Source organism: Chryseobacterium gilvum (genome assembly GCF_025628965.1).
GTDB lineage: Bacteria > Bacteroidota > Bacteroidia > Flavobacteriales > Weeksellaceae > Chryseobacterium > Chryseobacterium gilvum.
Map to the genome: position 1 here is coordinate 173,015 of NZ_JAOTEN010000002.1, position 57,671 is coordinate 230,685.

51 protein-coding genes (1 of these 51 cut by a window edge) are annotated in these 57,671 nt (G+C 36.7%); 33 read left to right on the forward strand and 18 right to left on the reverse strand.

All coding sequences use genetic code 11. The features are described 5' to 3' along the window. The 5 genes from N0B16_RS07420 to N0B16_RS14165 form a co-directional block, all read right to left on the reverse strand. Positions 1-704 carry the 5' portion of a GNAT family N-acetyltransferase gene (locus tag N0B16_RS07420; protein WP_262990155.1) on the reverse strand. It extends 232 nt beyond the left edge of the window, so the window shows 704 of its 936 coding nt (coding positions 1-704); its start codon is at positions 702-704; its stop codon lies off the left edge, out of view. After that, positions 688-1,509, reverse strand: coding sequence for a carbohydrate deacetylase (locus tag N0B16_RS07425; RefSeq protein WP_262990156.1), 822 nt, complete (start codon positions 1,507-1,509; stop codon positions 688-690). The genes N0B16_RS07420 and N0B16_RS07425 overlap by 17 nt, the downstream gene beginning before the upstream one ends. Positions 1,510-1,511: 2 nt before the next feature. Continuing rightward, on the reverse strand, positions 1,512-2,852 hold the full coding sequence (locus N0B16_RS07430) for a DUF6056 family protein (RefSeq protein ID WP_262990157.1): 1,341 nt from the start codon (positions 2,850-2,852) through the stop codon (positions 1,512-1,514). Further along, positions 2,842-3,798: a glycosyltransferase family 2 protein gene (locus tag N0B16_RS07435; protein WP_262990158.1), complete on the reverse strand. Its 957-nt coding sequence runs from the start codon at positions 3,796-3,798 to the stop codon at positions 2,842-2,844. Before N0B16_RS07435 ends, N0B16_RS07430 begins: the two co-directional genes overlap by 11 nt. A gap of 63 nt (positions 3,799-3,861) precedes the next feature. Next, a complete protein-coding gene (locus N0B16_RS14165; protein WP_262990159.1) occupies positions 3,862-4,632 on the reverse strand; it encodes a class I SAM-dependent methyltransferase in 771 nt (256 codons plus the stop codon). Positions 4,633-4,741: 109 nt separating this feature from the next. Between N0B16_RS14165 and N0B16_RS07445 the strand changes: the two genes are divergently transcribed. The 8 genes from N0B16_RS07445 (at position 4,742) to N0B16_RS07480 (ending at position 11,896) form a co-directional block, all read left to right on the forward strand. Then, on the forward strand, positions 4,742-5,581 hold the full coding sequence (locus tag N0B16_RS07445; RefSeq protein WP_262990160.1) for a glycosyltransferase family 2 protein: 840 nt from the start codon (positions 4,742-4,744) through the stop codon (positions 5,579-5,581). Then, on the forward strand, positions 5,578-6,735 hold the full coding sequence (locus tag N0B16_RS07450) for a glycosyltransferase (RefSeq protein ID WP_262990161.1): 1,158 nt from the start codon (positions 5,578-5,580) through the stop codon (positions 6,733-6,735). The genes N0B16_RS07445 and N0B16_RS07450 overlap by 4 nt, the downstream gene beginning before the upstream one ends. Positions 6,736-6,828: 93 nt before the next feature. Continuing rightward, a complete protein-coding gene (locus tag N0B16_RS07455) occupies positions 6,829-7,299 on the forward strand; it encodes an acyltransferase (RefSeq protein WP_262990162.1) in 471 nt (156 codons plus the stop codon). Beyond that, positions 7,300-8,451, forward strand: coding sequence for a glycosyltransferase (locus tag N0B16_RS07460; protein WP_262990163.1), 1,152 nt, complete (start codon positions 7,300-7,302; stop codon positions 8,449-8,451). It begins immediately after the preceding gene. Positions 8,452-8,491: 40 nt separating this feature from the next. Then, positions 8,492-9,055, forward strand: a complete 564-nt coding sequence (locus N0B16_RS07465) for a serine O-acetyltransferase (protein WP_262990164.1) — start codon at positions 8,492-8,494, stop codon at positions 9,053-9,055. A gap of 140 nt (positions 9,056-9,195) precedes the next feature. Continuing rightward, positions 9,196-9,864 carry a carbonic anhydrase gene (locus tag N0B16_RS07470; RefSeq protein WP_262990165.1) on the forward strand — a complete coding sequence of 223 codons (669 nt, stop codon included), beginning with the start codon at positions 9,196-9,198 and terminating at the stop codon, positions 9,862-9,864. A gap of 20 nt (positions 9,865-9,884) precedes the next feature. After that, positions 9,885-10,184: a hypothetical protein gene (locus N0B16_RS07475; protein ID WP_262990166.1), complete on the forward strand. Its 300-nt coding sequence runs from the start codon at positions 9,885-9,887 to the stop codon at positions 10,182-10,184. Positions 10,185-10,300: 116 nt separating this feature from the next. Continuing rightward, positions 10,301-11,896, forward strand: a complete 1,596-nt coding sequence (locus N0B16_RS07480; protein ID WP_262990167.1) for a SulP family inorganic anion transporter — start codon at positions 10,301-10,303, stop codon at positions 11,894-11,896. 64 nt (positions 11,897-11,960) lie between these two features. Here the strand turns inward: N0B16_RS07480 and pth are convergent, their stop codons facing one another. From pth to mfd, 4 genes are all read right to left on the reverse strand, one after another. Beyond that, the gene (gene pth, locus N0B16_RS07485) at positions 11,961-12,524 is read right to left on the reverse strand and encodes an aminoacyl-tRNA hydrolase (RefSeq protein WP_262990168.1); all 564 of its coding nucleotides are present in this window, start codon (positions 12,522-12,524) and stop codon (positions 11,961-11,963) included. Between the two features lie 84 nt (positions 12,525-12,608). Beyond that, positions 12,609-13,538 carry a hypothetical protein gene (locus tag N0B16_RS07490; protein WP_262990169.1) on the reverse strand — a complete coding sequence of 310 codons (930 nt, stop codon included), beginning with the start codon at positions 13,536-13,538 and terminating at the stop codon, positions 12,609-12,611. Between the two features lie 99 nt (positions 13,539-13,637). Further along, complete coding sequence (locus tag N0B16_RS07495; RefSeq protein WP_262990170.1) at positions 13,638-14,537, reverse strand: hypothetical protein; 900 nt, start codon at positions 14,535-14,537, stop codon at positions 13,638-13,640. A gap of 145 nt (positions 14,538-14,682) precedes the next feature. Beyond that, on the reverse strand, positions 14,683-18,045 hold the full coding sequence (gene mfd, locus N0B16_RS07500; RefSeq protein ID WP_262990171.1) for a transcription-repair coupling factor: 3,363 nt from the start codon (positions 18,043-18,045) through the stop codon (positions 14,683-14,685). 473 nt (positions 18,046-18,518) lie between these two features. Between mfd and N0B16_RS07505 the strand changes: the two genes are divergently transcribed. From N0B16_RS07505 to N0B16_RS07550, 10 genes are all read left to right on the forward strand, one after another. Further along, the gene (locus N0B16_RS07505) at positions 18,519-21,683 is read left to right on the forward strand and encodes a glycine-rich protein (RefSeq protein WP_262990173.1); all 3,165 of its coding nucleotides are present in this window, start codon (positions 18,519-18,521) and stop codon (positions 21,681-21,683) included. A 20-nt stretch (positions 21,684-21,703) separates the two neighbouring features. Next, the gene (locus N0B16_RS07510; protein ID WP_262990174.1) at positions 21,704-22,555 is read left to right on the forward strand and encodes a phage tail-like protein; all 852 of its coding nucleotides are present in this window, start codon (positions 21,704-21,706) and stop codon (positions 22,553-22,555) included. Positions 22,556-22,598: 43 nt separating this feature from the next. Then, positions 22,599-23,129: a phage tail-like protein gene (locus N0B16_RS07515; RefSeq protein WP_262990176.1), complete on the forward strand. Its 531-nt coding sequence runs from the start codon at positions 22,599-22,601 to the stop codon at positions 23,127-23,129. Positions 23,130-23,470: 341 nt separating this feature from the next. Beyond that, a complete protein-coding gene (locus tag N0B16_RS07520; protein ID WP_262990177.1) occupies positions 23,471-23,866 on the forward strand; it encodes a hypothetical protein in 396 nt (131 codons plus the stop codon). 174 nt (positions 23,867-24,040) lie between these two features. Continuing rightward, positions 24,041-24,292, forward strand: a complete 252-nt coding sequence (locus N0B16_RS07525) for a hypothetical protein (RefSeq protein WP_262990178.1) — start codon at positions 24,041-24,043, stop codon at positions 24,290-24,292. A 126-nt stretch (positions 24,293-24,418) separates the two neighbouring features. Continuing rightward, complete coding sequence (locus N0B16_RS07530) at positions 24,419-25,918, forward strand: GH3 auxin-responsive promoter family protein (protein WP_262990179.1); 1,500 nt, start codon at positions 24,419-24,421, stop codon at positions 25,916-25,918. Positions 25,919-25,986: 68 nt separating this feature from the next. After that, the gene (locus N0B16_RS07535; protein ID WP_262990180.1) at positions 25,987-26,349 is read left to right on the forward strand and encodes a hypothetical protein; all 363 of its coding nucleotides are present in this window, start codon (positions 25,987-25,989) and stop codon (positions 26,347-26,349) included. 81 nt (positions 26,350-26,430) lie between these two features. Continuing rightward, the gene (locus N0B16_RS07540) at positions 26,431-27,666 is read left to right on the forward strand and encodes an MFS transporter (protein WP_262990181.1); all 1,236 of its coding nucleotides are present in this window, start codon (positions 26,431-26,433) and stop codon (positions 27,664-27,666) included. Between the two features lie 89 nt (positions 27,667-27,755). Next, a complete protein-coding gene (locus tag N0B16_RS07545) occupies positions 27,756-29,819 on the forward strand; it encodes an FIDD domain-containing protein (protein WP_262990182.1) in 2,064 nt (687 codons plus the stop codon). An 86-nt stretch (positions 29,820-29,905) separates the two neighbouring features. Continuing rightward, positions 29,906-31,969: an FIDD domain-containing protein gene (locus N0B16_RS07550; RefSeq protein ID WP_262990183.1), complete on the forward strand. Its 2,064-nt coding sequence runs from the start codon at positions 29,906-29,908 to the stop codon at positions 31,967-31,969. A gap of 79 nt (positions 31,970-32,048) precedes the next feature. On the opposite strand, the gene N0B16_RS07555 is transcribed toward N0B16_RS07550, so the two are convergent. The 7 genes from N0B16_RS07555 to N0B16_RS07585 all read right to left on the reverse strand — a co-directional run bounded on the left by N0B16_RS07555 (position 32,049) and on the right by N0B16_RS07585 (position 37,651). Continuing rightward, positions 32,049-32,945: an SDH family Clp fold serine proteinase gene (locus N0B16_RS07555; RefSeq protein WP_262990184.1), complete on the reverse strand. Its 897-nt coding sequence runs from the start codon at positions 32,943-32,945 to the stop codon at positions 32,049-32,051. Next, complete coding sequence (locus N0B16_RS07560; protein WP_262990186.1) at positions 32,945-33,154, reverse strand: hypothetical protein; 210 nt, start codon at positions 33,152-33,154, stop codon at positions 32,945-32,947. Before N0B16_RS07560 ends, N0B16_RS07555 begins: the two co-directional genes overlap by 1 nt. A 163-nt stretch (positions 33,155-33,317) precedes the next feature. Next, positions 33,318-34,673 (reverse strand): KAP family P-loop NTPase fold protein, encoded by a 1,356-nt coding sequence (locus N0B16_RS07565; protein ID WP_262990187.1) that lies wholly within the window; start codon positions 34,671-34,673, stop codon positions 33,318-33,320. Between the two features lie 55 nt (positions 34,674-34,728). Beyond that, complete coding sequence (locus tag N0B16_RS07570) at positions 34,729-35,031, reverse strand: hypothetical protein (protein WP_262990188.1); 303 nt, start codon at positions 35,029-35,031, stop codon at positions 34,729-34,731. After that, the gene (locus N0B16_RS07575; RefSeq protein WP_262990189.1) at positions 35,012-35,233 is read right to left on the reverse strand and encodes a hypothetical protein; all 222 of its coding nucleotides are present in this window, start codon (positions 35,231-35,233) and stop codon (positions 35,012-35,014) included. Before N0B16_RS07575 ends, N0B16_RS07570 begins: the two co-directional genes overlap by 20 nt. 275 nt (positions 35,234-35,508) lie before the next feature. Continuing rightward, the gene (locus N0B16_RS07580; protein WP_262990190.1) at positions 35,509-36,654 is read right to left on the reverse strand and encodes a virulence RhuM family protein; all 1,146 of its coding nucleotides are present in this window, start codon (positions 36,652-36,654) and stop codon (positions 35,509-35,511) included. After that, positions 36,647-37,651 carry an IS1595 family transposase gene (locus tag N0B16_RS07585; RefSeq protein WP_262990191.1) on the reverse strand — a complete coding sequence of 335 codons (1,005 nt, stop codon included), beginning with the start codon at positions 37,649-37,651 and terminating at the stop codon, positions 36,647-36,649. Before N0B16_RS07585 ends, N0B16_RS07580 begins: the two co-directional genes overlap by 8 nt. Before the next feature lie 238 nt (positions 37,652-37,889). On the opposite strand from N0B16_RS07585, the gene dnaB reads away from it, so the two are divergent. The 11 genes from dnaB (at position 37,890) to N0B16_RS07640 (ending at position 53,605) form a co-directional block, all read left to right on the forward strand. Beyond that, positions 37,890-39,479, forward strand: coding sequence for a replicative DNA helicase (gene dnaB / locus N0B16_RS07590; protein WP_262990192.1), 1,590 nt, complete (start codon positions 37,890-37,892; stop codon positions 39,477-39,479). A 32-nt stretch (positions 39,480-39,511) separates the two neighbouring features. After that, positions 39,512-39,988 carry a ribonuclease HI gene (gene rnhA, locus N0B16_RS07595; RefSeq protein WP_262990194.1) on the forward strand — a complete coding sequence of 159 codons (477 nt, stop codon included), beginning with the start codon at positions 39,512-39,514 and terminating at the stop codon, positions 39,986-39,988. 179 nt (positions 39,989-40,167) lie between these two features. Next, the gene (locus N0B16_RS07600; RefSeq protein ID WP_262990195.1) at positions 40,168-42,426 is read left to right on the forward strand and encodes an FIDD domain-containing protein; all 2,259 of its coding nucleotides are present in this window, start codon (positions 40,168-40,170) and stop codon (positions 42,424-42,426) included. A gap of 144 nt (positions 42,427-42,570) precedes the next feature. After that, positions 42,571-44,838 (forward strand): FIDD domain-containing protein, encoded by a 2,268-nt coding sequence (locus N0B16_RS07605; RefSeq protein WP_262990197.1) that lies wholly within the window; start codon positions 42,571-42,573, stop codon positions 44,836-44,838. Positions 44,839-44,971: 133 nt separating this feature from the next. Continuing rightward, positions 44,972-45,601, forward strand: coding sequence for an NAD(P)H-dependent oxidoreductase (locus N0B16_RS07610; RefSeq protein WP_262990198.1), 630 nt, complete (start codon positions 44,972-44,974; stop codon positions 45,599-45,601). Between the two features lie 31 nt (positions 45,602-45,632). Next, positions 45,633-47,210: an L-aspartate oxidase gene (nadB, locus tag N0B16_RS07615; RefSeq protein ID WP_262990199.1), complete on the forward strand. Its 1,578-nt coding sequence runs from the start codon at positions 45,633-45,635 to the stop codon at positions 47,208-47,210. Positions 47,211-47,222: 12 nt separating this feature from the next. Continuing rightward, the gene (gene nadC, locus N0B16_RS07620; RefSeq protein ID WP_262990200.1) at positions 47,223-48,083 is read left to right on the forward strand and encodes a carboxylating nicotinate-nucleotide diphosphorylase; all 861 of its coding nucleotides are present in this window, start codon (positions 47,223-47,225) and stop codon (positions 48,081-48,083) included. 211 nt (positions 48,084-48,294) lie between these two features. Next, complete coding sequence (locus N0B16_RS07625) at positions 48,295-50,976, forward strand: TonB-dependent receptor (RefSeq protein ID WP_262990203.1); 2,682 nt, start codon at positions 48,295-48,297, stop codon at positions 50,974-50,976. Between the two features lie 83 nt (positions 50,977-51,059). Continuing rightward, on the forward strand, positions 51,060-51,497 hold the full coding sequence (locus tag N0B16_RS07630; RefSeq protein ID WP_262990204.1) for a hypothetical protein: 438 nt from the start codon (positions 51,060-51,062) through the stop codon (positions 51,495-51,497). 61 nt (positions 51,498-51,558) lie between these two features. Further along, positions 51,559-52,551: an aspartate-semialdehyde dehydrogenase gene (locus N0B16_RS07635; RefSeq protein WP_262990205.1), complete on the forward strand. Its 993-nt coding sequence runs from the start codon at positions 51,559-51,561 to the stop codon at positions 52,549-52,551. Between the two features lie 52 nt (positions 52,552-52,603). Further along, positions 52,604-53,605 (forward strand): cation diffusion facilitator family transporter, encoded by a 1,002-nt coding sequence (locus tag N0B16_RS07640; protein WP_262990206.1) that lies wholly within the window; start codon positions 52,604-52,606, stop codon positions 53,603-53,605. A 9-nt stretch (positions 53,606-53,614) separates the two neighbouring features. Here N0B16_RS07640 and N0B16_RS07645 read toward each other — a convergent pair whose 3' ends face one another. Then, on the reverse strand, positions 53,615-54,052 hold the full coding sequence (locus tag N0B16_RS07645) for an exosortase F system-associated membrane protein (protein WP_262990208.1): 438 nt from the start codon (positions 54,050-54,052) through the stop codon (positions 53,615-53,617). Further along, positions 54,039-54,569: an exosortase family protein XrtF gene (gene xrtF / locus N0B16_RS07650; RefSeq protein WP_262990209.1), complete on the reverse strand. Its 531-nt coding sequence runs from the start codon at positions 54,567-54,569 to the stop codon at positions 54,039-54,041. Before xrtF ends, N0B16_RS07645 begins: the two co-directional genes overlap by 14 nt. A gap of 50 nt (positions 54,570-54,619) precedes the next feature. Between xrtF and N0B16_RS07655 the strand changes: the two genes are divergently transcribed. From N0B16_RS07655 to N0B16_RS07670, 4 genes are all read left to right on the forward strand, one after another. Continuing rightward, positions 54,620-55,639, forward strand: a complete 1,020-nt coding sequence (locus N0B16_RS07655; protein ID WP_262990211.1) for an aminoglycoside phosphotransferase family protein — start codon at positions 54,620-54,622, stop codon at positions 55,637-55,639. A 25-nt stretch (positions 55,640-55,664) separates the two neighbouring features. Then, positions 55,665-56,075, forward strand: coding sequence for a RapZ C-terminal domain-containing protein (locus N0B16_RS07660; protein WP_262990212.1), 411 nt, complete (start codon positions 55,665-55,667; stop codon positions 56,073-56,075). A 93-nt stretch (positions 56,076-56,168) separates the two neighbouring features. Then, positions 56,169-56,882 (forward strand): nucleotidyltransferase family protein, encoded by a 714-nt coding sequence (locus N0B16_RS07665; RefSeq protein ID WP_262990213.1) that lies wholly within the window; start codon positions 56,169-56,171, stop codon positions 56,880-56,882. A gap of 6 nt (positions 56,883-56,888) precedes the next feature. Then, entirely contained in the window at positions 56,889-57,641 is a 753-nt protein-coding gene (locus tag N0B16_RS07670; RefSeq protein ID WP_262990214.1) for an LOG family protein, read from the forward strand. The last annotated feature ends 30 nt before the right edge of the window (positions 57,642-57,671 follow it).

Genomic DNA, 57,671 nt, shown 5'->3' on the forward strand with positions numbered 1-57,671 from the left:
TTTTTTTCTAATCCGAAGAGAATAATGTTCCAGTACAGTGCGTTATTAAGAGAATGCTTATTGTGTTTTTTTAATGTCGCAGCATACGGATGATGAATAGAATATGCATCATAAATAAGACATGCCACAGAAGCCGGCTCATTATCTAAATATAAAACAATAAATTCTGCACAATATCCTGATTCGCCAAAACCTTCAACAATATTTTTATAAAAAGCTTTGCTGTGTGTAGGCGTCCCGAGATCTCTCCAGGCTTCGGAAATTACTTTATAGAAATCATCCAGCAATTCTGTTTTTCCTGTTTTTATATGGTAATTCAGCTTTTCTGTTTTTCTTACCTGGTTTCTTGTTTTCGATTTTACCAGAGAATTCCAGACAAAATCTTTCCCGTTCCTCAGATCCAAAATATAGGTAAAATAGTTTTCATCCAAAAAATACTTTGTTTGATTCTCAACTTCAATTTTTTGCCTTGATTTGAGTAAAACGGGCTTTTTTAATTCTTCAAAATCAGAATCTTTTACAGGTTTTTCAAATTCGAAAAACCCACCATCTGTAATATACGGAGAATTTGAAAATAACGATCCGTTTCCGTACATATTGATGCTTTGTCTTTGTATTGCTAATGTTTTGACACCTAAATGATATGTTTTTGTAACAATATTTTTCCAATCATTGGTCTCTGAAAAACTAAACGGCTTTTTCATAATTTTCAAATTTTTTAGAAAAACAAAGTTCATATTCCTGTCTTCTGTAATCAGATTGTAAAAATTGCAGAAATCGTATATCAAGATTTTTGTAATTTTCATCCAATTTTGAAATGCTGGGATGCAGCATTATTTCTACCGTCTCATTCTGCGTATTTTCAAGATAGTTGAAAAGATTATCCTCATTGATTTCACAGGTGTTCAGGATACTATAAAATGTATTTTTTTTGGTATCTGAATTGAACAACGACAAAAATCTCAGTAAAAATAATTTAATAATATTGGCAAAACTTGCCGTTCTGAAATTAAACCTAAAGCTTTTCAAAACACCTTCATTGATTTCACGAATTCTTTTAATCCCATGTTTTTGTGCAATTTTTTTTACAATTTTATTGATTGATGGGATAATATGTATATGTTCATGGCCATCAATATGACTGATGTGTATATTATTGCTTTTTAATCTGTCCAGCTGGGCTTCTATTTCATTTTCAATAGACTGCAATACTTTTTTGTTTTTATGTAAGAACAGGAGTTTGATAAAGGTATTGCTAAGTATTCCGTGCTTATCTGCAATATGATTGTCTTTTGAAAGCGATTTGCAACATGTAAGATTAATATGAAGGCCTACGTTAAGATTTTTACATTTTGAAACGATGGTATCAACAGCATCCTCAAAAAAATCTGCATTGGCCATTAGACTTGCATGCGTGAGAAATCCCTGATTGTGAGCACGATATATTGCCTCATTCACACCGGGAGAAAGACCGAGATCATCTGCGTTGATAATAATTTTATTTTTCATTTTTATTTGTGTGAAATGCTTTTTATCCTGTAATAGTAAATAATATTTTGTTCCTGAGAAGTATTATGAGCGGGATTCTTATCAATGTACACATCTCCGTTTTCCAGTAATATTTTTCTGTTGAATTTTCCTAATTCAGGAATAAAATATTGAAAACCCTGTTTCAGAACAACATCTTTTGTACTATTTGACTTTTTTGTGATTTCTTGCAACACCCTCTCACTGTTTTTGTTTGCTGTAAATGTTGCAAAAATACTTACGCTGAAAAATATGAGCAGCCAAACAAATGCCATTCCTGAAAGGATTTTTTTTACATATAAATTATTGATTATTCTCCTAATAAGCTCATACATTACAATAATGATTAATATGGTAGAAAAAAACAATAATCGGGTTCCTATCAAAGGAGAAAGCCCCACAATTGCTAAAGAAAATACAATAAGGGCTAAATAAATCAATATTCTGCCTATTATTTTTTGGTGTGTTTTGATTTTTTTAAAGTATAAAACAGCCAATATCATTACGATTACCGATAAAACTATAAGTTCTGCATTATAATAGTAGTAAGACTTAAAAATGGTCATGATATTATAACCGTACTCTTTTAAACTGATCTCAAAAGGAGACTTGTTTACCATTTTTTCTTTTACTTTATTTGCAGGCGCAAAAAATAAAATCAGGTAACCTACGAATAATGATAAATTTAAAGTAATTACTTTATAGTTGGGAAGCTTTTTATTTTTAAGGGTATAAAAAGCTGCGGCGAAAAAAGAAAAAGCCAATAAAACAGGCGGAATGTGCTCATTCGACATTCCAATGTAAATGCCTAAAATGATAATGAATAAAGGTGGGAATTTTCCAATAAAATCCTCATTTTTATCCTGATAATAATCTGTTAAAATAAAAATATAAAACAGATAAAAAACATGTGACAGCGTATAATTGGTATTGAATGGCGTATAATAAAACATCTCGCCAAAATAATTGATTAAAAAGATGAAAAAAGCAGTGAAAATTAGAAATCTGCCTACGTCTGTGATTTCAGAAAACCGTGGCAATCTCCTATATATATTTAAAAAAAGTATAGAGAAAAAGCTATTGAAAATTATAATTCCAAAAACGACTTCAACCCATTTGGTTCTGGATATGATATTGGTGAAAAATTGATTGATTCTTGGGTTTGAATAAAGATAAGCATTGTAATATTCGGTAAAGGGATTAATTAAATTGTGTTTATCTAGATAAAAAAACTGATCCCTGGTCACCGGATAATAATAACAGCTTAACGCAACAGCTGTATTTATAAAAAACAATAAAAAATAAGCTATGATTTTAGTCTTCATTTTTTATGATTTCGTTAAAATACAGCGGCCTGTTTTTTACTTCAATATGTATTCTTCCAATATATTCTCCGATAATTCCTAAAAACAAAATTGTCAGTGAGCTGAAAAATGTGCTTACCGAAAGCAAAGTAAGAAATCCCGTTTTTGGCTCGTGCCGGATGTGGCTGATGTAAATTGATGTGCATAAGAATAAAAAAGACAGAAAACAGCCTAGAAAACCCATGAATGTTGCTATTCTCAGTGGTTTTATAGAAAACTGTATTACACTGTCTATGGCAAGTTTATAAAGATTCAGAAAATTGTATTTTGATCTTCCGGCATTTCTTTTGGGAGCTTCAAACTCTAATATATAAGCATCTCTGAGACCAATAAGCGAGAGCATTCCCCGAAACATCCTGTCGGTTTCGTTCAGCCCGTTCATCCAAAGCACATATTTTTTATCAAGCAACCTGAAATCTGGCATATTTCTAGGAATTCTCACATCTGAAAGAACATTGAGTATCCAGTAATAAAAATTTCCCATCAATCGATATTTCATTCCTGTATCCTGATTCTCTATTCTTTTTGTGAGTATCAGTTTTTTTCCATTCAGCCATTGCGTGATCATTTCAGCTGCTAATTTTGGAGGATGCTGCATGTCTGCATCCATAAAAATAATGCTGAAATCGCTCATTGTATTGGTATTTCCTACGTAATTTAAGCCTGCGGTCATGGCAAGCTCATGCCCAAAATTCTTAGACTGGTTGATGATTGTAATTTTATCATCGGTTTTCTGAAGTTCCAGCAAAAAATCCAGCGTTTTATCTTTAGAGCCGTCGTTTACAAAAACCAGCTCATAATCCGTAAATTTTATGGCAGACAATTCATTTTGAAGACTAGAATATAGCACATGAATATTTTCTTCTTCGTTGTATGCGGAAATAATAATGTAGACTTTTTTCATCATATGGCTAATTTACATATATTGTTATGCTCAACAATTATAACATTAATATTTCATTTTTTCAATCTATTTCACAAACACACCCACAAATTTTCCTTCAAATTTTACCACTGTCGACTGGATGTTGTTTTTCTCGCAAAAATCCTGATAAGCAGAATTGTCTCCAATATCATCACTGATAAATACGCCTCCGGATCTGAGATGGTGGTAAAGCTCATGATAAGCCCATACTCTTCCATTGTAGCTTTTATCAGAATCATAATGCACCACATCAAAAACAGAATTTTCACTGAAAATTTTAGGTAAAGATTCTTTATCTGCAAAGCGGAATAATTTCCAGATGTTTTTAAGCGTTTCCGGAACAATGTATCCTACGTATTGATCTCCGTTTTGCCCTAAATAAGGCATATCGGAGCTGTATAAGGTGCCATTTCTTTTTTTAAGGGAAAGCAGTGATGCCAGAGAAGACCATCCGTATGCAACGCCGGTCTCAACAGCGTTTGTTGCCTTCGTAAATTCACATGCATAATAGATCAGTTCCAAAGCTCCCGGACCACCCATTTTGATTGGGCATTCTTGTTCTTTCTGTGCAGCATCGTTTAAAATTGCTTTAAAATCATCTCTGAAAGAAGTGTTTTCGATCCCGAAAAGCAGAGAAATTGCCTCGTGTTGAGACACCGCTTTTGATGATGCCCATGAATAGGTTTTCTCTTTACCCTTAAAGGCATTCTTCCTATTAATGGTGTTTTTCAGGATTTTTCTTCCAAGTTCAGGATAAAGATCCGGCCTTTTAAGATAACCGAAAAGAGTTTTGAGAATTCTGGTAATTTCATTCACAGTGTTTATTTTAATATTGCAAAAATAAAGATTTTTATCTTATTTATAATTTTTAAGAATAATTATCTTTGTAAAAAATTTATCAACACAAATTCCCTAATTCATCCTGATGAAGTTTTCTATACTCATTGCCAATTACAATAATGGAAAGTTTTTTAAAAGCTGCTATGATTCTATTATCGCCCAAAGCCATGATCAATGGGAAGCCATTATTCTCGATGATGCATCTACGGATGACTCTTTAGATATCATTCATAAAATTATCGGGGATGATCCGCGTTTTAAAATTTTTGAAAACCCGAAGAACAGCGGGGTCGGAATTACAAAAAGTAAATTGATAGAACTCTCAACGGGTGATATCTGCGGTTTTGTGGATCCGGATGATGCAATAACACCCGATGCTTTACGTTCCGGAATCGAAATATTCAAAAAAAATAAAAATACGGTTCTCACTTTTTCAAAATACATCAGATGCGATGAAAATCTGCACCCCATAGACATTCCGAAAAACCCAATGCAGGTGCCGAATAATGACCTATGCTTTTTCAATTGCCCGGTTCATATTGTACATTTTGTCTGTTTTAGAAAAGACATTTACGAACAGACCGAAAAGATTAATACTGAGATGAAAATCGCTGAAGATCAGGATTTATATTTAAAAATGTACGAAAAAGGAAATGTTAAGTTTATTGATGATGCTCTTTATTTTTACAGGACCCACTCCGGAGGAATTTCCCAGAACGATAACAGGCCCAAATCGAGAGAATATTTTGCACAGGTGATTTTTAATGCCATGAAGCGCAGGAAATTAAAAACGATTAACGGAAAAAGTGTACCTTCAGTTTATGCGAATTCTAAAGAAATTTATGATTTGCTTGATTACCAGAACTCGATTCTATACAGAATAAAGAAAAAGCTGAGAATTTTGGGACAGCAATTATTTAAATGATGAAAAAAAATACCATAAAAGTTCTTTTCAGACACCGTTCCATGGAAATGGGCGGCGTAGAAAAAGTAATTCTGAGCATGCTGAATCATCTCAGCCGGGAAAAATTTGAGATTACATTATGCTTAAATATCAATCAGGGCGAGCTTCGTAATGAGATCCCAAAACATATTAGAAAAGTATATCTCGCAGAAGGCAAAGAAGACTTGTCAAAGAATTCTTTAATCCAAAAGCTGCAGCTTGCAAAAAGAAAAATCAGGCTTCAAAATGCGCATAAAAACCCGAAAATTGCAGATCAGCTGCTGAATGAGAAATATGATGTTGAAATTGCACCCACCTATGCAGCTTTTTCATCGGTTCTTAATTCCGCAAATACACATTCAAAAAAAATCGGGTGGTTTCACTCTGATATCACCCTTCCTAAGCTTCAGCCTTTGGTTCCTGAAATTTTAAAGCAAATTCCGCAATTTGATTATTTTATTTTCGGTTCACAGCAGACAAAAGATATTTTAATAGAGACCTATCCGGATCTAAATATTCCTGAAAACCAGGTGATTTTAAATGCCATTCCTATTGAAGAACTGAAATTAAAAGCAAACGCTTTCAAACCCGATTTTCCTCAAAAACCGGTTTTTGTTTCTGTCGCACGACTGCACAGCAGGAAAGGTTTTCATAAACTGATGGAGGCTCATGCACAACTTTTAAAAGAGGGTTTTGACCATCATATTACCGTAATTGGAGATGGGGATGAAAGAGAAAATCTGAAAAAACAGGCAGAGCATTTGGGCGTTACAAAAAGCTTCCGGTTTTTGGGCTCGTTACTGAATCCTTATCCATACGTGAAAAACGCCGACTTTTTTATTCTGCCTTCAGAATCTGAAAGCTGGCCTTTAATCATTGCAGATTCTTTGATTCTTCAGAAACCTGTCATCTCTACCAATGTCGGTGGTATCCCGGAAATGATTACCCATCTTAAAACCGGCTATCTCATAAATTATGAAACTCAGGAAATGTATAACGCTATGAGAAAATTTATTACAGAACCACAATTGGTATCAGAAATTGAAAGTAACCTGAAAAATATTGAGCAACAGTTTGACAATCAGAAAATTTTTGATGCCGTTGAAAATATCATTATTAACTTAGCAAAAAAATAAATGGGTGTCATCTATCGTCTTATTCTTAAAATTCATACTATCTGGAAGAATATGTATGATAAAGCCTATATCGAGATTTGCAAATCGCGAGGGATGAAAGTTGGCAAAGATGTTATCTTTATCGAAGCTCCCGCTTTCGGGTCAGAACCTTATCTTATCGAAATTGGTGACCGCACAAAAATTACGGCGGGATGTACGTTCATCAATCATGATGGTGCGATGTATGTTATCAGAAACATGGAAAAATATGAAGATGCAAGAAATTTCGGCCGTATAAAACTTGGCAGCAATTGTTTTGTAGGTAATAATTGTACTTTTCTGCCCGGCTCGTCGATGGGCAATAATTGTATTTTAGGAGCAGGCTCGGTTCTTAATTCTTCAATGCCCGATAATTCTGTATATGCGGGAGTACCGGCAAAATTTATATGTACCGTAGAAGAATATGGTGATAAAGCACTCGAAAACAATGTAATGTATCCGCGGGAATTGGAACCTTTCCGGTCAAAACTGGATAATCATATCAAAAAAAACCTTCCTCACGTCTATAAACCTGTAAAGAAATAAATGCCCGATAAAAAGAAAATACTGATCCGGATCGGCTCTCTGCGTCATGGCGGTGCAGAAAAGGTTCTGGTAACTTTTTTAAAAAATCTTCCTAAGGATAAATATGAGATTGATGTACTTTTAAACCTCTATTCCGGTAAATATTTGGCAGAAGTCCCGTCATGGATCAATATATTGTATCTGAACAAAGGTGAAATGATCACGACCAACCGTTTGCAGGATCTTTCGAAGAAAGCAGGAAGAGTACTTTTCCAAAAAATCTTAAAAAGATTTCCTGTTCTTTTGTACAAAGGTAAATTAAATAATAAAAAATATGATATTGAGTTTGCCGCCATTCATGGGATGAGAGACGAAATCCTGGGTTCACCGCTAAAGTCATCTAAGAAAATCGTCTGGATTCACAACGATCTTTCACAGGTTAAAAATTATACGGATGAAGAAATTCGTAAGTTTTTCGGGTTTGATGTCATTATGGTGATCTCCGAAAAAATAGAAAAGCTTTTTAAAGGTTTAGCTAAAAATGATGCAGAAAAACAGAAAATCGTAAGAATATACAATCCTGTAGATACGGATGAAATCCTCACCAAGGCTGAAAAACCTGTAATTAATTATCAATTCACAGAGAAAATTCCTACATTTATATCTGTAGGAACGGTTTTTCCTCAGAAAGGATTTGACAGGCTTTTAAAAGTTCATAAAAAACTGCTAGATGAAGGTTGTAAGCACAAAATTTTAATTGTGGGAGATGGCTATGATTTTGAAAATATTAAAACCTTAAAAAAAGAACTGGGCGTTGATGAAACTGCAACGATGCTAGGATTTACAGACAACCCTTATCCATACTTTAAAAATGCTGATTTTTACATTTTAAGCTCACGATACGAAGGTTTTCCAACCGTGTTATTTGAAGCCATTACTTTGAAGAAAAAAATTATTGCGACCGAAGTTTCCGGAGTTCAGGAAATGCTGAATTACGGAGAATTGGGGTTTATTACAGAAAACTCGGAAGAAGGCCTTTATTTAGGAATGAAAAAAGCAATGACAGATCCTGAATCATTTTCTGAATACACTGAAAATTTAAAAAATTATACGATGCCTTTTACTCTTAAAAATTCTGTTGAGAAAATTATTTCCATATTAGATACGTTTTAATTATTATCATTATATTAAACAGACTATTATAATTTCTCTTATGCCAGAAAAATATTCTACCATCCAAAAAGATTTTTACCGGGAAAGCGGAATATGGCTTTCACGGTTTCAGATCTGGAAAAAATGCATCAGTCCCAATCTTCATTTCATCTATATTTTAAGAAAAGCCCAGCAATTCAAAAAGAATTCATTAGGAGGAATATTCTGGAGAATAATTCTGCGTCATTTCCAGATCAAATACGGTTTTCAGATTTATCCTGAAACCACCATCGGAGAAGGTTTTTATCTCGGACATTGGGGGAGCTTGGTGATCAATCCCAATGTAGTAATCGGGAAAAACTGCAATATTGCACAGGGTGTCACCATCGGACAGCAAAACCGGGGGAAAAACAGTGGCTATCCCGTAATTGGAGATGAAGTATGGATCGGCACAAATGCCGTTGTCGTAGGCGGAATTACCATTGGAAATAATGTCTTGATTGCTCCCAATTCATATGTTACTTTCAGTGTACCGGCAAATTGTGTTGTAGCAGGAAATCCGGCAAAAATCATGGAAAACGAAAATGCCACCGAAGGATATATTGGTAATAAGGTGATTTTGTAAATCATACTATTAAACTTTGTTAAAAAATGTTTACTTTTTCACTATAAATTATATTTTTGTATAATTATTGATTCAGTCTATTGAATTTGGAAATAATTTAAACGAAATAAATAATATAAACTTTTTAAAATTTTTAATTTATGTCACAATCGTACGAAGTTATTTTCGAAAACAACAGAAAATGGGTAGAATCTAAAATTGGTGAAAATCCCAGCTTCTTTGAAGATCTTGCAAAAACTCAGACTCCTGATTATCTTTACATAGGATGCTCAGACAGCAGAGCGACGGCAGAAGAACTCATGGGAGCGAAACCGGGCGAAGTTTTTGTTCACAGAAACATTGCAAACTTAGTTAACTCTTTGGATATGAGCGCCACAGCTGTAATTGAATACGCAGTGCAGCATCTGAAAGTAAAACACATTATAGTTTGCGGACATTACAATTGTGGCGGTGTAAAAGCAGCCATGACGCCGCAGGATTTGGGAATCCTTAATCCTTGGTTAAGAAACATCCGTGATGTTTACAGAATTCACCAAAACGAATTAGAGGCTATTGAAGATGAAGGCAAACGTTATGACAGGCTTGTAGAGCTGAATGTTCTTGAGCAGTGCATCAACGTGATTAAAATGGCCTGTGTGCAGGAAAGATATATTCTTGAAGAATATCCTATTGTTCACGGCTGGGTTTTTGACCTGAGAACCGGTAAAATTATCGATCTGGAAATTGATTTTGAAAAAGTTTTGAAAGACATCCAGAAGATCTATAATTTAAGCGAAGACACTTGGGTTATGAGCAGAAAGACGGAATAATCTTTCTTTAAAACTTAAGAATGAAACTCTGGAGCATTATTACATTAACGATCTTTCTCAATTTTACAGCCTTGCCGAGCATCGCTGCGATTGCGGGTTGGGATCTGCTCAGTAATAATGTGATCGTCAACGAAGAAGAGCCTCATTCTCCCTATTCATCATTTTCTGTTTATGAAAAGACTCTTCCTAAACCTTTGGATGTCTATGACTATCTTAAGTTTTTTGAGCCGGTTTTAGAATCCGGATCTTTTCTTCTGATCGATGATTCTTTTCATCTGTCACCATTGCTTACTCTATTTTCTCCTCCTCCGGAAGCATAATGCTACTTCACGCTCATCTCTGTTCGGAGATGAATGCATCTCACATTATTTTTCAATTTATTTTAAACTGGTTTTATCAAAAATCAATCAGTTACACTTTAGTATTTTTCAATATTATGAAAAAATCACATTCGTTCATCGGAGGAGTAAAAGAAAATTTTCCTTCCGGTCTTGTTGTATTTTTAGTCGCGCTTCCGTTATGCTTAGGAATTGCTTTGGCATCGGGAGCACCGCCCCTATCCGGAATTATTGCCGGAATTATCGGAGGATTGGTTGTAGGAACGATCAGTAATTCAAATATATCTGTTTCCGGGCCAGCTGCGGGTTTAACGGCTATTGTTTTAACCGCCATTACAGATTTGGGCGCATTTGAGCTGTTTCTTTGCGCAGGAATGGTAGCCGGTTTGATACAGCTCATTTTAGGGTTTGTAAAAGCCGGAAGCATCTCCAACTACTTTCCGAATAATGTGATTGAGGGAATGCTCGCCGCTATCGGGATTATCATTATTTTAAAACAGATTCCGCATGCATTGGGATTCGATAAAGATTATGAAGGCCATGAATCTATCTTTGATAAAGGCTTAAATTTCAATTATTTTTCAGAATTATTTGGCGCTCTGCAGCCTGGAGCCATTATTGTGACGGCAGTTTCGGTGTCCATTCTTTTGGCTTGGGACCGTATTCCCTTTTTAAAAAGAATGAAAATGTTACCCGGTGCATTAGTTGCCGTAGTGACCGGTATTTTACTCAATGAACTTTTTAAGGCAACAGGAAGTTCTTTAGCAATCGGCCGCGAACATTTGGTAACCCTTCCTGTTCCTAAAAATCTTGATGATTTAAAAAATTTGATAACACTCCCCGATTTTGCGGGATTTGCCAATTATAAAGTCTGGCTTACGGGTGCAACAATTGCGGTTGTCGCCTCAGTAGAAACGCTTCTCTGTATTGAAGCTTCCGACAGGCTTGATCAGCAGAGAAGAATCACCGATACCAATCTTGAATTAAAAGCGCAGGGAATCGGGAATCTCATCAGCTCTTTTATCGGTGGACTTCCTATGACTTCTGTGGTTGTAAGAAGCTCGGCGAATGCCAATGCAGGGGCAACTTCAAAAGTTTCAACTATCATTCATGGTGCTTTGTTGCTGATTTGTGTCCTTTCTATTCCATTTGTGCTGAATCTTATCCCGTACGCAACATTGGCGGCTGTACTGATTTTAGTGGGGTATAAACTCGCAAAACCGGCAACCTTCAGGCATTTCTGGCAATTGGGAAAATTCCAGTTTATTCCTTTTGTGGCAACCGTTATAGCGGTTGTTGCGACCGATTTGCTGAAAGGAGTAGGTATTGGTTTGGCGATTTCCGTATTTTATATTCTTCAGGGAAATATGAAACGTGCTTATTATCTAAGCCGTGAAAAGCTGAACGACGCAGACGGTATCACGATAAAATTAGCCGAAGAAGTATCTTTTCTGAATAAAGCTGCGATTAAAAAGACACTGAAAAATATCAAATCGAATTCGATCGTTACCATAGACGCAAGAGGAACTTCCTACATTGCGACCGATGTTCTGGAAATGATTCAGGATTTTGCCAATATCCGGGCGAAAGAAGAAGATATTGAAGTAGAGCTTTTAGGCTTTAAAACGTCTTACAGAGATTATGAGTCAGATGAAGATTCGCATATTGTGATTACCCACAGAAGAGCGATGTAATCGGATCTGAATTTTAATTCATATTAAATAAAAACCATCATCACTGATGGTTTTTTTATTTATTTTACTTTCCGTTAAAAGCAGACATGGTATTGTTGATGCCTGCAAATACGAACGACAAACAAGCTTTTGTGAATTTTTCTATTCTTTCGGGGAGCTTTTCCGTTTCTTCTTCATTCCAGGTTCCGAGTACGTAATCGACTTGTCTTCCCTCAGAGAATTCTGCAGAAATCCCGAAACGCAGCCTTGCATAATTTTGTGTCTGCAGTACTTCCTGTATATTTTTCAATCCGTTATGACCTGCATCTGAACCTTTCATTTTCATTCTTAAAGTCCCGAAAGGCAGGGCAAGATCATCGGTAATAATCATTACGTTTTCTAAGGGGATATTTTCTTTCTGCATCCAATATTTTACGGCATTCCCGGAAAGATTCATATATGTATCGGGTTTCAGAACGAGCACTTTTCTGCCTTTGTATTTTCCTTCTGCCATCCATCCGAAATTAGTGGTTTTAAAAGGGCTTTCAAGAGTCTCGGCAATTTTTTCGGCAACTTTAAATCCTATATTATGCCTTGTATTTTCATATTCCGGACCTTTGTTGCCCAAACCCACAATTAAATATTTCATGAGAAAATTTTTGCAAAATTAGTGATAAAAATAAAAACTCAATCCTTTGAAGAATTGAGTTTAAATATGTTCAGATTATATTCTTTATAAAGGTTTATAAATATAATTAATTCCGAAACCTTTCAGCACATAGGTTTGTGCATCATAGTTATAATCGGTTGAGAAAATAACCGGTGAAGGAATCGGGGTGGTAAGATCTGTAATCGTGAGTCTTTTGGGACTGTTTGGCGATAAGATCATACTTCTGTTGTCTTTGGCTCTCGTTGATAAAAGCGCTGAAACTTTATAGGCAAAAGGCAATAAGGTATACGCATTGATCTGAGCGTCATAATTCAAAAATTCATAGCCATACTTTTCGGTAGCGGGAGCCATTACGTTTCCGTTTATTTTCCCGTAATGTCTTACTACTTTAGAAACATTATCACCTAAATAGGTGTACGCAGCTTTTGAATAATCTGAATACGCAAAAGGTGTCCCGGTAATATCCGGACCGCTTTTCATAATGATAGAATCCAGCTTGCTTGTCGCTGTGCTGTATTTTAGATTATAAAGATATTTTGTCTTGCTGAAAAGAACTTTTACTCCAATTGTTGCCGGTGCTACAGGAGGAAGTCTTCTGTAATCTGCGCGGTTTTCAGAAATAGTCGTTAATCTTCCCTGATTTCCGTACGTAAATAACTGAGTATAAGAGATGCTGTCTTTATCTAATTTCCCGTTTCCGTCAAGATCCAAGAAACCATTAAAGGTGACCTGGCTTATTTTATCTCCGCTCCACATTACATTGGTCACTGAAGCGCTGTCTGTAAGCACTTCTGATAAAAGCAACCCGTTATAATGATATTCTGCAATGGTATCTGAATCTGTAATCTCTCTGAATAATGCTCTGGGCCCGGTCAAACCGTTTCCCTGATTCATATCCAAAAGTGGATTACCATCTTCATCTAATAAATCTTTGCAAGAATGTATCGTAGAGAAACCTGCTAATAGTATAATAAAATAGAAAAGTTGTTTCATTTCTAAAGGGATTATTTATATTTCCACAAATATAATTTTTTTTTGAATAAAAAGTATGTTTTTATTTATATTCTCGTAAAAGTATCAATTAAAAACTCCTTATAAAGCCTTATAAATATATTTTTGAATTTGAGTCTGATCTGAAGTCGGGTAATTCATAGAATCATACAAATACGTGTACCCTCCAGGAATAACAGGAGCCGGAGAAGGATATACAATGTTGAATGTTACAAGATTATTAGCTGACAATGATGGAAAATTAATAGGATGTACTAAACTCCACATCACAAAAAACGTCTTAGGTAAAGTATTGTAAGGATTTATCTTGGTATCGTAAGCAGTATAATTATAAGTAGAAGTCATTACACCTGCAGACATATCCGGAACACCTGCTGCATTGGTGATCCCGGTTTCTGTAATCATTTTTGTGATATTATCTCCTGTGTTTGTAAAATTATAATTGGTAAAATGCGTATAGGTCGTCCCAGATTTTTTCTTTTCTACGATTTTAGTCATTTTCCCGGCACCATCGTAAGTATATGTATATTCACTATTAAACATTATAGTAGTGCCTAAACTTACCTGGCCCGTTGTATAATTAATTTTCCCACTAGAATCATAAGTAACATTAAAATCATACACTTGTCCATTACTCACCGGTGCTCCATTTAATTCTTGTCCAAATTTCACTTTTGAAATTTTTCCTGAAGTATATGTTGCTGTACCCACAAAAAATGAAGTAGGAGCGCTTGCTTCCTTAAAAATTGCCTTCTGTAAAACATTCCCACTGGTTACAAATTCCTGTTGTACTTCACTATTGACAACAATTTTATGCAGAATTCTTGGCCCGGTAATCGTAGGACCGCTGCTTCCGCTGCCCCCTGTATTGCTATTGTTACTATTATTCTGGTTAATAGGATCTGCTGTCGTGTTATCACAAGAAAATAGAAAACCCAAAAAGAGAAGAGCGACTGCTCTTAAAAAGTTGATTTTGATCATAAAGTTATTTTTCTCCGGCAAATATAATTATTTTTCATTGTGGCAGGACTTATTTTATTTTTTTATCAAAAAAAAATCTAAAAACATAATTTTTAGATTTTAATTTTACCATATCAATGCAGATACATTAACACTCATGGGAATTTTAAATTCCGAGAATTGACTTGAGCAGTATATTTACCTCATCTACGTTTTTCACTTTCTCCTTTCGCATCATCAGCTGATTTCCTTCTTTTCCTATTTTTTCTTTAAGCTGTGCCTGAGAAGAATTCTGGGTCAGATAATCAATCATATGCCTGAATTTATCGGTTTGGTAAAATTTATCCTGAGGATTATTTGGAAAATAGCCCAAAAACACACCATTTTTCATTACGATTCTTTCAAATCCTATATCAGCAGCCAGCCATTTCAGTGCAACACTTTTTAAAAGATTCACGGCTTCTTCAGGCAAATCTCCGAAGCGGTCTGTAAGCTCAGATTCAAATTTCTGCAGGTCTTTTTCATTATCTATTTCAGCTAATTTCTGGTACAGTAAAAGCCGCTCTTCCGTACTTGAGATGTAAGAATCCGGGAGCATCAATTCCAGATCCGTATCAATATTAACTTCTTTTACGGTTTTAAATAATTTCTGACGGTCTTCTTCATTTTCAAAAAGGTTTTCAAAATCTTTATCATCCTTTAATTCTTCCAATGCTTCCTGCATCATTTTCTGATAGGTTTCAAACCCCATTTCATTGATAAACCCGCTCTGTTCGCCACCTAATAAATCTCCTGCACCCCGGATTTCCAGGTCTTTCATCGCGATCTGAAAACCACTTCCCAGATCTGAAAACTGCTCAATCGCTTCCAGTCTTTTTCTGGCATCTGTGGTAATCATATCAAACGGAGGCGTAATAAGGTAACAAAAAGCTTTCCGGTTGCTTCGCCCCACCCTTCCTCTCATCTGGTGAAGATCTGCCATCCCGAATCTCTGCGCATCATTAATGAAAATCGTATTGGCATTAGAAACGTCTACTCCACTTTCTACAATGGTGGTAGAAACCAGAACGTCATATTTACCTTCCATAAAATCAAGGACATTTTTTTCAAGCTGTTTGCCTTCCATTTGCCCGTGACCGGTGATCACTCTTGCATCCGGAACCAGCCGCTGAATAAGCCCTGCAATATCTTTCAGGTTTTCTACCCTGTTGTTGATAAAATAAACCTGCCCGTCACGCTGCAATTCATAGGAAACCGCATCGCGGATAATTTCTTCGCTAAAACCGATCATCTGGGTTTCTACAGGCTGCCTGTTCGGCGGTGGTGTTTTAATTACCGATAAATCCCGAGCGGCCATTAATGAAAACTGTAAAGTTCTCGGAATCGGGGTGGCCGTTAAAGTAAGGGTATCGATATTGGTTTTCAGTGTTTTCAGTTTATCTTTTACCGAAACACCGAATTTATGCTCTTCATCAATAATTAATAAGCCTAAATCTTTAAATTTTACTTTTTCCGAGGCCAGCTGATGCGTTCCGATGACAATATCTACCTTCCCGTCTTTCAAACCCTGTAATGTTTCGGCTTTTTGTTTTGCAGAACGGAACCTGTTGAGATAAGAAACGTTGACCGGGAAATCTTTTAACCGTTCTTTAAAACTCCGGTAATGCTGAAATGCCAAAATGGTGGTCGGAACCAGAATCGCAACCTGCTTTCCGTCTGTTGCGGCTTTAAAGGCAGCCCGGATCGCCACTTCTGTTTTTCCGAAACCCACGTCACCGCACACTAACCTATCCATCACGGTTTCTGCTTCCATATCTTTTTTTACATCAATGGTTGCTTTTTCCTGATCGGGGGTATCCTCATAGATAAAGCTGGCTTCCAATTCGTTCTGAAGGTAAGAATCGGGAGTATATGCAAAACCTTTTGCCGTTTTTCTTTCGGCGTAGAGTTTAATCAAATCAAATGCGATCTGCTTTACCTTTGCTTTTGTTTTCTGCTTTAAGGACTTCCAGGCAGGAGAACCGAGCTTGCTGAGAACCACCTCTTTTCCGTCGGGACCGTTATATTTTGAAATTTTATGCAGCGAATGAATGCTTACATAGAGCAAATCTCCGTTTTTATAGGTGAGTTTAAAACATTCCTGAATTTTCCCGTCATTGTTTACTTTCACCAATCCCATGAATTTACCGATTCCATGATCAATATGTGCGATGTAATCCCCTACTTTTAAAGACATGAGATCTTTCAGGGTTAGCTGCTCAGACTTCGCAAATGTATTTTTGGCTTTATATCTTTGGTAGCGGTCAAATATCTGATGATCGGTATATACAAGAATTTTATGGTCGGTGTCTACAAAACCTTCATGCAGCTCAGATCTGAAACTTTTAAAAGGCAGCTGATTTTCCAGCTCTTCAAAAATAGATTCTAATCTTTCTTTCTGCTTATCAGTAGAAAAAGAGATCCAGGTTTCAAAACCTTCCTGCTGTTTATCTGCTAAATCTTCAGTTAACAATTCAAAATTCTTATGGAATGAAGGTTGTGGCGTCTGATTGATCTTGACCTCTGAATGATCAAATCCACCCAACATGACACTGCCGAAATCAATGGTTTTAAACTTTTTATAGTCAAACAAAAATTCCTGATCAGAAATAAACAGTTCCTGTGGAGTTCTGTGTGAGATATCTTTGCTTAACTTATCATATTTTTCAATGGATTTTTCGTAAAAATTTTTAATCTTCTGAAGCCCCACCATTGCATTTTTAGAGAACACAAAACTGTCTTTCGGTAAAAGTTCAAACAGAGAAACCCTGCTTCCTGAAACAGAAAAATTCATATTGGAAACCAACTGAAATTCTTTTACTTTATCCACCGAAAGCTGTGTCTCGATATCGAAAGTTTTGATATTTTCAACTTCATTTCCAAAAAAAGTGATCCGGTACGGTTTTTCATTGGAGAAAGAAAAAACATCTACAATACCTCCTCTTACAGAAAATTCGCCGGGTTCTGAAACAAAATCGGTCTGCTGAAACTGGTAGTGGGAAAGCAGCTCATCCACAAAATCGAAATCAAGCTGATCTCCCACCTTAATATGATGCGAAATGGCTTTAAAATCTTCTTTCTTCAAAACCTTCTCAGACAAAGCTCCGATATAGGCAACAATAACTTTAGGCGATTTTTCAGAATTGATCCTGTTCAGCACTTCAGTTCTTAAAACCAGATTGGCATTTTGAGTTTTCTCCACCTGATAAGGCTCCATGTAGGTAGCCGGAAAATACATTACCTTTTCTTTTCCTAAAAGATCTTCCATCTCCGTATTCACATACAGCGCTTCTTCCTTATCATCCAAAAGATAAATAACCGTTTTCTTCCGGGTCAGAAAAAGTTCCGCAGTAAAAATAGATACGGACGAACCTGCACTTCCTTTGACAGACAAATGCTGATGATTCTCAAGCTGGGTAAAAATATCTTTTCCAAATTCTTTTTTAAGCAAATCGGGAAGTAGATTTTCATTGATTTTTTTTAATTCCATTATGAAATATATGTAAACAGGAAAAACGATTCCGAGACTATCCTCGGAATCGTAATTCTTTGCGAAAATACAAAATTAAACTTTATAATGATAATATTTCAACCTTTACAGTACGATCAACTAAATGATGAAAAGCTGTAGCTATGGTAATTTGTAGACATATATCTACAAATGTAGTCTTTATAAATAGCCTATTGTGATATACCTTTGCAAGCGGTTTAATACACCTAGTTTTAAAGTTTTTATGATAAACTTTTAATAAAGTTAGGTTAAGACCATATATAAATTCCCTGTTTAAAATAGGAATATTTATTTTTTATTAAACAGAGATTCATAAGTTTATGATAATGAGGGTAAAATTTTGGCAATAAGCGTGCAAGAAATACTCCTCAAATAAAACTAAAATCTCAACATAAGAAGTATACCGTTCATTGATTATATTCAATAGAAGTAACTTATATAATTTTTAGCAAATGATGAAAACACAATTAGAAAAAAAATTACTTTTGCGGCCATATATTGGCGGCAAAGCCAGCAGCCTCCGCAAAAAAATTGGAGTTGTTGTAGTCCTGCTTATAGGTCTCCTATCGGGGCTTATCCCACAACAAGTAAAGGGTCAGTGTAAGAGAGTATTCGATTTTACAGGATCAGATCAGACTTTCACCGTTCCTGCAGGAGTCACTTCTATAACCATGAAGGTTTGGGGTGCCGGAGGTGGCGGGATCAACCACGGTTATTACGACTACACTGGCGGCGCCGGAGCTGGCGGTTATACTACAGCCAAAATGACCGTTACTCCTGGCCAGATTCTAACTATAAAAGTTGGACAAGGTGGGGTCATTAGCTCAACTGCTCCGACATATGGAGGAGGAGGAGGAGGAGGTGCAAAACTTGCCTCATTTGGTAACGGAGCTAATGGAAGTAGCGGCGGCGGATATTCCGGTATATTTATAGGCAGCACTCCGGTCATTATTGCAGGAGGTGGCGGTGGTGCTTCTCAAGGAGCAGATCAAGGCGGCGTTACACAGTACCCAGCTTCTGGTGGTGGCGGTGGACTTATAGGTGGTGGTGGAACACCATATGTAGGAGGAGGCGGAACACAATCTGCAGGTGGTGCAGGCGCAGGCCCGGGTGACGGACCAGGTATGGCAGGCTCTGCTTATACGGGTGGCAGAGGTGGAAACGCTGTACAACAGTTTTCTCCTTTTAATCCAGGATCCAACGAAGGCGGCGGTGGCGGCGGCGGCGGTTATTACGGCGGCGGTGGCGGTGCTTCTCAAGGTTCTAATTACAACGGCGGCGGTGGCGGTGGCTCTTCTTACATTGGTTATCCGGGATTAATCTCACCAGATACTATCGCAGGGGAAAACGGTTACGGAACAAGCGATTTAGCTTTGCCCGGGAATAGTGCAGATGCTGATCGTGCATCAGCAGGGAATGTTAATCAATCTGGTAGGGTTGTCATCAGCTATCAAAATGCAACCCTTAATGGTATTAATGAGCTATGTATTGGTTCTACTCATCAATTCTCTGTTGCGGGCACTACAGGAATTACTCCAAGCTGGACTTCTTCAAGCCCTGCAATTGCTTCGGTAAGTGGTACTGGTTTGGTAACAGGATTAACTTCAGGAACTGCAATAATTACTTACACAGATAGTGTTGTTTGTCCTATTTCTTATACAATTACAATAAAAGATTGTTCTCCAGCTAATACTACTGTAGATGGTGAATGTAAAGCAATATTTTCGACCTATGGAGCATCTACATTTACCGTTCCTGCAGGAGTCACTTCTATAACCATGAAGGTTTGGGGTGCCGGAGGCGGCGGGATCAACCATGGTTATTACGACTACACTGGCGGTGGCGGCGCTGGCGGTTACACAACAGCCAAAATGACCGTAACACCCGGTCAGGTTCTAAGTGTACGAGTAGGTCAGCAAGGTGCTGTCAGTTCAACTGCCCCTACATATGGCGGTGGCGGCGGTGGCGGTGCAAAACTTTCCTCCTTTGGTAACGGAGCCAATGGAAGTAGCGGTGGCGGATATTCCGGCATATTTATAGGCAGCACTCCGGTCATTATCGCAGGTGGAGGTGGCGGTGCTTCTCAAGGAGCAGATAGTTCTCCATATCCTGGTGCTGGAGGAGGTGGCGGTCTTGTAGGCGGAGGTGGAGCGGCATATGTAGGAGGCGGCGGAACACAATCTGCAGGTGGTGCAGGCGCAGGCCCGGGTGACGGACCAGGTATGGCAGGCTCTGCTTATACGGGTGGCAGAGGTGGAAACGCTGTACAACAGTTTTCTCCTTTTAATCCAGGATCCAACGAAGGCGGCGGTGGCGGCGGCGGCGGTTATTACGGCGGCGGTGGCGGTGCTTCTCAAGGTTCTAATTACAACGGCGGCGGTGGCGGTGGCTCTTCTTACATTGGTTATCCGGGATTAATCTCACCTAGTACTATTGCCGGGGAAAATGGTTACGGAGCAAGCGACGGTGCCCGACCTGGAAACTATTCAGATCTTGACCGTGGAACAACTGCAGGTAACGTTAATCAGCCTGGTAGAGTTGTCATATCATATTCTAATTTTAAATCTATAACAGGTTCGAGTGCAATTTGTAAAGGCGCCAATACACAGCTTACAGTTTCTGGCGTTCCTGCAAGTGGAATTACATGGACTTCTTCAAACCCTGCGGTGGCTACAGTAAGCTCTACTGGTCTAGTACAGGGCGTTAGCGTTGGAAATGCGGTAATTACTTATATGGATAATGTAGTTTGTAAAATAGACTTTCCAGTAACAATTACCGATTGTGCTGTTCCTAAAATCTGCTTGACATCAAAAACTTTGTTACAAGGTGCTTTGTTTAATCTAACCGAAGAAACTTACAATTCTGCACTTATAATGCGCGATGACTTGAGAGTGAATAATTTAATCCCAAGTACACAACCATATAATACAGCTCCTTTCAATTATGCAGGAACGGAGACCATTGCAACACCGGCAACTGTTTTAGCAGATTTGGGAAATAATTCTATTGTAGATTGGGTATTGGTTGAACTAAGAAGCGCTGTAGATCCTACAGTTATTATAGCAACGAGGGCTGGTTTACTACAAAGGGACGGTGATATTGTAGAAGTAGACGGTACATCTTGTCTAAAATTTAATATTGATGCAAACGCTCCTTACTATGTCGCAGTAAGACATAGAAACCATTTGGGAGCGATGACAGCCACGCCTGTCTTATTCAATACAGCTTCTACAACAGCCGATTTAACAACTTTGCCTCTTTATAAAATATTGGGGGCAAAAGAAAAACCTTCTTTTACTGTGGGAGGTGCCAATGTACTTTGGGCAGGTGACTTAAATCGAGATGGATTAATATTGCTTTCTGGTAACAGTAATGGTAGAGAAAATGATATTAAAGTACTTTATGATGCCGTTATCAATCACCCTGGAAACACTTTCGGTGCAGTAAGCTACTCATTTAAAGCTTATGATAATGCAGATTCCAATATGAATGGGTACGTGAAATATAGTGGTGCAAGTAATGATCAGATAATTCTTAGAAAGAACGTACTTGAGAATTCTGACGGTAATATTTTTCATGCATTAACTTACCCACAATTTTTAACCAATCTACCCTAATTTTAAAATTAATAAATTATATGAAAATATATACAAAACTTACCTTGTTTGCATTGCTATGCCTGGTAAGTTTAAATTTAAACGCACAAGCTTGGAAGGCCAAATATCAGCTGGCTTTCGGACCTTCCACAACAAGCCCTGTAACCTCCAGCTTTTATGCGCAGTGGCTGCCCACAAAAACAGGCAGCAGCGGGGTGTATCCCGGTACTACATTTTATGTATTGATTCCTGATGGAGTATCTTTCACAGCGACTAATGCAGGCACAGGTTCGTGGACGGTTACAACACTGGCAACGGGTATTTGCGGATACCAATTGGTTGAATGTGATCTGAGCTCAGCCGGCGTCCCTACATTGTCTGTAACTGCAGGAGTTCCAATTAATTTAATAAAATTCACCGTGAACGGTACTTGTCCCGTCGGAACGGGAGCTAGATTATATCAAGATGACGGTACAGATACTTGTGTAGCATTAAATGGACTAATTGCGAACGGCTTGACACTTTCTACCAGCCCAAGTAATGGATATGATGGCATAGTAAACGGACCCACAAACCCTTTGGTATGTGCTAGCTTTTGCTATAGAGATCCTGCAACCGGAATGGGCATAGACAGCAAGCAGGGAATTACTCTTCTGCAAAGAGCCGGTGCAAATAGTAACAATTGGCCAATGGTTAGAAAATCTGCTTTTACAGTTCTGGAATCTAATTCCAAAGGTTTTGTAATTACACGTATGACAACTTCTCAAATCTTTGCAATCGTATCTCCTCAAGAAGGCATGATGGTTTATGACACTGATCTGAAGTGTTTAAAGATAAATACAGATGGAACTGCAGGTGGCTGGAGTTGTTTTAATACAGCAGCTTGCCCTTAATCCTTTAAAACGTTCCATATTTATGATTAAAAAAAACACAAAAATGAAAAAATTAATATTAGCTGTATTGCTAACAAATATTTCACTAGCAAATGCGCAGGTCATCATTGGTGACGCTGTGGGAACGGCAAGTGATAAAACATCAGTATTATTAGAATTTGCCGCAGGTCAGAATAAGGGCTTAATTGTACCTTATGTGAGAACGATTCCTGCAAGCCCAACTCCAGGAACAATCATTTTAGATGCTACAACTGCAACTGCAGCCCGAATGAAATATTATGACGGCACGGTTTGGAAGGATTTAAGTGGACAAGATGGCGATGTGAGTACCGTTTTAACAGACCAGCCTACAGGAGTTACAGAAACCGGAAAAAGCATCATCGGCGCAGTGAGCAGCACTGCAGATGGTGTACTGGTTTTAGAATCTACCACTAAAGCGATGGTTTTACCTACAGTAACTAATGTAGATAATATACCAAGCCCATCTCCGGGAATGATGGTTTACGTAAAAGGTACAACAGATAAGCTGTTAGCAGTATATAATGGCAACAAGTGGAGTTTTTGGAAACCCTAATACAATTTAAGTCTAAATCACTTCTTCGGAAGTGATTTTTTATTGTAACCTTATTTAGCCTAAAATGATGTTTTCGTTTTAATGATTTGGATTACAATATGGATTATAACCACAAAAGCGATTTCGGGAGTGTTCCGAAATCGCTTTTACTTTTAAAAGTATACAAATATTATATTTATTTGGTTAAATCTGTTGGTTATTAAAACAAATCATAATCCATAAATTTTATACCAAATCACAATTTTCTGTAATTTATTTAAAAAATCGTTAAAATAAATACATTATGCTTTTACGGCATAGTGTTTGAAAAACTACCCCGTATAAACCAAAAAAATTTTATTATGAAAAATGCAATCAAAATTTTAGGCCTTTTTATGCTGGTCATCTTTTCAGCAGTCTCATTTACCTCTTGCAGCGATGACGACGATCCGGCAAACAATGATTTCTTTGCAGGAACCTATAAAGGAAACTTATCGTATAGTGATGGCGGTTCTACCAATGTTTCTACAGATAACGGAAGTGTATTTGTTACCAAAATCGCAAGCGGAACCAAATATAACTTTGCATTCTCAAACAGCATTCCTGATCTGAACGGAATAGAATTTGAGCAGCAAGGCGATAATGTATTGGTGATGGTAGGCTCTACAGCTACTTCATACATCAGAATCGATAACAATGAGCTGAAAATACTTTATTCGAAAGATGGAAAAATATGGACAGCCAACTGTACAAGATAATACTCTTCACTCAATATATCCAAGCCTGCTTCCTGACTGGAAGCAGGCTTTTTATTTATTTTACCCTCACTTTAATGTTTTTTTAATCTGTAATAAACTTTAGTTAAGGTTGTTAAAAACAAATTTCACATCAAGATTTTCTGTAAATTTACTTCAGAAAACAAACCTACACTTATGAAAAAAATGTTAACCGCAATGTCTCTTATTTTAGGATTGGGACTTGCAACAGCACAACAAACTGTTCCGGCTGTTCCGGCAACAAAAACAGTTCACCAAACCACAAAAACAGTAAAAGCGGTACAGGCAGAACCTGCTAAACCTGCAGCGAAAATGAAAAAAGACGGAACCGTAGATAGAAGGTATAAACAAAATAAAATGCTGAAGAAAGATGGCACTCCGGATAAGAGATATAAGGCAAATAAATAAATCAGCATATTCATTGTAATTTCATAATCAAATTTTTTCAGGAACCGGTGAAACCATTCACCGGTTTTTTTTGATATAACCCAATAATTTATTCCTGCAATTTCTAAGTTATTTATACATTTGAACATGTTAAACTTTCTAAAGAAAAAAACAGCACTGATCTGGGCAAAAAAACATGTCCGGAAAAGCGCAGATTTCAAAGAAAATGCAGAGAATTATCAGGAAAAACTTTTACTTTCTTTAATCTATACTGCCCAAAAAACACTTTTCGGAAGAGCGCATGACTTTGAAAATATCCATACAATAAAAGATTTTCAGGAAAAAGTACCGGTGGCAGATTACGAAGATCTTAAACCTTATATTGAAAAAGTAAAACGAGGGCAGCGAAACATTCTCTGGACAGAGACTCCCGAATATTTTGCCAAAACATCAGGAACGACTTCCGGCTCAAAATACATCCCCATCTCCAAAGAAGGTATGCCATTTCAGGTTGCAGGAGCGCAAAGTGCACTGTTTCATTATATTGCAAAAAAAGGAAATGCCGACTTTGTAAACGGAAAAATGATCTTTCTGCAGGGAAGCCCGGAACTTGAGGAAGTTTTCGGCATCAAAACCGGCAGGCTTTCCGGGATTGTAGCGCACCATATCCCCAAATATCTTCAGAAAAACCGGCTTCCAAGCTGGGAAACCAATATGATGGAAGACTGGGAAGCCAAAGTGGATAAGATCGTACAAGAAACTGAAAAGGAAAACATGACGCTGATCTCCGGAATCCCACCTTGGCTGATTATGTATTTTGAAAAGCTGATTGAGAAAAACGGCAAAAAAATTAAGCAGCTCTTTCCAAATCTTCAGCTTATTGTTACCGGCGGTGTCAATTATGAGCCTTACCGTGAAAAAATGGAAGAATTACTGGGCGGAAAAGTGGATATTGTTCAGACATTTCCGGCCTCGGAAGGTTTTTTCGCATTTCAGGATGATTATACGAAAGAAGGGCTTTTACTTTTAACGAATCACGGCATTTTCTACGAATTTATCCCGCTGGAACAGTTTGGAAAAGCTGATGCACAGCGATTAACACTGAAAGAAATCGAGCTTCACAAGGATTACGCGTTAATTCTCACAACAAATTCCGGACTTTGGGCGTATTCTATTGGTGATGTAGTAAGGTTTATCGATAAAAAGCCCCACAGAATTCTGGTAAGCGGAAGAACAAAACATTTTACCTCGGCATTTGGGGAACACGTCATTGCGTTTGAAGTGGAAGAAGCCATGAAAGCGGCTGTAGAAAAATTCCCTGCGCAGATTACAGAATTTCACCTCGCTCCTCAGGTAAATCCGCAGGAAGGATTACCTTACCATGAATGGTTTATTGAATTTGAAAAAGAACCCGACAATTTAGAAGGGTTTAAAAACGAATTGGATGATCAATTGAGAAAAAGAAATACGTATTATGATGATTTAATATCAGGAAATATTCTTCAGAAACTTAAAATCACCCGGCTTTCAAGAAATGCTTTTCAGGAATATGCAAAATCTCAGGGCAAACTGGGCGGGCAAAATAAAATTCCGAGATTGGCCAATGACAGAAAAACAGCCGATTTGTTAGAAATTTATAAAATTTAGCCGTTTTTTTATCATTACCAAAACATATATTCAAAAATTTTGATACATTTGAGAAATAAAAAATAATAATGAAAGCATCTGTACTTTTAAAATCATCTTTGTTAACCTCTTTATTCTTAGTTTCTTCTTGCGCAACGACCAAGTTTTCTGAAAATGTTTCACAAAACAATTATTCTACATTGGAAGCAGGAAAAATATATGTTTTTACCATGAAAGACGGGTCAAAAAAACAAAAAATGCTTTTTAGAAATGTTCAGGGCGATAATCTGGTCGGAACGGCCGGAAAAAAAGACAGTACAGAAGTGATTATACCAAAATCAAACGTGGTCTCTGCCAAAGATAAATCAAAATCAAATGTTACTACCGGAGCAGTGATCATCGGAGCTGCCGCAGCTGCCGCTATCGTTATCAGTGCTTCGAGAGCAGATTAATAGACGGTATCTTACCTCTTATATTTAACGAATCATATCTGAATAGTTTTTATTATAAATATTTAGCGCTATTTTTGTGATATGATTTCGTTTACACCGCTTAAAACATTAGAAAATGTTGAATTCAGAAATCTTCTTACGGGAAGATTTTTTATTGTTTTAGCATTCCGTATGCTCGCAACTTTATTGGGATGGTGGGTTTATCAGTTGACAAAGGATCCTTTTTCTATCGGCTTAATCGGGCTTTCAGAAGTTATTCCCGCGGTAAGCTGCGCTCTGTATGCAGGCCATGTAATTGATATGAATGAAAAGAAGAAGCTACTCCTGATCTGTAATTACACTTATGTTTTTCTGATCGGATTATTGCTGATACCTGCTTTCTTTCATACACAACTCCATTTTACAGGGCACGAGATTACGTATTACATCTACGGCGTCATTTTTTTTACCGGAATTGCAAGAGCCTTTATCGGTCCTATCGTTCCGTCTATGATTCCTAAAATCGTCCAGAAGGTGAATCTTCCGAACGCGATCACCTTAAATCAGGCTACTTTTCTTATTTCTTCAGTTTGCGGACACGCCGCCGGTGGATTTTTAATTGGTTTATTTGGGGTAAAATGGACTTTACTCGTTATTATTTCTTTAATTTTAATTGCATCCGCTTTTTTCTGGCAGATTAATAAGCAATATTCTGAATATAAGAAAGAAGACATTAAAATATTGGAAAGTATGCGTGAAGGGATTTCTTACATTTTTAAAACCAAAGAAATTCTCGGTGCCCTTTGTCTGGATATGTTTGCCGTACTTTTCGGCGGCGCGGTGGCGATGATTCCTGTATTTGCGACTGACATATTAAAGTCGGGGGCAGAAGGTTTCGGGTTGCTGAATGCAGCTTCGGATATCGGTTCTATGATTATCATTATGACACTCTCGATGATTCCCCTACAAAAGAATCAGGGCAAAATTCTTTTGGTGGCGGTTGCCGGATTCGGATTCTGCATCATCGGTTTCGGATTATCAAATTATTATTGGCTATCCTTCATATTCCTCGTTATGAGCGGAATGCTAGACGGAATTTCTGTAGTTATCAGAGGAACAATTGTTCAGCTGAAAACACCTGATCATATCAGAGGGCGTGTTTTAAGCGTAAATTCGATTTTTATCATGTCGAGCAACGAAATGGGACAGTTTGAGAGCGGACTCACCGCAAAAATGATGGGCGTGGTACGTTCTGTAATTTTTGGAGGAAGCATGACGGTGCTAATTGCATTATTGATTGGAAGCACCAATTCTAAATTGAGGAAAATGCAATATTAGAGATATATCTGCGTTTTACCTTAAATATATATTAAAATTCAGTTCATGGTTAATAATTTTTTTATATTTGTACTAAATATTTTTCGAAAATGAAAAAAACTCTACTCATTTTTTTAATGGTCTTATCACAGATGGCTTTTTCACAATCAGATTGTCCTACTGCAATCACCGTTTGTGGCAACTCTGGAATCTCATACACTCCTTCCGGACCGGGAACTATCCTGGAAGATCTTGGAGGATGTTTGACAGATGACGAAAACTTCTCTGTGTGGTATACTTTCACCATTGCAACTGCAGGGACCCTCACTTTCACCATCAATCCTAACGTCTTTGAAGATGATTACGATTTTGGAGTGTATGGCCCCAATAAAACATGCGGAACTTTAGGAGCACCTATCCGATGTAATTTCTCAGGACTGGACGGTCCCACCGGGCTTTCTTTAGCAGTAACGCATCCTGCAGTGAACGGACAGTACAGCGGGTATATGAATGTTCTTCCGGGGGAAACGTACTATCTTGTTATTGATAACTATTCAAACAGCCCGAACGGATTTTCACTCAACTGGGGCGGAACTGCTACTCTGGCTTCTCCATTTAATGATCCTTCATTAATTACGAACCCTTTCATTGCACCGGGACTTCCTAATGCAAATCCTAGCGCACCAAATGAAGTAGTTGTTTGTTCAAATCCTGCAACTTTTGATTTCACTACGTTAACCAACGGAATCATTAACGGAAATACAAATTTCACAGTAGCTTATCATCTTAATACAAATGACCTGTTAACAGGAAACAGCCCAATTGTAACACCTATTACTGTAAATACTACCAGTACATACTATTATAGTATTACCTATAATGACCCTACCAACCCGAATAATCCTATCAATAAATGTAAACAGACGGGAAGTTTTAAATTTAAGGATGGTACCATCACTGGAACCGATGCTACGTTAACAGAATGTAATGACAATAATACCGGAACTGCAGTATTTGATCTTACGACCGCAAACGTAATTGCAGACCCTACCGTTACTAAAAAATATTATCCGTCAATGTTTGACCTTACTGCGGGAACCAATCAAATTACAAACCCTTATCAATACACATCCGGAGGCGGATCTGTATATGTGCTTCTGACCTCACAGTACGGGTGTACGGATATCGCAGAAATCAAACTCAATTTCTTCCCCGTTGTAGTGGTTACCGAAGCAACATTAAGATCATGCTTTATTGAGGCCAATCCTTCAACAGCTTTATTTAATCTTACGGTTGCTACTGTAAATACACAGGCGGGAACTACAAAAACATATTATCCATCAGCAACGGATGCGGTGAATCAGACCAATCAGATTACGAATCCTACCACCTACATCGCGCCAAACGGCGTAGTGTATGTAAGAGTACAGAATACTAATGGATGTTATACCGTTGCCAAAATAACACTTGTGGTGATCTCACCGGTTTATTCTAGTGTTTTGGTTGATAAAACCATCTGTATTGAAGACAGAACGACTTTAGATGCAGGACCAGGTTTTGCCGGATATGAATGGAGCACAGGAGCTACGACTCAATCTATATCTAATGTGGGCGTCGGAACATATTGGGTAAAGCTTAAAACAGGAGATTGTATTGCAAAACAGGAAGTGAAAGTCTATCCTTCTGAGCAACCAGTTATTTCAAGTGTTTACATTGAAAATGATGGGATTGCAGTGATTGTAACAGGAGGTAATCCTTCTTATCAGTATTCTTTGGACAATGTGAACTGGCAGGATTCTAACCAATTTTCAAATGTTACAAGAGGGGATCACACTATTTATGTAAAAGATGCCTACGATTGTGAGCCTATACAAGTTGATTTTATAGTTCCTAACTTAATCAATGTAATTACACCAAACGGTGACGGAGTGAATGATGTCATAGATTATTCTGCGTTAGCCGGAAAACAAAATCTGGTCTTAACTATTTTTGACCGATATGGAGTGAAAGTAGGAGTTGCTGATAAATCAACAGGCTTCAAATGGGACGGAACTACGGCCGGTAAAAAAGTTCCTACAGGAACATATTGGTATTCTGTAACATGGGTTGAAAATGACAAGAAAAATACGCCATTTAAATTCTCTGGATGGGTGATGGTAAAAAATAGAGAATAAAAATTATTCAGACAGAAAATCGCTTCGTGAAGCGATTTTCTGTTTTGACATTTTACGTGCAATATTTTGTTTAAATTATTTGAAAAATGAAAAAATTACTACTCTTTTTTATTTTAATTACGTCTCAGCTCTACTTCTCGCAGTCAGATTGCGTATCAGCAATACCTGTATGCGGAAACTCTAATATTTCCTACACTCCTTCGGGGCCAGGAACCGTATTGGAAGATTTGGGAGGATGTCTAACTGATGACGAAAACTTTTCTGTATGGTATACTTTTACAGCAGCTACATCAGGAACATTGGCATTTACCATCGATGCAAATAACAACACTACGGATTACGATTTTGCAGTATATGCACCCAATGCGACATGTGCTGCCTTAGGGCCACCCATCAGATGTAATTTTGCAGGAGCTGCTCCTAATGGAAATACCGGCCTTGAATTGGTTCCTAGTGGTTCCGCTTATTTCGTTCCTTATTTGGATGTTGTTGCAGGGCAGACTTACTATTTAGTAATTGATAACTACAGTAACGCACAAAATTCCGGATTTTCTTTAAACTGGGAAGGAACAGCGTCTTTGACTTCTCCATTTACAGATCCTGCGTTAACGCCTCATCCATTTATTACGCCGGGAGTTCCGGCAGCAATTCCTACCAATCCTAATGAAATTCTGAAATGCGCCCTTCCGATGCAGTTTGATTTCACTACGCTTAGTGCAGGAATTCTAAACGGAAACGTCAATTTTACTGTTACTTATCATAATACGGCCAATGATGCCATTACAGGTAACTCACCACTTACTGTGGCAACTGTTGACGGTACTACAATTTATTATTACCGACTAAAATATCAGGATCCGGCGAACCCGAATAATCCGGTAAACGGATGCTTCCTGACAGGGAAATTTAAATTTAAACAGGGAAATATTGTTGCAAACGACAAAACCCTTATCGCCTGTAATAATAACGGAGCAGGAACAGGAACATTTGATCTTACTTCTGCTATCGTATTCGGAGATCCCACTGCGATCAAAAAATATTATCCTACTTTAAATGATCTCAATGCGGGAACGAACGAGATCACCAATCCAACCGCGTATGTATCGGCACCCAAAACAATTTATGTAAAAGTAACTTCAGTGGAAGGCTGTACAGATGATGCTACCATTACTTTAACATTTTATCCTACCGTTACGGTTACTCCGGCAACATTACAATCTTGTTTTATTGAAAGCAATGTGACGACTGCGGCATTCAATTTGACAACGGCTAATGTTACTCCTTTATCAGCCGGTATTGTTAAGAAATATTACACTACAATGGCCAATGCAGTTGCAGGGACCAATGAGATTGGAAATCCTTCTATTTTTATTACAACAAGCACAGATGTATATGTAAGAGTGACCGATGCAAACGGATGTTATGCCATTACTACAATTACTCTTAAAGTTTTGCCTCCTGTAAAATCTGCAATTCTTAAAGACAAAACCATCTGTATAGAAGACAGAACCACATTGGATGCAGGTCCTGGTTTTGACGGTTACGAATGGAGCACCGGTGCAACCACACAATCTATTCAGGGTGTAGGAGTAGGAGCGTATTGGGTAAAATTAAAAACAGGCCCATGTTTCACACTACAGCAGGTAAATGTATTTGCCACACAACAGCCGGTAATTACAAGCGTTGATATTACCAACAATACAATTACCGTGAATGCGAACGCAGGAACAGCACCATATCAATATTCTTTAAACGGTACTACTTGGCAGGATTCTAACGTATTTACCAATTTGCCGAGAGGTGAAAACACCATTTTTGTAAAAGATGCTTTTGACTGTAATCCTGAATCTGTACAGGTAACTGTGCCAAATCTTCTAAATGCAATTACTCCGAATGGAGATAATGTAAATGACGAGATTGATTATTCAGCTTTGGCATATAAGAAAAATCTTGTCTTTATTGTCTATGACCGTTATGGAAACAAATTATACGAAGCAGACAAAATAAGAGATTACAAATGGAACGGTACTTCCGGAGGTAAAAAAATATTAACCGGAACGTATTGGTACACTATTACTTGGACCGAAAATGATAAAACCCAAACCCAGACAAAATACAACGGATGGGTATTGGTAAAAAACAGAGAATAATAAAATTTGGTAAGTATATACCTGTTTACACAAAGGTAAAAAATAGAAAAGAGGATTAATTGATTTAATCCTCTTTTTGTTATTCAATTGATTGAATATATGCTTTACCTTCTTGATTTTCAATTATTTTATAAACTGCTGTTTGAGTTAATGTTATAATTGAGGCGTGGTGTACACTTAAAACTTTATCTTGTAAATCTTGATTAGATTCTAAATCAATAATCTTCAAACCCAATCCTTTAAGAATTTCAGGAGGAAGATGCCTATCATGTGATAATGTAAGAGCATGGCTTCCTAATTCCTTAATAACTGCATCTGCCTTGGTTTCTCCATCAGTTTCTCCATGAAACATATTATCTCTCAGCCAATTTTTAACCATATCTTCCGACCATTTGATTGCTTTTTCGCACTCTCCAATTAAAGTCGGGTTATATTTAGATAAAATTGTATGCCACACTGGTATTGTTGCTGGATTCGCATCAATTTCTTTCTTCGCTTTCTCAAACTCTTCAATTACGCCATGTGTAGGTAAGCCTCCTATTTGGGGATCTATTGGTCCTAAGTTTGAATGTTTCCCCATTAAAATTTCCTTGCAAGAACACGCAATCATAGTTCCTGCAGACATTGCTGTTTGTGGTATTATAGCTCTAATATCATTTCCGAAAATTGATTTTAGATAATTAACAATTGATTCTGTGGCTCCAATTGATCCTCCTGGAGTATGAAGAACTAAGTCTAAACCTTTTGATTTATCTAATCCATTAATCGTAGACATGAATCCCATTTTATCTGAATCTGTAATATCAAATCGAAATCCATGTGACGATAAGTGACCTTTTTGTAACCATCCGGAATAATATGTCAGTACATTTCTACCAGTTTTATCAGCTAATTGTTTTACATATTTCCTCCGAATTAAATCGAAAGGGTTTGGCTGATTATTTATCTCTTCAACTATCTCATTCCAAGTAGGCATTAATCAATTGTATTAGTTACATTAGAATTTGTAGATAGTCTTGTCCAATGAAATTTAGTTTTAGTAATTTCACTTTTCTTAAAATCATATTTATTAATTCCATATAAAAAATCATTTTTTGGCATTTTTTCAATACCTAATTTTTTATACAACTGCTCTGCTTCTTCTTGCTTATGTATCCTTATTCTTTCTGCTTCTAATTTTTCCATATTATTTTTTTTAAAAGTAATTCTTCTAAACGTCAAAAGTTGTCGTGTTATATAATATATTAAATCTACATCCAATTTTCGAGTCTGCAAAATTAATCTTTATATATATAATATATACTGTTTATCAAGGATAAATCTACAAAATTTATTTTACATTAATTTCCTAGTTAATATGTACTGCTGAACTTATTTCAATTCTTTCCAAAAAAATGTTTAAATTCATTCGCTTACTTAGTCCATTTCGAAATTGTTCGTTATAAAATACAAATAAATCATCTCTATTATTGATTGCTTGATTTCTGTTATATATCCAGGAATTAAATAATGACTCATCCAAATAGTTGCTGTAAGACAAATAAAAATAACCTTCAATATGTAAAATGTGAGAATTGAGACCTCTGAGTATTAATTTTTCAGCAATGTTTCTAAAAATATTTGTTAGCTCATTTATTGGTATATCTTTCCTTTGTATTTTTATATAAATTTCGCTCTCAGTAAATTTTAGATAAATTAAAAAAGCAATTAGAATAGTATAAACTTTTTTATCTTTAAATAATAATAATGATAAAGCTGTTGCAGCACAAATCTTTTCTAAATCACGTAAAGATTCTTTATCGAAAGCCTTGCTGAAAAAATCTTTAAAATTTTCAAATTCGTACTGATCATTTAATGGAATTTCTGAGAAATACAAATCTATTTGATAATGATTGAAAAGGTATTTTATGTAATCTGAATTTAATGGTGTAGGCAAAGTGTATTCAATGTCAAAGAATTTTTTCAGGTAATTACCAACATCAATATTATCTGAATTATAAACTCCGTTTATGGCATATCCTAATTGCTTTTTATCAATAGCTAATATGAAAATAATATTGTTGACATTGAAAAAATGTTTAATTTTTTCGAGAATAGAAACTGCATAATTCGGTCTACATCTATCTAATTCGTCTACAAAAAATATGACTGGCTTTTCAGGTGATAAACTAGAAATTGAAATTTCTAATTCATTTCTAAAATCTTTAAGTGACTGTTTCTTTTCTGTATAATTATCAACAAGCTTATTCATTAAGTTCATCGAGCCTTTTAATGTTCCTTCAATCATATCAACTCCTTCAACTGTAAGATATTTTGTTGCGATGCTTTTTCCAATAACAGGAATAACATCAGTAGCAAAATTTGAAGCAGCTTGAATTACACCTTTAAATGTTGTGGAAGATTTAGCTTGAAGAGTTGTTAACTCTCCTAACAGTGCCGTCAAAGGTTCATCTTCAAAGTCATTTTCCCAAGCATTAAAGTAGACAGTTTTATAACCGTATTCATTTAAATGTAAAAGTCTTCTCCACATTTCAATAAAAGTCGTTTTACCTGTTCCCCATCGATTATCTATGGCTATAACCATTCCTCTATTATAAGTCTTGATAATTTTTGTTAAGTTAATAGCATATACTTCTCTATTTAAAAGACAACCTTCAAATGGATTGGTATCAGAATATTTAATTTGTGGATTTTTTAATTGCATTAATGGTTTTTTCCAAATTTATCAAATTAAAACCATATCATTATCATTAAAGATATTAGTACTCAATTGTAGATGTAGTAATTTCAATTTGCTTTTCAATTTGTTCTAACGTCTTTGGATCATTTAATTTCAAACTATCAATAATCCTAATTGCTCTCAATCTATACGGATCTTTAATTTCATTCTCACTTTTGAACAAAGAATCTAATTCATATCCTTTTACCTTATTTTTAAGATCAATATTCTGTAACTTTAATTCAGTTAATTCTTTTTGCTGTTTTGCATAGTCGCAAGATGTTAATAAAGCAATCAATAGTAGCAATAGAAATGATTTCATTTTATTTCTTTTTGATTTCATTATGAATGTTTTTATAGTTTATAACAACCATTTCTTCACCCTGATATAAATAAACGTCTCCGTTTTTCGTATCGAATAATGATGATTCGACACCATTATATTTGAAAATATACCTTCCAGAATCAGAAGTATATCTGCCGAATAGAAATCCAGTCGTTAATGCAGCAAGAATTGTAATAGAAATTAATAAGTAGTTTTTCATTTGTTATAAGTTTGTTTTCTCACTCAGTCCCAAAATGAAAGGTTATAAAATGCGAAAGCGTGGAACTTAACCGTATTTTATTTCTCGTGAGGCTCTGGTAAGCCAATAGGTAAATAAATAGGAAGCCCACGCCCTATGGCATGAGCATTCGCTAATTTATATACACCTATTTTTGAATTTACCAGATTCCACGAGGTAGTATAAACAGCTAACGCTTTGTTCGTTAAAGTTTGAATTGCAAATCTAATTAAAGTTTCAGACTTGCAAAAGTTTTATTATTCTGCATTAGGATCAAATCCTAATCCTTTTTTTAATTTTTTATCAAAGTCAGATAATTCATTTTCTTGTTCAGCCTGCTTTAGAAACCCACTAATACTAAAATGAGATTTTGAAGGAACTTTTCCGGTTGTTTTAATCTCATCAACTACTTTGTCAAAATCGGATTTATATTCTATATCCTGAATTACTCTAAATTTTTCGTATTCACTTTCGGCCGTTTTTTTAGCAATAGAAGCCGATACTTTGCCTGAATCTTTAAGTATGTTATACTCGTTAAATTCTAAAAAAGAATCAAGCCTTTTTATCCAATCTACCATTCTTAAAGCTTTATTTCTTCTAGCCATACTGTCAGCAAAATCTAAGTACATAGTAATTAACATATTTAGCTCTCTTATTTCATCTTCTGTCAAATAATTCTTTGCAATATGGACATCTGTTTTTAGAATTTTACCTCCTTTTTTCTCATTTTTCCAAGAGGTTAAACCCATATTCTCTTTATTTGCATTTGCTCTAAGCTTTACTAATTCAGCTGCCGTATGATTATGAATAGCCCAATGTAGTTTATTTTGAACTGTTGCATAAAATTCTTGGGTTATTGGTGAATGAGCATCATAGTCTATAGCTGTAGCATATATGTCTGTGATTTTTTGATAAAATAGTCTTTCACTTGATCGGATTTCTCTAATCCTTTCAAGTAATTCTGAAAAATAATCTTTTCCAAACATTTTGTTTCCCTGCTTTAGTCTTTCATCATCCAAAGCAAAACCTTTAATCATATAATCTTTTAGTACAGAGGTTGCCCACTTTCTGAATTGTGTAGCTTTATATGAATTAACTCTGTATCCGACAGATATAATCACATCAAGGTTATAAAAATCTATTTTTCTTTTCACCTCTCGACCACCTTCATTTTGAACTTGTGCAATTTTTGCACTTGTTGATTCTAAATCAAGTTCACCTTCTGCGTAAATGTTTTGCAAATGTTTTGTTATTACTGATCTATCTACATTAAATATTTCGGACATAGATTTTTGAGTAACCCAAATCGTTTCAGTTTTATTATCTACAATAACTTGTATATTTGTATTTCCGTTATCAGATTGGTAGAATATGAAATTTGAATAATTTTCTTGACTATCCATTTATAAGTGTTTTATAAGTTAATTTAGTTTGTAGATTTAAAAGTAACAAATTAAATCTGTTTTCGGCTGTATGTTTTCTTGTATTGAATCTAAATACAAATTCATCTACATATTTTTGAAGATGCTTTCTGGAAACATGGTTATACATTCCGGAAATACTCTTCTTTAAAATATTCCAGCTCCCTTCTATGTTGTTTGTATGAACAGTACTGTCCTGCAGACTTACATATTCTTTTTTGGAATGGTCAATTATCTTATGATCGTAATATTTGTTTAATCCTGTGTAACCAAGCCATTCATCACTAATAAGTCTTGTAGTTTCTGGATTTACATATTTACAGATCAATGGTTGAATACTTTTTTGTTTAGTATCCGGAACTACAAAAGCGTTGATCCTACTTATAACGTGTACAACTTTTTCTCTTACCATTTTGTTTGGAATAACTCGGTGTGGTCGTTGTATGATTTCACTTTCTCCCCTTTGTAAGATTCCGGCAACTGGAGTTTTATCCTTAAAGCTTCGCCCCTGCGAATTTTTTACTTTTTTATCTGTATGTCTATTTTTATTCTTCCCTCCAATAAAAGTTTCATCACATTCTACCGTTCCCTCAAGTTCATTATTATTCTCAATGCCAAAACATTTTCTAATTCTCTGTAGCATGAACCAAGCTGACTTTTGAGTAATATCTAAATCACGGCTTAGCTGCAGAGAAGAAATTCCTTTCTTATGAGAGGTAACTATATAAATTGCCAAAAACCATTTCTGCAACCCTAATTTAGTGTTGTCAAAAATGGTATTGGTTTTAACGTTGAAGTATTTGCCGGTGTTCTTACAGCGATATTTATTATCTTTACACTTATAGACTTTTGAAGTCGGATCGAAAGGTGAAATTACATCACCATTCCATCTTAACTTTTCTAAATGATCAATACATGACTGCTCGTCTGGAAAGGCTTTTATAAGATCTAAAATAGATTTGAAACTTGTATTAATCATTACAACTACTTAATTGTAATGCAAATATAAGAAGTTAATTACACAAGAACAAATCTATTTAGTGTACATTTGTATATAGTTACCTAAAATTTTATATAATTGTGAAAATCACCTCAAAACTGAGGTGATTTTTTTATTAACAAATGAAACCCTTTACTGATGCCGTAAGCAAAGTTTTTGATTATAAAATGTTGATTAGTATTTTCACATTATTTTTTAAATAAGCTATCTTTGCAAAATGGCGCAGAAAGAAACATTATCATCTCTTACACAAGGAAATTTTGCCCGTGAGTTATCGATTGCAGACGGAAAAATGCCTCCCAATGCAGTAGATTTTGAACGGCTGGTTATCGGTACTTTTTTAATTGATAAAAAAGGGCTGGATGAATCGATTGACCTGATTACACCCGAAGTTTTTTATGATCCGCGACACTCAGTGTTATTTGCTGCCATTTTAAAATTGTATGAAGGAAACCACCCGGTTGATTTAATGACCGTAATCCAGGAATTAAAGAAAACCGAACAGCTGAATGCTGCCGGTGGTGACCATTACATCATAGAACTGACAATGGGGGTGAGTTCTTCTGCCCACATTGAATACCACGTGCGTGTGATCCTAGAAAAATATATTTTAAGAAGCCTTATTAATGTTTCAGCCAATGTTATTGATACTTCGTATAAAGAATCGACAGATGTTTTTGAACTTTTAGATAAAGCTGAACAGTCATTTTTTGAAATCACCAACGGAACCATCAAAAAAGGGTTTGACACTGCCAATTCATTGGTAAAACAAGCCATAGATACCATCAAATCTTTAAAAGACAAAGAAGGGATTTCAGGAGTTCCTTCCGGGTTTACCGCCATTGATAAAGAAACCGGGGGTTGGCAAAATTCAGATTTAATTATTATTGCAGCACGTCCCGCGATGGGTAAAACCGCGTTCCTGCTTTCCATGGCAAGAAATATTGCTGTGGGACACAAAATTCCGATGGCTTTGTTTTCTTTGGAAATGGCATCTGTACAGTTAATCACCAGAATGATCGCATCCGAAACCGGAATTTCATCTGAAAAATTAAGAAAAGGACAGATGAGTGATGAAGAATGGCAAAGACTGTTCTCCAACGTTTCAGAATTAGAAAATGCACCGCTTTTTATTGATGAAACCCCTTCCCTTTCTATATTTGATTTCCGTGCAAAATGCCGTAGACTTGTTATGCAGCATGGTGTGAAAATCATCATGGTAGATTACCTTCAGCTGATGACTGCAAGCAGCGGCGGAAAAGGTGTCGGAAACCGTGAGCAGGAAATTGCCATGATTTCCCGTTCGTTAAAAGCCATTGCCAAAGAACTGAATGTTCCTGTAATTGCCCTTTCACAGCTTTCCAGAAGTGTGGAAACCCGCCCCGGCAAAAGGCCTCAGCTTTCTGACCTTCGGGAATCCGGAGCGATTGAGCAGGATGCCGATATTGTATCTTTCATTTTCAGGCCAGAATATTATAAGATTGCAGTTTGGGATAATGATGAGGAAGGCCAGGAATCTTCAACAGAGAATCAGGCAGAATTAATCATTGCAAAGCACAGAAACGGAGCGACTGCTGATGTACGACTTTCTTTTTTGAAAAATATTGCAAAATTCAGCGATCTGGATCTTTTCGGAAACAGCGGATACGGATATCCTTCAGGAAACGGACACTCCAATGAGCCCAGTGGTTTTGAAAAAATAAAAACGACGATTCAGCCGGGAGCCGCTTTTGATCTGCCGGATAATTCCAAAGTTTCAGGATCTTCTATGAATGATCTGGATGATGAGGATGATTTTCCTTTTTAATTCAATACTATTATTAAATTATCCTAATTAAATTGAGAATTGAAATCTACACAGACGGCGCATGCAGCGGAAATCCCGGAAAAGGCGGTTATGGGATTCTCATGAAAGTTCCTGAAAAGAATTATCAGAAAACATTTTCCAAAGGTTTCCGGAAAACGACCAATAACCGAATGGAGCTTCTGGCAGTAATTACAGCACTCGAAAAACTAAAATCTACGGAAAACGATATTCATATTTTTACCGACAGCAAATATGTTTCTGATGCCATCAATCAAAACTGGATTGCGGGATGGATAAAGAGAGGCTGGAAAAATGTGAAAAACCCGGATCTCTGGAAAAAGTTTATTCCTCTTTATCAGCAACATCATCCTACACTGCACTGGATCAAAGGCCATGCAGGACATTTTGAAAACGAATTGTGCGACAAGCTTGCCGTAGCGGCTGCCAGTTCTGAAAATCTGGAAATAGATTCTTATTTTGAGCAGATAGAAAATAATTCTTTGTTTTAATTGAATTGGTTCTGTTGTTTTAGACTAATTCAAACTTACATAAAATTCTTTAATTATTTATTTAATATATCCGACTTCCTTTGCAAAATGCATATTAATAATTCAAAATTTAACAGTAAATACATATTTTAATCTAAAAATTTTATACATTTACGGGTCTAATTAATACCACGTAATACATGAATAGAAAATTACTGTTTTATTTTACCTTTATTGTATTCTGTTTATCCGGAAAGTTCCAATCTCAAACGTATCAGCTTATCGGCAATCCTGTTAACACCACAGGTTGGGACGTTGTTCCTTCTGCGGTGGTGAATGGTGATTTTGTGCAGCTTACCGCGGATCAGACTTCATTAGTTGGCGGTATTAAACTTAATGCTCCCATCAATCTTAAATTCTGTGATAAATGGAGGGTAGAATTTGATTTCAGAATAGACGGAAACGGGACCACCGGTTACGGAAGAGGTGACGGTTTTGCATTCTGGTATCTTGCAAATCCACCGGCTTCCTATACACAAGGTGGAGGTCTGGGAATTCCTGCCAATGCAACAGGGTTGATGGTAGGCTTTGATATCTTTAACAATACCACAGAAGGACAGATGAGCAAGGTTCATGTATTATATGGGACCAACAATACTGCTGGTTCTAATATAGAATACAATACTACAGCAGGAAGCACCTATCACACACCGGATCTTATTGCAACCCAGCCGTTTGTAGGAGCAACTTACAAGCATGTAGAAGTAAATGGTGAAGTAAATCCCGCTAATCTCAATAACTGGATTATTAAAATAAAAATTGATAATGTATTGGTTGTTGATCAGTCTTTTGCACCATCTGGAGCTGCAGTAGGAATGACACAGGGATATTTTGGTTTTTCAGCATCCACCGGTGCTGCGAGCGCAAGACATTCTATAAAAAATGTGAAAGTGTATACTGATAAAGTTTCGTTACTGCAAACTTCTATCAGCCAGTCTTTCTGTCCTAATCCGACGACAGGCTCCGGAACTGTAAATCTTACTTCATTCAATACACAATTTGTCAACAATCCTGCTAATTATACTTTTACGTATTATGTTTTGGGAAATTCTACTCCCATTGCAAACCCTACTAATTATCAGTTTAGTGCCAATACAACGATTACCGTGGTTGTGAAAGATAATGCCGCAATATTGTGTGACAATCCGGATGGCAAAATCATACTTTCTTTATCTGGTTTCAGTGCAAATAATGCGACAGTTTCTGCGTGCAACAATAACAATTCTCCGGCGGCAACTTTTGATCTAACTTCAGCCAACGTAACCCTTGTTCCGGGAGTTACCAAAAAATATTACAAGACCCTGGCTGATCTTAATGCCAATACCAACGAGATCACCAATCCTGCTGCTTACAATTCTGCACCCGGAACCGTTTTTGTAAAAGTTACCACGCCTCAAGGATGTACAGGAACTGCACAGATCACACTCAGTTTTCTGCCTTTGCCCGTCGTAACACCGGCAACGATGCAATCTTGTTTTATAGAAGCCAATCCTTCAACGGCAGCATTTAACCTAACAACAGCAAATGTTACTGCTCAGCCTGGAACATCCAAAAAATATTACCCTACAATGACGGACGCTATGAATGGCACTAATGAAATTGTGAATCCATCCATTTATATTTCCGGAAGCACAGATGTTTTTGTAAGGGTTACAGGAACCAATTCCTGTTTTGTGATTACAAAAATTACGCTTAAAGTTTTACCGCCTGTAAAATCTTCAATATTAAAAGATAAAATCATCTGTATAGACGACCGCACAACTTTAGACGCAGGACCCGGTTTTGACGGATATTTGTGGAGCACCGGAGCAACAACATCATCTATACAGGGCGTTCCTGTAGGATTATATTGGGTACAGCTAAAAACAGGAACCTGTATTACTACACAGGTTGTAAAAGTAAGTGCTTCTACAAGCCCGGTGATATCGAGTATTGACATTACGAATAACACGATTACCGTGAATGCTTCCGGAGGAACAGCGCCTTACCAATACTCTTTAAACGGTACAACATGGCAAACCTCGAATATTTTCACAGGTCTTCCGAGAGGTGAAAATAAAATTTTCCTTAAAGATTTTTATGACTGTGAACCGATTGAAATTCAGATCACCGTTCCGAATCTTTTAAATGTAATCACTCCGAACGGAGATAATATCAACGACGGTATAGATTATACGGCTTTAGCGTATAAAAAAGATTTGGTTTTTATTGTATATGACCGGTATGGCAATAAAAAATATGAAGCCGATAAGATCAGAAATTTCAAATGGGACGGAACTTCAGGCGGAAAAAAAATACCGACAGGAACCTATTGGTATACAATCTCCTGGACAGAAAATGACAAAAACAACACCCAAACAAACTACAACGGCTGGGTACTTGTAAAAAACAGAGAATAAAACTGAAATCACTCCTTTTACGGAGTGATTTTTATTGTAAAAAAAATTAATCAATACTATTTAATGAAATTTATCCTTTAATAATCTATTTATTGAAAATTATTTAAACGCCATTGAAAACTCAAATTAAACAACTTTATTAAAATGAAAAGAATACTACTGTTTTGCTTTTTAATTATTTTATCGTTTTTTTCTCAGAATACTTCTGCGCAAACGTATCAGCTTACAGGAAATCCTGTTGTCACTGCGGGATGGGATATCGTACCCTCCACCATTGTAAACGGTGATTTTGTACAGATCACTCCGGATCAGACTTCACAGTTTGGTGCCATTAAACTTTCAAACCCAATTAATCTTAAATTCTGCGATAAGTGGAAAGTGGAATTTGATTTCAGAATAGACGGAAACGGAACTCCTACCTATGGAAGAGGTGATGGCTTGACGTTTTGGTATCTCTCAAATCCACCCACCGCATTCACCACAGGAGGCGGATTGGGAATTCCGGCCAATGCCAACGGATTGATGGTTGCTTTTGATATTTTCAATAATACGACTGAAGGACAGATGAGCAAAGTACATGTTTTATACGGCACCAACAGCGTTCCTGCAACAAATCCCAATGTAGAGTACAATATGACGGCTGGAAGCACTTTTCATTCTGCAGACCTGAATTCTACACAACCATTTGTAGGCGGTACCTATAAGCATGTTGAAGTAAATGGTGAGACAGATCCTACCAATCCTACCAACTGGATCATTAAAATCAGAATTGACGGCGTACAGATTGTAGACCAATCTTTTGCGCCTTCCGGAGGTGCCATCGGGATGACGCAGGGCTATTTCGGTTTTTCGGCAGGAACAGGAGCCGCAAGTGCAAGACATTCTATCAAAAACGCTAAAATCTTTATCGATAAGGTTCCTATTCTACAAAATACAGTCACGCCATTTGTATGTGTCAATCCTTCTACCGGTAATGGTTTTGTAAATTTAACTTCGTATGCTTCGCAGTTTGTAAATATTCCAAGCAATTATATTATCACGTATTATGTATTGGGAAATTCAACGCCTATTGCCAATCCTAGCAACTTCCAGTATACCGGAAATACAACTATTACCGTGGTAATTAAAGATCCATCTTCAACTTTATGTGATAATGGTGACGCGAGAATTATCTTGAACCCTACTCCTTTTTCTGCGGATGACGCCAGTTTGACCGCTTGCAACAACAATAATGCAGGGGTGGGATATTTTAATTTAAATAATGCCGCTGTAACCTCTGTACCGGGAGTTACAAAAGAATATTATCCTTCTCTGGCGGATTTAAATGCGGGAACCAATCAGATTACCAATTTTACAAATTATCCTGCAGCAGCAGGAACAACCGTGTTTGTAAAAGTGACCACTCCGCAAGGCTGTGTAGATAATGCACAGATTACACTGAATATTTATCCTGTTGTGGTAGTGAATGATGCTATTCTGAGAACCTGTTTTATAGAGGCGAATCCTTCGACAGGATCATTTAATCTAACTGTTGCCACGGTTACATCACAATTAGGAACAACAAAAAAATACTATCCGTCACTGACAGATGCCGTAAACGCTACCAACGAGATTACCACACCTTCTGCCTATATTGCTCCCAATGGCGTTGTATATGTAAAAGTGACTGACGGGAACGGATGTTATGCAGTTGCAAAAGTAACATTAATCGTTTTTGCGCCTGTATATTCTACTGTTTTAAAAGACAAAACAATCTGTATGGAAGACAGAACGACTTTAGACGCAGGTACCGGATTTGCTTCTTATGAATGGAGCACCGGAGCAACGACATCATCTATTTCCAATGTGGGAGTAGGAACCTATTGGGTAAAACTGAAAACAGGTGACTGTATTACAAAACAATCTGTAAAAGTTTATCCTTCAGAACAACCGGTAATCACAAACATCTATATTGAAAATAACAGCATTGCCGTAACCGCAAACGGAGGAACTCCCGCTTATCAATATTCTATGGATAATGTTAACTGGCAGGAATCAAATGTATTTTCAAATATTGTACGGGGAACCCATCAAGTTTATATTAAAGATGCTTATAACTGTGAGCCTATTGAAGTAACTGTCACGGTACCTAACCTCATCAATGTAATTACGCCAAATGGTGACGGACTGAATGATGTGATCGACTATTCTGCCTTAATGGATAAAATTGATCTTTCGTTTACCATTTTCGACCGGTATGGTGCTAAAATTTATGAAGGAACGAAAGCAAACCACTACAAATGGGACGGAACGGCCAACGGAAGAAAAGTGCCTACCGGAAGCTACTGGTACGCCGTAACCTGGAGTGAAAACAACAAGAACAGGACCCCCGTAAAATTCTCCGGATGGATCATGGTGAAAAACAGAGAGTAATTCTATCAATATAACAATTGATTACGAAAACCGTTTCTTTTAAAGAAGCGGTTTTTTTACGTTTAAAAATTTAAAAATGCATATTTCAGCATAAAATCGGCATTATTCGCATTCAATTCTTAAATTTGTCTTTATGAATTATTTGGAAGCTTTAAGCAGAAGATATTCTGTAAAAAAATTCAACCCCGAAATGATCATTCCGCAGGATACCCTTCTCAACATCCTTGAGTCCGGAAAACTGGCGGCAAGTTCTCTGGGTTTACAGCCTTATAAAATTCTGGTGATACAAAGCAAAGAGATGAAAGAAAAACTGATCCCTGCTTTTTACAATCCGTCACAAATTTCTACATGCTCCCATCTTATCGCTATCATTTCTAAAAAAGATATAGAAGAAAATTATATTCTAGGATACTTCAGCCACATTTCAGAAGTCAGAGATATCCCGGTGGAAAACCTGGATCCTTTTAAAAAAAGCATCAGTCAGCACATTACACAAAAAACACAGGATGAAATTTTTAATTGGGCAGAAAAGCAGTCCTACATTGTTTTGGCCAATCTGATGTTTGCAGCAGCCATAGAAAATGTAGACACCTGTCCTATGGAAGGTTTCCGGCAAGATCTGATTGAAGAAATTTTAGAAATTGATCCTACCAAAGAAAAAGTAACGGTTACACTGGCTTTAGGTTACCGTTCTCAAGAAGATGCCTTTCAGCATATGAAAAAAGTAAGGAAACCAAATGAAAAATTGTTTAAATTTATGTAACCATGCAGACAGTCTGTCTTAAAGAAAAAATATGATAAAAGCGGATGTATTAGTGATCGGTTCCGGAATTTCCGGACTTTCTTATGCCATTAAAGTTTCCGAACAGTTCCCCGATGCCAAAATAATCATTGTCACAAAATCTGATGAAGATGAGAGCAATACCAAATATGCTCAAGGCGGTTTGGCAGTGGTCACAGATTCTAAAAATGATAATTTTGACAAGCATATAGAAGATACAATGCGCGCCGGAGACGGCGAAAATAAGCGCGATGTGGTAGAAATGGTCGTAAGGGAAGCACCGGTAAGGTTTAATGAAATTGTAGAATGGGGAGCCAATTTTGACAAGAAAAACGGCGAATTTGCTTTGGGTCGTGAAGGCGGCCATACCGAAAACAGAATTGTACACCACAAAGACATTACCGGTTTTGAGATTGAACGAGCTCTATTGGAGACCGCAAAAAACAGCCCGAATATAGAGATTCTTGATCATCATTATGTAATAGACATCATTACGCAGCACCACGTTCCAGGAAAAGAGCTGAATGAAGGTGAGATCAATTGCTATGGTGCCTATATTTTGGATGAAAAATCAAAAACCATAAAAAAAATTACTTCAAAAATTACTTTGGCTGCAACAGGAGGTGCAGGACACGTGTATAAAAACACCACCAATCCTACTATTGCTACAGGAGACGGAATTGCTTTCGTAGCCCGTGCAAAAGGCAAAGTAACCAATATGCAGTATTATCAGTTCCATCCGACTGCGTTATACAGCAAACTCGACGGAATGCTGTTTCTGATTTCCGAGGCGGTGCGTGGTGACGGCGCTAAATTGAGAACCAAAAAGGGGGAAAAATTCATGCAGAAATACGACGAGCGGGAAGAATTAGCCTCCAGAGATATTGTCGCAAGAGCTATTGATGCAGAAATGAAAATCACCGGTGATGAATTTGTCGGTTTAGATTGCCGCAAAATGGATCATGAGAAATTTCTCGAACATTTCCCTAATATTTATAAAAAATGTACGAATGAAGGAATTGACCCTTTTACACAGCTCATTCCCGTGGTTCCTGCATGTCATTATCTGATGGGCGGGATTGAAGTGGATAAAGACGGGCAATCGTCTATCAATAATTTGTTTGCCGTAGGAGAATGTACCAATTCCGGCTTACATGGAGCTAACCGGCTGGCTTCCAATTCTTTGCTGGAAGGCTTGGTTTTCGGGCACAATGCAGCCATAAAAACCGTGGAACTGTTAAAAGAAAATAATTTCGATTTTGACGATCTTAAAGCCGTTCCGGAATGGAATGAAGAAGGCATGAAGATCATTGATGAAATGGTGATCGTTTCTTATCTCAGAAAACAGCTGCAGGAGATGATGAGTGATCTCGTGGGGATTGTAAGAAGCAACAGACGTTTAAAAATGGCTTTACAGAAACATGCAGAAATCGCGGCAGCCGTAGATGAAATCTACCGCTACTCTATTTTGTCACCACAATTGTCAGAGCTTAGAAACCTGACTACCGTTGCCCACCTCATCATCATTCAATCGATGGAAATGACCGAAAATAAAGGGGCATTTTATAATAAAGATTTAGTTCACGCATAATTATCATTCAACATGAAAAGACCAGGTTACGCAACCGATAAAGTACTAAAGCAATTCATCAAAAATGCTTTGGAAGAAGACATTCAGGATGGAGATCATTCTACTCTTTCTACCATTCCGAAGGATCTTACTCAAAGTGCAAAGCTTCTCGTAAAGCAAAACTGTATTCTTGCCGGTGTAGAACTCGCTGAAATGATTTTTAAAACTTTTGATAAAAATCTGGAAATTGAACGATTCATCAAAGACGGCGAAACGGCAAAAGTGGGCGACGTTGCATTTATCGTAACAGGGAGCGCAAGATCAATTCTTTCAACAGAAAGACTGGTTCTCAATTGTATGCAGCGAATGAGCGGCATTGCAACCATGACGCACGAATGGGATTCAAGATTGATCGGATCAAAAACCAGGCTTTTAGACACCCGGAAAACGACGCCCAATTTCAGGGTTTGTGAAAAATGGGCTGTCGCCATCGGCGGCGGGACCAATCACCGATATGGTTTATACGATATGATCATGCTGAAAGACAACCATATTGATTACAATGGAAGCATTATAAATGCCGTGAAAATGGCAAAAGAGTACGTGAAGAAATCAAAAAAGAAACTGAAAATTGAAGTTGAGACCAGAAACCTTGAAGAAGTGCAGGAAGCTATCAAAGCCAAAGTAGACCGGATCATGCTGGATAATATGGATGTGGAAACCATGAAAAAAGCGGTTATTATGATTAACGGCACTTGTGAAAGCGAAGCTTCGGGAGGCATTACAAGAGATCAGCTTAAAGAAATCGCTGCTACTGGAGTAACTTATATTTCAGCAGGAGCCTTAACCCACTCAGCAGAAAATATTGATCTAAGTCTTAAGGCGGTAAAATAAAGATTATATATTTAATAAAAACAAGTGCCATTTGTTAAAAATTAAATAATATGATTTTTTTCAGCTAAAAATCCAAATATTGTACAATTGTCTGTATTACAGCGCATTAACTGTTATTAAGATTGATTAAAAATTAACGTTTAGTTAATAAGAGTTAAAATTTATTTGCCGAATTTTGCATAAAATTTAAATCTAACTATTACTTACGATTATGAAATTAATCAACAAATCAATGCTAACTGTGATTATCTCACTTTCTACAGCTAGTGTTTATTATGCACAACAAGTTAAAGATACTGTTGACACAAGGTCAAAAGACATCGAGCAGGTTGTACTTACAGGTGTTGCCGATATCGCCAAAGATAGAAAAACACCGGTTGCCGTTTCAACAATTAAAGAAGCTCAGATTGTTGAAAGATTAGGAAACCAGGAATTTCCTGAAATCCTAAATACAACGCCTTCAGTATACGCTACAAAAGCAGGTGGTGGTTTTGGAGATTCTAAAATTAACATCAGAGGTTTCGCACAGGAAAACATTGCCGTTATGGTAAACGGAGTTCCTGTAAATGATATGGAAAATGGCGCTGTTTATTGGTCAAACTGGGCCGGTCTTTCTGACGTAACTTCTGCAATGCAGGTACAACGAGGTCTGGGTTCATCAAAATTGGCTATTGCTTCTGTTGGAGGAACTATTAACGTTTTAACAAGAGCAGCAGATAAAAAACAAGGCGGAATCGTTTCTCTAGGCCTTGGTAATGACGATTATGTAAAAACTTTATTTGCATACAATACCGGGAAAAGCGCAAAAGGGTGGTCGAGCTCATTCTTAATGAGTAGAACGGCAGGTTCAATGTATGCTGACGGAACACAATTTGAAGGTTACAATTACTATTTTGCTTTAGGATATAACAAACCTGGAGGAAAACATGATTTCCAATTTACCATTACTGGTGCTCCACAATGGCATAATCAAAGATCAACCTATTCTTCTATTCAAAATTACATCAAATACAATGAGGACAATGATGGTACTCCTGACAGAAGATACAATGCAGATTGGGGTTATAGAAATGGAGAAGTAGTTTCTAATAGAATAAACTATTATCACAAACCTGTAATGTCTCTTAACTGGGACTGGAATATGAGTGAGAAATCTAAATTAAACTCTGTTTTCTATGGTTCTTTCGGAAGAGGTGGAGGAACAGGAGATTTGGGTAGAGTTGGAGGAAAATTTGTTTCAGGATTTGTAACACCGACAGGACAGATAGATTACGACGCAATATATGCTGCAAATGCTGGTGTAAATGTAAATACAGCCGCAGCAGGAAATACATTAGTAAGAAGATCATCTATTAATTCGCATAACTGGTTCGGAGCAATTATCAGTTTCAACCACAAAATAAATGACAATTTAAACTTTACTATTGGTACAGATGACAGATATTATTATGGATACCATTATCAGGTAATCTCTGATTTATATGGTGCATCTGGATATAAAGACAATACCAATCAGAATTTTTATACTGCTCCTGGAAACGTTTATACTGCTACTCCAAGAATCATTTCAAATTCATTTTCTACAAATCCAAGCTGGAATCCTTTCGGAGGAAAGCTGAACAATGAAGAAGACATGGTCGCTTATAATAATGATGGAGAAGTTTTATGGTATGGAGGTTTTGGACAGTTAGAATATTCTAACGATAAATTATCTGCATTTGTTTCTGGTGCTGTTTCTAATCAATCATTTCAGAGAATTGATCATTTTATTATTGATGGTGTAACATTATTAAATGGGACGAAGGCAGGTTTTGCAGCTTCTACTGCACCAAACGCTCCTATTATTCAGCCTACAGCAACAAACCCTGCTTTATATACAGAAACAGGATTTAAAAATATTTTAGGTTATAATGTGAAAGCAGGCGCAAACTATAATATTGATGATCATCATAATGTTTTTGCAAATGTTGGATATTATTCTAAGCAGCCATTCTTAAACGCAGTATATCCAAACAATAAAAACTATCTTAATCCTAATTTAACAAACGAAAAAATCTTCGGAGTTGAAGTAGGGTATGGTTTCCGTTCAGGAATCTTTAATGCAAATCTTAACCTTTACAGAACAGAATGGAAGGATAGATTTTTAAGAAGAGGAGGCCTTACAGTAGATCCGGATAACAATCCTGCTACAAATAATAGCATCTCAAATGCATATGCAAATATTCAGGGGATCACTGAAATTCACCAAGGTGCTGAATTAGAAGTAACTGCCAATGTACATAAAATGGTAAGTTTATTTGGAATGGTTTCTGTTGGCGATTGGTATTACAAAGGAAACGCGCAAGGAAATCTTTTCACCGAAACCAATGAACAAATTGGTGCAGATGCTCAAACATTATACTTAGATAAAGTAAAAGTTGGAGGTGCAGCTCAATCTAGTTTAGCAGCCGGTTTTAAAATCAAACCAACAGATTGGTTCTCATTTGATGGAACTTATAGAGGTGTTAAGAATCTCTATGCAAACTTAAACCTTCTTAACTTTTCAAATCAAGCTGCAGGCAACAAAGGGGCATTAGAACTTCCAACATATGGATTAGTTGACTTAGGAATTTCATTTAAAATTAAATTAAAAAACCCTAATCAATTCTTCACATTAAGAGGTAATGTATATAACTTATTAGATAAGGCTTATATAGCAGAATCTAATACCAATACTCATGCTAACCTTTCAGCACAAGAATATGCAGATATTAATGGTGGTACAATTGCTTCGACAGCAGCAAACTACGCATTATATCAATCAGCAGGAAACTGGAATGGAGTAAGCCAACAAAACCAAGTTTATTTCGGTTATGGTAGAACATGGTCTGCAACATTGTCATTTAACTTCTAAGAATTTAGATTTTATATACTACCAAATCCCGGCTTTATAGCCGGGATTTTTTTATATTTGCAGCTAACTAAAAAATACTATTTATGGATTTCAACATTATGCTTCAGGCGCACCGTGGTTTTGCTTACTTGATATTGCTTGCAATTGCTGTTTTCATCGTTGCACTCTTGATGACCATGTTTGGATATTCAGGCAAAATTTCAAAATTTTTAAGAAAATCTTCCCTTTTTACCATGATTTTCTTTCATACGCAAGCAGTGATTGGATTAATCATGTTATTCTTTTTTTCTCCGGGGTTTAAAGCCGCAAAAGAATCGGGAATGTTAATGAAAGATTCTATTTTGCGAAACACCTATGTTGAACATCCTACCGCAATGATTATTGCAGCAATATTATTAACCATTGTCAATAAAAAATTCAAAACCAACGAAAAATTAAATATGAGCTGGGTCATCATGGCATTGATCGCGGTTGCATTAGTACTCTGGGCATTCCAGTGGAAAAGATTGTTTGGAGGATAATTGAATATCATCAGCCATTTAAAACATAATCAACAGATTTTTAATCTATTTAAATAACCCCATGAAAGTAGCGGTAATAGGATCAACCGGAATGGTTGGGCAGGTTATGCTTAAAATTCTCGAAGAAAGAAATTTCCCGGTTACAGAATTAATTCCTGTAGCATCAGAAAGATCTGTCGGAAAGAAAATCAAATATAAAGATACAGAATATACAATAGTAAGTATGGCAGAAGCGATTGCAGCCAGACCAGATATTGCTATTTTTTCTGCAGGAGGAACCACTTCATTAGAATTTGCCCCAAAATTTGCAGCGGCCGGAACAACGGTAATTGATAATTCTTCCGCATGGAGAATGGACCCCGATAAGAAGCTGGTCGTTCCAGAAATCAATGCCGATGTTTTAACGAAAGACGATAAAATTATTGCCAACCCGAATTGCTCTACCATTCAGCTCGTGATGGTTTTGAGCCCGCTGAATAAAAAATACGACCTGAAAAGAGTGATTGTTTCTACCTACCAGTCTGTAACCGGTACCGGTAAAGCGGCTGTAGATCAGTTAAATGCTGAAATAAGTGGCAACAATTCTGTAGAAAAAGTATATCCTTATCAAATTTTTAAAAATGCATTGCCTCATTGCGATGTATTTTCTGATGATGATTATACGAAGGAAGAAATAAAACTGATGAAAGAACCTAAAAAGATTTTAGGCGACGACTCCTTCAATCTGACAGCGACTGCAGTAAGAGTTCCTGTACAGGGAGGGCATTCTGAAAGTGTAAATATCGAATTTGAAAATGAATTTGATCTTGATGAAGTAAGAAAAATCTTATCTGAAACACCGGGTGTAGTCGTTATGGATAATGTGAAAAATAATGAGTATCCGATGCCGCTGTTTGCGGAAGGCAAAGATGACGTTTTCGTCGGAAGAATCCGGCGAGACCTCTCACAGCCCAAAACACTCAATCTCTGGATTGTGGCAGATAATCTGCGGAAAGGCGCTGCAACCAACGCAGTACAGATTGCAGAATACTTGGTAGCCCACAACTTAGTATAAACTAACAAAAATAAAAAGAGTCTCCAACAGAGATTCTTTTTTTTATCAAACTATGAACAGTACAAACAACCTCCGCAAAGATAAAATAGGATTCCAGAAAATGATCGCTGTTTTTGGAGTGCTCCTTTTCATCGGGAAAATTATCGCGTGGAAGCTTACAAATTCCGATGCTGTATTTTCTGATGCCATGGAAAGTATCGTAAATGTCATCAGTGCTTTTATGGGCCTTTATTCCTTATACTTAGCCTCAAAACCAAAAGATGAAGACCATCCTTACGGACACGGAAAAGTAGAGTTTGTCACTTCGGGAATCGAGGGTGCGTTAATTGCCATTGCGGGGATTATGATCATCTACGAGGGAATCAACAGTTTACTTACCGGAAAAATTCTGAACCAGCTTGATTGGGGAATTGCCATTATTGCGGCAACGGCAATTGTCAATTATTTTCTAGGATATATTTCGATAAAAAAAGGAAAAAAAGAAAATTCTCTGGTTTTAATTTCTTCAGGAAAGCATCTTCAGTCGGATACCATCACGACATTAGGCGTAGTAATCAGTTTAATCATTGTATATTTTACTAAAATTTACTGGATAGATTCTGTGGTTGCACTTCTTTTCGGAGGATACATCATTGTGGTAGGCTATAAAATCGTCCGGAAATCGCTGAGCGGAATTATGGATGAGCAGGACCCGAAATTGCTGAACAGCATCATTGATCTCCTTGAAAAAAACAGAAAAACAGAATGGATTGATGTTCACAACATGAAAATCCAGCAGTTTGGCGCATCACTTCATATTGACGCCCATATTACTTTGCCTTGGTACTACAGCCTTCGGGAAGCTCACAATGAAATGGAAAATGTCATTCTTCTTTTAGCCAGCAATATGAAGAGAAGCATTGAATTTAATTTTCATATGGATGACTGCAAACCGATCTCCTGCCCGATCTGCCAAATTGCAGATTGCCCTGTACGCGAAAAAGACTTTGTAAAGAGAGTAACCTGGACTCCGGAAAATGTAACCCGCGTAGATAAGCACACTGCGGAGGAATAATTAAAAATCTTAATCCGGTTTCTGTACGATCTTCTGCCTGTAATAAAACAAAGGGATAATCAGAAGTAAAATCAAGGGTTGAATCACAAATCTTCTCATATAAAAAGAGAAAAGATATCCCGTTTCGAATCGGTCAGCAATGCAGTATAAATAGATAGGAAAAGTAATAAAAAACACTAAGGTGATTAAAACCGCTCCCTGCAATGTCCACGTTTTATTTTTAAACAAAAAATGAATAATTACGCAGGAAAAAATAAGATTTAGAATAAACCTGAAAAAATGTCCTGCAATGAGCCTTCCCCAATCAAAATCCGGAAAAGTGAGGTTTTTGTTAGCCTCATGAAAATAAGAAAGAAAAGGATCATAAAAAATCTGATCTTCAAGCATTCTTACACAGAATAGCGCTAAAATACCGGCAAGAATCAAAAACCAATTAAGAATTTTCATGTTTTAATGCGAAAAATTTGATCCAGACCAACCAGAGAACTACAACTGTTCCATAAATCACTGCCGGAAAAAGATAATCATGAGACATTTTATTATACTGAGGATAATCTCTTGTAACGATGTTTAATCCCATAATCCTTGCTACATTCATCAGATAAAGAATAAGAAGCCCTGCAAGTGCAAAAATAAAGGTTTTCGAGCCTTTATAAAATGCAAAAACAAAAGATAAAAACAAAATCATTACCGAAACGGCATTACAGCCTTCTACCATTCTCGTGACATATTTTTGCTTTACATAAAACCAGACCTGCTCTTTGGCAACATCGTCATACAGCTGAGTAGCAATACCCAGTTTACTCTGAATAAACCTGACCTGTTCTGCAATCATCCTTGAGTAATGGTCTAAACCTTGTGCTTTAAAACTGTTCAGATAAAACTGGTATGCAAAAAGCAACACCAGATAAATGATGATAAATCTGAGCAGAATTCCTAAAACAGGTTTAAAGTCCTTTAGCATATTGCAAAGATAAAAATTAGGACGTAAAGTAGTATATTTGTGAACAGATTATGACTTCCGAAAACGCAAAAAGATTTTTTGAAAGCCAGCTTGGTAAAAAATCCACAGAATGTATTCCTTTAGCTCAAAGCGGTTCCGCAAGAGTGAATTTTTTGGTGAAAACCGAAAATGAAAATTACATCATGACCTACAACGAAAATATTCGCGAAAATAAAAGTTTCCTCTATTTTTCTGAAGTTTTTTCAGGCTTATATCTTAACACCCCTCACATTTACAGTATTTCTGAAGACCGACAATGGTATATTCAGGAATTTTTGGGCAAACAGACCCTTTCAGAAACCATCTCAAAAGAAGGCGTATCTGGAAAGGTTAAATCTTTGGTAAAACAGACGTTAGAAAAACTATTTCAGCTGCAAACCAAAACAGACGGAAAAATAGATTATCAGAAGACTTTTGAATATGAAAGCTATAATGAGCTTCCGGTTATGCACGATCTGTATTATTTTAAAAATTTCCTGGCAGATGTCCTGGAAATGGAATATCATAAATCCAGCTTACTTAAAGAATTTAAAAATATAGTCTTTCTCATTGAAAGTCTGCAGCCTAAAGGCTTGATGATCCGCGATTTTCAATCGAGAAATATCATGGTAAATGAAAAAGATGAAGTTTCCTTTATAGATTATCAGTCGGCAATGCACGGCCCATTAATGTATGATGTAATTTCATTTTTATTTCAGGCTAAAGCCAACTTTCCTGAAGATTTTAAAAATGAGATGTTAGATTTCTATATTTCACAGTTTAAAAATGAAGAAACCAGAATTCAGCTAAAAAATTCGGTGATGCCTATTTTGATGATGAGATATCTGCAGGTTTTGGGTGCATATGGCTTTCGTGGGCTGATCCAGAAAAAGCAGCATTTCATTTCAAGTCTGGAAATGGGCATTGAAAACATTACTCATTTCTCGGAAAGCTGGGAAAATATGAATGATTATCCGGAATTAATACATGTGATTAGACAATTAAATACTGAGGAAACAAAAAATAAAATTAAAAAAATTTTGAACCATTAAGATTTAAAGTTTAAAAATAAATACAATGCTACACATCGACATACACAGCTTTTCGTATAAAAAAGGAGGAATCCCCAAAGATGAAACCGGGAACGGAGGCGGATTTACCTTCGACTGCCGCGGAATTTTAAATCCGGGAAGAGTGGAAGAATATAAAATCCAGACCGGAAACGACATCGGCGTTCAGGAATATCTTGAAACCAGAACTGATATGCCCAAGTTTTTAGAGCTGGTAAAAAGCATGATTTCCATCAATATCGACAATTATTTAGGGCGGGGTTTTGAAAATCTTCAGATCAACTTCGGCTGTACAGGAGGACAACACAGATCGGTTTATTCAGCCATAAAAATTGCGCATTTCATTGAAGAAAAATATGGCGATCAAGTAGAAGTAAGCCTTCATCATGATGAGCAGCATCAACTTAATTATAAGTAATCAGTAATGTGCAATAAATAATATTTTGCTCCATTATTATTTCTGCTTAAAAACTAAATTGCTCATTACCAATTAATTATAACTCATATTTTTATGAAGGCATTACTATTTGCGGCAGGAAAAGGAACCCGGCTCAAACCTTTTACCGATCATCATCCGAAAGCTCTGGCTAAAGTGAATGAAATTCCTTTACTGGAAAGAAATATCCTGTATCTTAAACGTTTTGGGATTACAGATTTCGTGATTAATGTGCATCATTTCGGGGATCAGATTATTGATTTTTTAAAGAAAAACGATAATTTTAACTGCAAGATTGAAATCTCAAATGAATCTGAAGAACTTCTGGAAACGGGAGGAGGTTTGATTTTTGCAAAAAAATTCCTGAATCACGGAGAAGATTTTCTCATTATGAATGCAGATATTCTTACGGATATCAATATCAACCATTTAGTTGATTATCATAAAGAAAGTAAAGATTTTGCTACATTAGCGGTTTCAGACAGAATCAGCTCCCGAAAACTGCTTTTCAATGACGATCTTGTCCTGAGAGGCTGGCTGAATGTGCAGACGGGGGAACAGAGACTTGCAGAGTTTAATAAAGGCTTTAAAGCATATGCATTCAGTGGGGTACACTGTATTAATCCTGTTATTTTTGATAAAATTAAAAGAACCGGCAAATTTTCTATTATGGAAGAATACCTCGATCTGATGCATACTGAAAAAATCCACGGTTTTTTACATCACAGCATCCTGATCGATGTTGGAAGACCCGAATCTGTAATAGAAGCCGAAAAATATTTTAAATAAACCACGATGGGAATAGAAGGAAGCAGGGATGAAAGTTTACAAAATCCCGAAATTGATCTTAATGAATCTATTTTACACAATAGTTTCAGACAAAAAACCTGGGACGAAATTGTAACCAAAGACAGCTGGATGGTTTTTAAAATCATGGCTGAATTTGTAGATGGCTATGAAAAAATGGCAAAAATAGGGCCTTGTGTATCTCTTTTTGGTTCGGCAAGGCTACAGCCGGACAGTAAATATTACAACATGGCGGTAGAAATTGCCGAGAAAATCACAAAAATAGGCTTTGGAATCATCACAGGCGGTGGTCCCGGAATTATGGAGGCGGGAAACAAAGGAGCGTTCAACGCGGCAGGAAAGTCGATCGGTTTAAATATTGATCTCCCTTTCGAACAGCACTTTAATCCCTATATCAGCAAAATGTATTCGCTGAGCTTTGATTATTTCTTTGTGAGAAAAGTAATGTTTGTAAAATATTCTCAGGGATTTATTGTCATGCCCGGTGGTTTTGGAACCTTAGATGAGCTCACAGAAGCTATTACGCTTATTCAAACCAACAAAATTGGAAGATTTCCTATTGTATTGGTAGGCTCCGAATTCTGGAGTGGATTATTAGACTGGTTTAAGGCCACTTTACTGAACGAAGGAATGATTTCTGAAAAAGATTTAGACCTTTACCGTGTGGTAGATACGGCCGACGAAGCGGTAGAGCACATCAGAGCGTTCTATGAAAAATACTCGGTGAACGTTAACTTTTAATTGGCACTATATTTGAGCCATACAACAACT

What these genes read in the sequence shown, in the direction of transcription:
- nadB (WP_262990199.1), top strand. Translation starts at nt 45,633, where the DNA reads ATGATAAAAGCGGATGTATTAGTGATCGGTTCCGGAATTTCCGGACTT.
- N0B16_RS07470 (WP_262990165.1), top strand. Translation starts at nt 9,196, where the DNA reads ATGTCACAATCGTACGAAGTTATTTTCGAAAACAACAGAAAATGGGTA.
- N0B16_RS07430 (WP_262990157.1), bottom strand. Translation starts at nt 2,852, where the DNA reads ATGAAGACTAAAATCATAGCTTATTTTTTATTGTTTTTTATAAATACA.
- N0B16_RS07655 (WP_262990211.1), top strand. Translation starts at nt 54,620, where the DNA reads ATGACTTCCGAAAACGCAAAAAGATTTTTTGAAAGCCAGCTTGGTAAA.
- N0B16_RS07435 (WP_262990158.1), bottom strand. Translation starts at nt 3,798, where the DNA reads ATGATGAAAAAAGTCTACATTATTATTTCCGCATACAACGAAGAAGAA.
- N0B16_RS07585 (WP_262990191.1), bottom strand. Translation starts at nt 37,651, where the DNA reads ATGATTAATACAAGTTTCAAATCTATTTTAGATCTTATAAAAGCCTTT.
- N0B16_RS07480 (WP_262990167.1), top strand. Translation starts at nt 10,301, where the DNA reads ATGAAAAAATCACATTCGTTCATCGGAGGAGTAAAAGAAAATTTTCCT.
- N0B16_RS07460 (WP_262990163.1), top strand. Translation starts at nt 7,300, where the DNA reads ATGCCCGATAAAAAGAAAATACTGATCCGGATCGGCTCTCTGCGTCAT.
- N0B16_RS07645 (WP_262990208.1), bottom strand. Translation starts at nt 54,052, where the DNA reads ATGAAAATTCTTAATTGGTTTTTGATTCTTGCCGGTATTTTAGCGCTA.
- N0B16_RS07465 (WP_262990164.1), top strand. Translation starts at nt 8,492, where the DNA reads ATGCCAGAAAAATATTCTACCATCCAAAAAGATTTTTACCGGGAAAGC.
- N0B16_RS07525 (WP_262990178.1), top strand. Translation starts at nt 24,041, where the DNA reads ATGAAAAAAATGTTAACCGCAATGTCTCTTATTTTAGGATTGGGACTT.
- N0B16_RS07490 (WP_262990169.1), bottom strand. Translation starts at nt 13,538, where the DNA reads ATGAAACAACTTTTCTATTTTATTATACTATTAGCAGGTTTCTCTACG.
- N0B16_RS07575 (WP_262990189.1), bottom strand. Translation starts at nt 35,233, where the DNA reads ATGAAAAACTACTTATTAATTTCTATTACAATTCTTGCTGCATTAACG.
- N0B16_RS07510 (WP_262990174.1), top strand. Translation starts at nt 21,704, where the DNA reads ATGAAAATATATACAAAACTTACCTTGTTTGCATTGCTATGCCTGGTA.
- N0B16_RS07670 (WP_262990214.1), top strand. Translation starts at nt 56,889, where the DNA reads ATGGGAATAGAAGGAAGCAGGGATGAAAGTTTACAAAATCCCGAAATT.
- mfd (WP_262990171.1), bottom strand. Translation starts at nt 18,045, where the DNA reads ATGGAATTAAAAAAAATCAATGAAAATCTACTTCCCGATTTGCTTAAA.
- N0B16_RS07425 (WP_262990156.1), bottom strand. Translation starts at nt 1,509, where the DNA reads ATGAAAAATAAAATTATTATCAACGCAGATGATCTCGGTCTTTCTCCC.
- N0B16_RS07535 (WP_262990180.1), top strand. Translation starts at nt 25,987, where the DNA reads ATGAAAGCATCTGTACTTTTAAAATCATCTTTGTTAACCTCTTTATTC.
- N0B16_RS07515 (WP_262990176.1), top strand. Translation starts at nt 22,599, where the DNA reads ATGAAAAAATTAATATTAGCTGTATTGCTAACAAATATTTCACTAGCA.
- N0B16_RS07475 (WP_262990166.1), top strand. Translation starts at nt 9,885, where the DNA reads ATGAAACTCTGGAGCATTATTACATTAACGATCTTTCTCAATTTTACA.
- nadC (WP_262990200.1), top strand. Translation starts at nt 47,223, where the DNA reads ATGAAAAGACCAGGTTACGCAACCGATAAAGTACTAAAGCAATTCATC.
- N0B16_RS07520 (WP_262990177.1), top strand. Translation starts at nt 23,471, where the DNA reads ATGAAAAATGCAATCAAAATTTTAGGCCTTTTTATGCTGGTCATCTTT.
- N0B16_RS07665 (WP_262990213.1), top strand. Translation starts at nt 56,169, where the DNA reads ATGAAGGCATTACTATTTGCGGCAGGAAAAGGAACCCGGCTCAAACCT.
- N0B16_RS07630 (WP_262990204.1), top strand. Translation starts at nt 51,060, where the DNA reads ATGGATTTCAACATTATGCTTCAGGCGCACCGTGGTTTTGCTTACTTG.
- N0B16_RS07505 (WP_262990173.1), top strand. Translation starts at nt 18,519, where the DNA reads ATGATGAAAACACAATTAGAAAAAAAATTACTTTTGCGGCCATATATT.
- N0B16_RS07580 (WP_262990190.1), bottom strand. Translation starts at nt 36,654, where the DNA reads ATGGATAGTCAAGAAAATTATTCAAATTTCATATTCTACCAATCTGAT.
- N0B16_RS07550 (WP_262990183.1), top strand. Translation starts at nt 29,906, where the DNA reads ATGAAAAAATTACTACTCTTTTTTATTTTAATTACGTCTCAGCTCTAC.
- N0B16_RS07455 (WP_262990162.1), top strand. Translation starts at nt 6,829, where the DNA reads ATGAAAGTTGGCAAAGATGTTATCTTTATCGAAGCTCCCGCTTTCGGG.
- N0B16_RS07635 (WP_262990205.1), top strand. Translation starts at nt 51,559, where the DNA reads ATGAAAGTAGCGGTAATAGGATCAACCGGAATGGTTGGGCAGGTTATG.
- N0B16_RS07600 (WP_262990195.1), top strand. Translation starts at nt 40,168, where the DNA reads ATGAATAGAAAATTACTGTTTTATTTTACCTTTATTGTATTCTGTTTA.
- N0B16_RS07555 (WP_262990184.1), bottom strand. Translation starts at nt 32,945, where the DNA reads ATGCCTACTTGGAATGAGATAGTTGAAGAGATAAATAATCAGCCAAAC.
- N0B16_RS07530 (WP_262990179.1), top strand. Translation starts at nt 24,419, where the DNA reads ATGTTAAACTTTCTAAAGAAAAAAACAGCACTGATCTGGGCAAAAAAA.
- N0B16_RS07570 (WP_262990188.1), bottom strand. Translation starts at nt 35,031, where the DNA reads ATGAAATCAAAAAGAAATAAAATGAAATCATTTCTATTGCTACTATTG.
- N0B16_RS07660 (WP_262990212.1), top strand. Translation starts at nt 55,665, where the DNA reads ATGCTACACATCGACATACACAGCTTTTCGTATAAAAAAGGAGGAATC.
- dnaB (WP_262990192.1), top strand. Translation starts at nt 37,890, where the DNA reads ATGGCGCAGAAAGAAACATTATCATCTCTTACACAAGGAAATTTTGCC.
- N0B16_RS07560 (WP_262990186.1), bottom strand. Translation starts at nt 33,154, where the DNA reads ATGGAAAAATTAGAAGCAGAAAGAATAAGGATACATAAGCAAGAAGAA.
- N0B16_RS07545 (WP_262990182.1), top strand. Translation starts at nt 27,756, where the DNA reads ATGAAAAAAACTCTACTCATTTTTTTAATGGTCTTATCACAGATGGCT.
- pth (WP_262990168.1), bottom strand. Translation starts at nt 12,524, where the DNA reads ATGAAATATTTAATTGTGGGTTTGGGCAACAAAGGTCCGGAATATGAA.
- N0B16_RS07625 (WP_262990203.1), top strand. Translation starts at nt 48,295, where the DNA reads ATGAAATTAATCAACAAATCAATGCTAACTGTGATTATCTCACTTTCT.
- N0B16_RS07565 (WP_262990187.1), bottom strand. Translation starts at nt 34,673, where the DNA reads ATGCAATTAAAAAATCCACAAATTAAATATTCTGATACCAATCCATTT.
- N0B16_RS07605 (WP_262990197.1), top strand. Translation starts at nt 42,571, where the DNA reads ATGAAAAGAATACTACTGTTTTGCTTTTTAATTATTTTATCGTTTTTT.
- N0B16_RS07540 (WP_262990181.1), top strand. Translation starts at nt 26,431, where the DNA reads ATGATTTCGTTTACACCGCTTAAAACATTAGAAAATGTTGAATTCAGA.
- N0B16_RS07640 (WP_262990206.1), top strand. Translation starts at nt 52,604, where the DNA reads ATGAACAGTACAAACAACCTCCGCAAAGATAAAATAGGATTCCAGAAA.
- N0B16_RS07610 (WP_262990198.1), top strand. Translation starts at nt 44,972, where the DNA reads ATGAATTATTTGGAAGCTTTAAGCAGAAGATATTCTGTAAAAAAATTC.
- N0B16_RS07495 (WP_262990170.1), bottom strand. Translation starts at nt 14,537, where the DNA reads ATGATCAAAATCAACTTTTTAAGAGCAGTCGCTCTTCTCTTTTTGGGT.
- N0B16_RS07445 (WP_262990160.1), top strand. Translation starts at nt 4,742, where the DNA reads ATGAAGTTTTCTATACTCATTGCCAATTACAATAATGGAAAGTTTTTT.
- xrtF (WP_262990209.1), bottom strand. Translation starts at nt 54,569, where the DNA reads ATGCTAAAGGACTTTAAACCTGTTTTAGGAATTCTGCTCAGATTTATC.
- N0B16_RS07450 (WP_262990161.1), top strand. Translation starts at nt 5,578, where the DNA reads ATGATGAAAAAAAATACCATAAAAGTTCTTTTCAGACACCGTTCCATG.